The sequence below is a fragment of the Jiangella anatolica genome, assembly GCF_003236295.1.
GTDB lineage: Bacteria > Actinomycetota > Actinomycetes > Jiangellales > Jiangellaceae > Jiangella > Jiangella anatolica.
Genome location: NZ_POTW01000017.1, coordinates 1 through 57,671, shown reverse-complemented (window position 1 = coordinate 57,671; position 57,671 = coordinate 1). Strand labels below are relative to the sequence as shown.

Here is a 57,671-nt window from a genome sequence, read left to right as displayed (position 1 = left end):
CGTCGACGCCGGCCTCAGAGGTGGCCGTGCTGGCCAGCGACCTCACCTGGGCCGCGTACAACTCCTTCGGCGGGCGCAGCAACTACCTCAACCCGGCCGGGCTGCCGGCCGTCCCCGCGGTCTCGCGCCGTCAGGACCTGGCCTTCTACGCCGACCCGGCGGCCGGTGAGTGGGAGGCGGAGCACTACCCGCCGCTGTCGTCGCGCCGCCCGGACCCCGACCTCAGCATCCCGCTCGCCGAGCAGGTCGACCAGCCGACCACCACCCGGCCGGGCGCCCATCTGGCCGCCGCGGACTGGCGGCTGCTGGCCTGGCTCGAGCGGCAGGGCTACGGCTACGACCTGTACGCGGAGTCCCGGCTGGACCGCGGCGAGGTGCCGCTGGACGCGTACCGGGTGCTCGTGCTCGGCTGCCACCCGGAGTACTGGACGTACGGCATGTTCCGGCAGGTGCGCGACTGGGTGCACGCCGGCGGGCGGCTGTTGCACCTGGGCGGCAACGGACTGAACTGCGAGGTCGAGCTGCTCGACGACGACCGGATGCTCGTGCACAACGGCGACACGCGCATGCTCGGTCCGGGGTCGGGGCCGGACTGGAGCCGGTTCACCGCCCGGCGCGAGCCGGAGGCGGCGTTGCTCGGCGTCGGCTACGACCAGCGCGGGCTGCTGACAGCGGCGCCGTACGAGGTGGTGGAGCCGGCGCACTGGGCGTTCGCCGGCACCGGGCTCGCCGCCGGCGACGTGTTCGGGCGGGAGTCGCTGAACGGCCGGATCCTCGGCGGCGCGTCCGGCCACGAGACCGACAAGCTCTCGCCGCACTCGCCGCCCGGCACGACGCTGCTGGCCCGCGGCCTGAACGCCGACGGCGGCGGCGCCCACCTGGTGCACGTGCCGGCGCTCGGCCGCGGCGAGGTGGTGTCCACCGGCTCGATCGCGTTCGTCACGTCGCTGCTGGTCGACGACGTCGTGTCGGCGCTGACCCGCAACGTGCTGGACCGCTTCCTGGCCGCCCGATGACGTTCCGCGACCAGGTGCTGGCCGGGATGCTGGTCGACGCCCGGCTGTGGGCGTCCCGGCCGGTGGCCGAGGACTGGATCGCGCCGGTCGCCGACGACCCGGTGTACGAGAACCTCTACGACCGGTTCTGGGCGATCATGTCCGACGCCGCCGTGCTCGAGCATCTCGCGCTGACGGCGCGGCTGGACGGCTCGCCGTGGGTCACCGACGCCGCGTCGGCGCGGCTGGCCGGCACGGCGCGGCGGTGGCGGCGGGAGGCGTCGCTGCCGCCGGACTACGGCACCGCCTACGCGACGACCAGGATCGTCAAGGCGCTCGCCGTCGGGCTCGACTGCGTGGGCGAGGCGCTGGCGCCGGGTGCCGCCGACGAGGTGACCGGTGTGCTGGCGGACTGCCTGCGCCGGCTGGCGGCGGACTGGTTCTCCCGGCCGGTGGTCCGCGGCCCGGTCGGCGCCGGCGCGGACCGGCACTCCCCGCACCACTCCAGCGTCGAGTGGTCCGGGTTCGGGATCGGCGCGCTGGCGCTGCTGGACCGGGTCCCCGAGGCCGAGGCGTGGGTGGCCGACACGGAGCGGCAGTTCCGCGACCACCTGCTGCCCGGCGCGCTGGCCACTGACTGCGGTGCGCCGGAGGGGATGGAGTTCTGGGCGTCGACGGTGCTCAGCCAGGTGCAGTTCCTCGACCCGCTGCGCCGGGTCACCGGCCACGACCTGCTGACGGCGCATGCGCGGGCGCTGGACCCGGCGCCCGGCCTGGCGATCTACCTGCCGCGGCGGACGGCGACGGCGGACGGGCGGCCGCACTACGGGTCGAGCACCGGCATGTGCGCGGTGCTGTCGGCGCTGGCCCGGGAGCGCGCGGACCCGGCGCTGGCCGCGGTCGCCGCGCAGGAGGCCGCTCCCGGCCGGCTGGAGGTGTGGCCGGCCCGCACCCCGCGCCGCGGCGAGCAGTTGCTGATGGCATGGAGCGGGTACGCCGCGCTCTGGCACCCCGGTGACACCGCCGCGGAGCCGGTGGCACGGTCCTGGCAGTCGGCCGCGCTCGGCGAGGCGCACGTGCGCACCGGCTGGGAGCCCGGCTCGGCCGCGGTCGCCGTCCGCCGTGGCATCGTCACCGTCTGGCTGGACGGCGAGTGCGCGTTCGCCGACCTCACCCCGGCGACCGTCGTCGACGTCGAGGCGTCGCGCCGCACCGGTTCCGGCGTCTACCGCACCGACCCGCCCGGCCTGGAGCCGGCCGCGCTGCGGGTGGCCGAGATCGGCGACGCGGCCGTCGTCATCGGCGTCGACGCGGCCGGCGCGACGCTGCTGCGGCTCACCCTGGACCGGCGCCGTCGCACCGTCACGATCGTCCGGCTCGACGGGGTGCCGCGGCGCTGGTGGTGGGCCACCCCGGCAGCGCCCGCCGTCACGACCGGGCTGGTCACCGGCATCGTCCCGGACGGATACCGGCCGGACCTGCGGGCGGGCTACGGCCTACTCGACGTCGTCGAGACCGACCCGCGCACGTACCCCGTCGCCACCGTCGCGCCGGATGCGGACCGGATCGAGGTGGTGCTGGCACTGGGCAAGAACCGGCCTGGCGCATTCGCCGCCGCGCGGCAGGATCGGACCGACGAGACCCGGCGACAGGAGGACCCGGCATGAAGATCACCTCGGTGACGGCCGTCCCGATCCGCGGCCGGCGGATCACCCCGATGGTGGCGACGCAGGGCGCCATCGCCGCGTCGGAGTTCGGGCTCGTGCGCGTCGACACCGACGAGGGACTGACCGGCTGGGGCGAGATCGCGATGTCGTGGGGCCGGGTCGGACGCGGCCTGTGCCAGGACGTGGAGCTGATCCTCGGTCCGGCGGTCGTCGGCCTGGACCCGTGCGACCTGCCGCGCTGCGCCGCCGCGATGTGGCGGCGGCTGCCGCTGCCGATGGACGGCGGGCACGCCGCGCGGGCCGGTGTCGAGATGGCGCTGCTCGACCTCGCCGGCAAGGCATTCGGGCTGCCCGCCTACCAGTTGCTCGGCGGCCGGGCCCGCGACGCCGTGCCGGTGGCGTGGCCGATCCCGTGGGGCTCGGTCGAGGCGACGGTCGCCGCCGCCGAGGAGGCGGTCGCGGCCGGCTTCCCGACGGTGAAGCTGAAGATCGGCCGGCCCGGCCGGGTCGACGACACCGTCGTCGCCGCCGTGCGGGCCGCCGTCGGCGACGACGTCGCGATCAAGGTCGACGCGAACATGGCCTACAGCAGCGCCACCCAGGCGCTGGCCGCGCTGCGCCCGTTGGAGCGGCACGGGCTGCAGCTGATCGAGCAGCCGCTGCCGCCGCGCGACCTGGACGAGCTGGCCCGGCTGCGGGACCGGCTGGAGACGCCGCTGCTGCTGGACGAGTCCTGCTGGGAGCTGCGCGACGTCGGCGAGATCGTCCGCCGCGGCGCCGCCGACGTGCTCAACGTCTACGTGACGGAGATGGGCGGGCCGCTGCAGGCGGTCAAGGCGTTCGCCGCCGCCGAGGCCGCCGGGCTGACCGGCCTGCTCGGCAGCCAGTGCGAGATGGGGCTGGCCACGGCCGCGTGCGCCCACGTCGGCGTCGTCGTCGCGAACCTCGCCTACGAGTCCGACGTGGTCGGGCCGCTGCGCTACGTCCGCGACATCGTCGTCGAGCCGCCGGTCATCGCCGACGGCCTGCTGCTGCCGCCGGACCGCCCGGGCCTCGGGGTCGAGATCGACCCCGAGGCCGTCGAGGCGATGCGCTGTTGACGCGATCAGTCCTTGTAACGGACGAACAGCAGCGGGTGGAACGCCGCGTCGCCGCTGGTCTGGCCGGCCATCAGCATGCCGACGGTCGGCCGCCGGCCGCCGAAGCCGGGCGGGACCCGGCTGCCCTGGCGGGCGCCGAGCAGGTTCGGCCACAGCGCGGCGGCGACGCCGGGGACGGTGTGCCGCTCGATCGTCCAGTCGACGCCGTCGGCGCTGGTGGCGACGGCAAGCGCGGCGCCCTCGCTGGAAAACACGCTGATCCTCCCGTCCGGCGCGACGAGGATCTGCGAGTGGTTGTCCAGCGGCCCGACCGGTACCTGGTCGCCGTCGAGCCCGCGCTGGTAGTACAGCGTGCCGACGCCGCCGTCGCGCCGGTAGAAGACGGTGTGGACGTCGCCGTCCGGGCCGACGGTCAGGTCGGACGCGTCCACCCAGTTGCCGTCGCCGTCCGGCGCCGGGTTGGACGTCAGCACCTCCTGGTGGCCGAAGGTCCGGCCGCCGTCGTCGGAGGAGAACAGCAGCGCCGCGTCCAGGTAGGCCGAGTTCGGGCCGCCGAGGACGTACTGGCTGAACGTCAGCGACACCTCGCTCGGCGCCGTCCCCGGCTGCACCCGCGGGTAGAGCCAGGCGCGGCCGGCCGGCGGGCTGGCCACCTTGCTCGTGTGCACGTCCGCGCCCGTCACGGTGTCGAAGACGTTGATCCACAGGTCCCAGCCGTCGACGGCGTAGGCGGAGTACAGGTACCGGCCGGACGGGTCGACGGCCAGGCCCTGGTAGTACCGCTCGCTGCCCGCGGCGCGGATCGTGTGGTCGGTGAAGTCGGCGAAGTCGACCGAGCCGTCGGCGTTGCGCTCGGTGAACTCCAGCCGCACCGGGTAGACGGCGGCCAGCTCGCCGCCGGGCGCCGGCGCGACGCCCGGGTAGCACTCGGCGCCGGTGTAGCAGGCCACCTGCAGGTGCAGGTCGCCCTCGCCGTCGACGAGCAGGCCGGCCGGCTGGTACACGTGCCCCGGCAGCCGCAGCACCGGCGTCCAGCCGGCGCCGTCGCGCGACCGCCACACCTGCGCGGACCACGGGTACTGCGCGCCGTCGCCGTCCAGCGTCGTGGCGTAGTAGAAGTGGCCGTCGTAGACGACCTTCGGGATCTGCGCGCCCCACGTGGGCACGACGTTCGTCACGGCCAACTCGTCGGAGACGACCGACGCGCGGACGACGGCCGGCGGATCCGGATCGGCGGCGGCGCCGGTCGGCCCGGCGATGGCCGCAGCCACCGTGGCCACGGCCAGCAAGAGGGAACGGTGCAGGTGCATGGCGGCTCCCAGGGTCGTTGGATACCCCCACCCCACGTTGATCATGGAGAAATCGGGTTTCCCAGTGACCCGGAACCCCGATTTCTCCATGATCAACTCTGGTGGTGCGGGTGGTTACCAGGTGCGGAGGATGTCGGCGACGATCTCGACTGTCTGGTCGACGTCGGACTCGGTGTGCGCGGCGGACAGGAACCACAGTCCGCGGGGGACGATGTTGACGCCGCGACGCAGCAGGGCGGCGTGCAGCCGGGCCATGTCGGCCCGGTCGGTCGCGGCGAAGTCGCGGTAGTTGAGCACCGCGTCGGCGCTGGTCAGGTAGGTCTGGAAGACGGGGCCGGGGCCGTCGACGAGCATCGGGACGCCGGCGTCGGCCGCTGCTTCGCGCAGCCCGTCCATCAGCCGGCCGCCGAGGGCACGCAGCCGCGGGAAGAGCTCGTCGCCGTCGCGCCGCAGCCGGGTCAGCGTCGCCACCGTCGCGGCCATGCCGACGGGGTTGCTGTTGAACGTGCCGGCGTGGCCCACGGTGCCGGCGGTGATCTGGTCCATCACCTCGGCGCGCCCGGCGATGGCCGCCACCGGCAGCCCGCCGGCGATCGCCTTGCCGTACACGGCGAGGTCCGGCACGACGCCGAACCACTCCTGCGCGCCGCCTGGGGCCAGCCGGAACCCGGTGATGACCTCGTCGAAGATCAGCAGCGCGCCGGCCTCGGCGGTCAGGTCGCGGACCGCCTCGAGGAAGCCGGGCACCGGGGCGATGCAGCCGGTGTTGCACAGCAGCGGCTCCATCACCACGGCGGCGATGTCCTCCCCATGCCGGGTCAGCAGGGCGGTGAACGCCGCCAGGTCGTTCCACGGCGCGATCACCAGGTCGGCGCCCGCGCTGGCCTGCTGCCCGCCACTCGCGGCGACGGCGACCGGCGCGAGCGCCGGGCCGGCCGCGTCGACCGGCGGATGCAGGCTCCACAGCGCCGCGTCCAGCCAGCCGTGGTAGTGGCCCTCGAACTTGAGGATCTTCTGCCGGCCGGTGAACCCGCGGGCCAGCCGCCACGCGCCGATCACCGCCTCAGAGCCGACCGTGTTGAACCGCACCAGGTCCGCGCCCGGCACCATCGCCTGCACCAGCTCGGCGGCCTCGACCTCCAGCGGGTGCTGGCCTGCGTACGCCTGGCCGCGGGCCACCTGCCGGGTCACCGCCTCGACCACCTCGGGCGCGCTGTGGCCCAGGATCATCGGGCCCTGGCCGAGGACGTAGTCGACGTAGTCGTTGCCGTCGACGTCGGTGAGCCGCGCACCGCGAGCGTGGTCGACGTACACCGGCTCGGGCAGGCCGCGCCGGGCGTCGCTGGACACGCCGGCGGGCAGGACGCGGCTCGCGCGCTCGGCCAGCTCGGCGCCGCGCCGCAGCGGCGTGCGGGTGCCTGCGGCGACGGTCGGGTTCGTCATCGATCCTCCTCGTTCTGCGGTCGTCCGACCGTAGAGGCCCTCGTCACAGGCCTGTCAACCACAGAACACGGGCTCGCCGGAACAGGACAACTACGGGCCTGGCACGACACGAACCGCGCTTGCTGGCCCCCTTGGCGGCCCCCTAGCGTGACGGCTTCGCCGCACTTCCGACGGCGTACGGGAGGACACGTGGACCAGCTCGGCATGGGCATCGTCGGGACGGGCATCATGGCCCGCCAGCACGCCGCCGTGCTCGCCGCCTACCACCGCAGCCGGGTCGCCGGTTGGAGCAGCCGCGACCCCGCGGCCGTCACCGGCCTGGACGAGTTCGGCCCGGCGCCGGTGCACGGCGACCTGTCCGCGCTGCTCGCCGACGACGCCGTCGGCGCCGTCCTGATCGCCACGCCCGACCACGCGCACGCGGCGGCCGCGCTGGCCGCCGTCGAGGCCGGCCGCCCGGTGCTGATCGAGAAGCCGCTGGCGACGACGGCCGCGGACGCCCGCCGCATCCGCGACGCGGCGCGATCGGCCGGGGTCACCGCGATGACGCTCTACAACCACCGCTGGGTGCCGGCCTACTGGCAAGCACACGAGCGGGCGGCCGGCGGCGCCCTGGGCGCGCCGGTGCTGGCCTACGCCCGGAAGAACGACACGATCCACGTGCCGACCCAGATGCTGGACTGGGCCGACCGGACGTCGCCGTCGCTCTTCCTCTCCGGGCACGACCTCGACCTGATCCTGTGGTGCTTCGACGACCACGTGGTCGAGGTCTACGCGACCGCGGTGCACGGTGTGCTCCGCGGCCGCGGCATCGACACCCCCGACGCCGTCCAGGCCCAGCTGCGGCTGGCCGGCGGCGCCGTCGTCACCGTCGAGGCCTGCTGGATCTACCCCGACACGTTCCCCACCATGACCGACTCGTTCATGGAGCTGATCTTCAGCGACGCGGTGATCCATCTGGACCGCAAGCACGAGCAGCTCGAGATCGCCACCCACGAGTCGTTCAGCTACCCGCGCAACCAGCTCGCGGGCCGGGTCGGCGGCAAGCCGTCCGGTTCCATCGCCGGCGCCGTCGAGCACTTCGTCGACGCCGTCCTGGACGGCACGCCGCCCCTCGTGTCGATCGACAGCTCGGTGCACGTCACCGAGGTCCTCGCCGCCATCGACCGGTCCTGGCGTTCGGGCCGGCCGGTCGACCTGACCGTGGAGACAGACTGATGAACCGACGTTCGCTCCTTCGCGCCACCGCCGTGGCGACCGCCGTCATGCTGAGCCTGACGGCGTGCATCACCAGCTCCGACGACGGCGACGAGCCGGAGACGGAGAGCTCGGGCGGCGGCGACGCCAGCGGCGCGCCGGCCGAGATCACCGGCGACCTCGAGGTCGTCAGCTTCTACCCCGAGGGCTCCCCCGACTTCGAGCGGCTGTCCGGCCTGGCCGAGGCGTTCGAGGCGCAGCACGACGGCGTCGACGTCACCCTCACCTTCGGCGGCGGCCAGGACGTGCCGCAGATCGAGGCGCGCTGGCGGGCCGACGACCCGCCGGACGTCAACTACGGCTTCCTCGACGTGACCCTGCCCGACGGCGGCCCGTGGGTCGCGGCCGGCGACACGATGAACCTGCAGCCCGCCATGGAGCAGCCGCTGGAGGGCTACGACGGCACCTGGGAGGAGGCGATCCTGCCCGGCGTCCGGCCGCTGATCAGCGTCGGCGACGACATCTACGGCGCGCCGGAGTCGGTGACGACCCTGCAGTTCTTCTACAACGAGGCGATCTTCGACGAGCTCGGCATCGAGGTGCCGGAGACGTTCGACGACCTCATCGCCGCCGCCGACACGATCAAGGCCGCCGGCATCGCGCCGTTCACCGTCACCGGCACGTTCCTGCCCTACATGCAGGTCTACTGGGACTATCTGGCGCTGCGGCACTTCGGGCTGGACGGCCTGCAGCAGGCCATCGCCGGCGAGGCCGAGCTGGCGTCGCTGCCCGGCGCGCAGGAGGCCGCGGCGGACCTGGAGGCGCTGGTCGCCGACGGCAACTTCCTCGACGGCTTCCGCGGCGTCGACTTCACCTCCGCCCAGATGTCGTTCTTCCAGGGCGACGCGGCGATGATCCTCATGGGCTCGTGGCTGATCGGCGAGATGGCCGCCGCGATCCCCGCGGACTTCCAGACCGGCACATTCGCGTTCCCGACCGTCGACGGCGGCAGCGGCGACCAGGACGGCCTGTTCGGCGGCACCAACGCGCAGGTCGTCGCGGCCAAGGGCCAGAACCCCGACGCCGCCGAGGCCTGGCTGCAGTTCATCGCCGACCCGGCGAACCAGACCGCCTACGTCGAGAGCACCGGCGGCATCTCCGCCTACACCGGCATCCCGGCGCCGGAGGGCTTCGAGGACGTCACCGCCATGCTGGAGGAGGGCGCGGCGTTCGCGCCGTCGTACATGGGGGTGCTGGCGCTGAGCCAGGAGGTGCAGACCGCCTACCAGCAGCCGATCGCGCAGCTGTTCTTCGGCGAGATCGACGGCGCGACGATGCTGACCCAGATGTCCGAGGGCCTGCAGGCCGCCGCGGGCTGAGCCCGTTCACGTCGAAGGGAGAGACGGTGCCACGAACACGGCCCAACCTGCTCGAACGTCAGCGCCGCCGGCTCGTGGTGCCGTTCCTCCTGCCCGCACTGCTGCTCTACGCGCTGTTCATGCTGTACCCGGCGTTCACCACGTTCTACGTCGCGCTGACGGAATGGAACGGGGTGAGCGCGCCGGAGTGGGTCGGCGTGGACAACTTCACCCGGCTCACCGACGACTCGTTGTTCTCCAGCACGATCACCAACACGATCGTCTTCACGGTGCTGGGCGCGCTGGTGCTGTTCCCCGGCGCGATGTTCTTCGGCTACGTGACGCAGCGGCTGCCGCTGGGCCGGCTGTACCGGTTCCTCATCCTGGCGCCGGTGGCCCTGTCGGTGACGACGGCGGCGCTGCTGTGGAAGTTCCTCGCCGACCCGAACTTCGGCGCCGTGCAGAAGGTGCTGCGCGCCGTCGGGCTGGACTCGCTGGCGTCGGTCGAGCTGCTCGGCCGGCCGAACACGGCGATGCTGATGGTCGTGCTGGCCACCGTCTGGCACGGCATCGGGCTGTGGATGATGTTCTTCGCCGCGGCCGCCGAGCGGGTCCCGGCCGAGCTCAAGGAGGCCGCGACGCTGGACGGCGCGAGCTCGTTCCAGGTGTTCCGCCACGTCGTCTGGCCGCTGATGTGGGAGGTCACCCGGACGCTTCTGATCCTCTGGATGATCCAGGGGCTGCAGACGTTCGCGTTCATCATCGCGATGACGAACGGCGGCCCGCTGCGCGCCACCGAGGTGATCGGGACCTACCTCTACAAGGTCGCGTTCGCGTCGTCGGAGTTCGGCTACGCCGCCGCCATCGCCGTCGTGCTGTTCGCGGCGATCCTCGTCCTCACGCTGCTCTCCCAGCGGCTCACCCGGCGTGAAAGCGAGCAGTACTGATGACGACACCGACCGCCACCCCGCCGGCCGTTGTTTCGGCGGTGCCGCCCGCGCCGGCCCCGCCGCGGCGCCGTCCGCCGTTCCGCGGCGGCCGGCTGCTCACCCACCTCGCGCTCGCGTCGTACTGCCTGACCTCGGTCAGCGCGTTCGTCTGGTGCGCGATGGTGTCGCTGAAGACGAACCCGGAGTTCTTCTCCAGCAGCCCGTGGTCGCTGCCGGAGGACCCGCAGTGGGGCAACTACGCCGACGCGTGGAACGGCGCGCAGATCAGCCGGTTCTTCCTCAACAGCCTCTACGTGACGGTGGCCAGCGTCGGCGTCAGCCTGCTGTTCGCGGTGATGGCGGCCTACGTGCTGGCCCGGGTCGACTTCCCGGGGCGGTCGCTCGTGCGGCTGATCTTCCTCAGCGGCCTGATGATGCCGGCCTTCCTGGTGATCGTGCCGCTGTACTTCCTGCTGAACAACCTCGGCCTGCTCGGCTCGCTGCACGGGCTGGTGCTGGTGTACATCGCCACCCAGATCCCGTTCAGCATCTACCTGCTCAGCAGCTTCTTCCAGTCCTTGCCGAAGGAACTGGAGGAGGCCGCCTGCATGGACGGCGCCTCGCCGACGCGCACGTTCTTCTCCGTCGTGCTGCCGCAGGTCAGCCCGGCGATCGCCAGCGTCGCGCTGCTGAACACGCTGTCGATCTGGAACGAGTTCTTCTTCGCGCTGGTCTTCCTCAGCGACCCCGAGCAGCAGACCATCCCGGTCGGCATCCTCGGGCTCTCGGTGAACGCCCAGTACAGCGCGAACTGGGTGCAGCTGTTCGCGGGCCTGGTGATCACGATGATCCCGATGCTCGTGCTCTTCGCGTTCGCGCAGGAACGGATCGCGCGGGGCGTCAGTGTCGGAGCGTTGAAGGGCTGAGATGACCGACGTACGACTGAGCGTCACCGAGGAGATCGGCGTCCCTCGCTCCGGCGAGGTGGTGGTGTGCGGCGTGCCGGTGTCCTCTGACGGCGGGCTTTCTGTGCTGGTGGATGGTTCTGTGGCGCCGCATCAGGAGCTGTGGCGGCGCGGTGGGTGGGCCGGGCTGGCGTTTCCGGTGTCCGTCGGGGCGCTGGGGTCGGTGTCGGTGATCGTGCGGCCGGCGGGCGCGGCTGGTCCCCCGCCGGCCGTGACGTCGTCGGCCTCTGTGTCCGGGCTGTCGCTGTCGACCGGGGTCGTCGACGTGGAGCTCGGGCTGGCGCCCTTCTCGGTCGCCGTTCCTGCTCTCGGGCTGCCGGCGGTGTCGGTGGTGCTGGTCGACGGCGACGGTGTCCGGCACGCCGCGGCGGTGCCGGACGACGGTGTCACCGTCACGCAGACCGGGCCGCTGCTGGCCGAGGTCGCGCTGTCCGGGCGCTACGGCTCGTCGTGGGCGTTCACCGCCCGGCTGACGGCGCGGGCCGGGGCATCGGCGGTGGACCTGTCCGTCGGGCTGGTCAACGACGACGACGCGGCGGAGAGCGAGGTTTCCGAGTGGGCGGTCGCGCTGGACACCGGCGCCGTCGCGACCGCCGTCACCGGGGCCTTCGACGCCGCGCACCGCGGCGTGCCGCCGTTCGCCGTCCGGCACCGTGGCGAGGGCCACCCGCGTGGCATCTTCGCGACGTCGCAGGTCGTGGAGGGGTCGGACTGGGAGGACGCGAGCGAGCCGGACTACTGGACCCGCTGGGAGTGGGCCGAGCTGCACGGCCGGCAGGCGGTGAACTGGCTGGTCGCTTCGCGGCCCGGCGGCGCGGACGACGTCACCGTCGCCGTGCACCGGTTCGCCGAGAACCACCCGAGCGACCTGGCCGTGTCGCCGTCGGGTGTGACGGTGCGGTTCTGGCCGGCCGACGCCGGACCGCTGCGGCTGACCCAGGGCGCGGCGAAGACCCGGCTGCTGCGCGTCGCCGCCGGCGACGACCGCCGGGCCGGGCCGACGCTGGACTCGCCGCTGGTGCCCGCGGTCGATTCGGTGCTGCCCGGATACCTGCCGTACCTGCCGGAGCGGTACCCGAACCTGGAGTCGCACATCCGCGAGGAGCTGACCGGCTGGTACCAGTCCGGGCAGTCGCTGGGCTTCCACGACTTCGGCGACAGCGTGCAGGGCATCACGTCCGGGCCACGCACGGGCTACAGCGCGAACAACGAGCACGACGCGCTGCTGGCGCTGGCGCTGCACTACCTGCGCTCCGGCGAGCGGGCCTACTACGACTCCGCGCAGGCCTACGCCGACCACCTCTGCGACATCGACCTGATCCACCACAGCGTCCAGCCGCACGAGGTCGGCGGGCTGCGCGCGCACGGCCGGGCGCACGTCCACTACGTGACGGCACGCACGGCTTCTGGTTCGGTGCGGACCTCCATCGACACCGGTCACCTGTGGACCGAGGGGCTGGTGCTGTTCGGGTCGCTGTCCGGTTCGTCGGTCTACCTCGACGCTGCCCGGCGGGTAGCCGACTGCATCGTCGGGCTGGTCGACCTCGGCTGGACCCGGCCGGAGCCCGGGCCGCGGAACAGCGGCTGGCCGCTGATGGCGCTGTGCGCGGTGGCGTCGGCGACCGGTTCGTCGGTCTATCTGGACGCGGCCGAGCGGACCGCCAAGGCGGCGCTGGCGGCGCAGCGGCCGGACGGACGCTGGATGTCGCGGCTCGGCCTCGCCGACGACTACTGCGCCTGGCAGAACGCCGTCCTGCTGACCGGGCTGGCCCGGCTGCAGGCGCTGTCGCCGTCCGCTGAGGTGGCCGCGGCGTTCTCTGCCGGGGCGCGGGCCCTGCTCACTCTGGGCCGCAACCGGGACGGCAGCTTCGTCTACCTGTCCCGGTTCGACTACCGGTGGGCGAACCGGTCCGCGCTGATCCGCGAGGCGCTGGCGGTGGCCTACGACGCGACCGGCGACGACGCGTTCCTGCGGGCCGGCCTGGCCGGCGGGTCGCGCTGGTACCGGCCGCGCGGCTCGGCGCCGGCGCTGAGCAACGACGTCGCCGAGTGGCGTGGTCACCTGCCGTTCCTGCTCCGCGCGCACGAGGCCGGGCTGCTCACCGACCTGCCGGACGCCGGATGAGCGGCGTGCGCATCGACGCCAACGTCGTCGTCGGGCCCTGGCCGTCCGACGCGTCCGCGTCGTGGTCGGTGTCCGACGTCGAGGCGCACCTCGACCGGTTCGGTCTCGGGTTCGCCGTCGTGCGGTCCGCGGTGTCGGTCACCTACGACGCCGCTCTGGGGAATGCCGCGCTGCTCGAGGCGGTGGCGGGGCATCCGCGGCTGATGCCCGCGTTCGTGCTCGGGCCGCTGGACGCGGGCGAGCACGGCCCGCTGCCCGCGTCGGTGCGGGCGGTGTGGCTGCTGCCGGCGCGGCACGGGTGGAGCCTCACGGGACCGGAGGCCGGCTCGCTGCATGACGTGCTGCGGCGGGCCGGCCTCCCCGTGTTCGTGGACCTGGAGGAGACCGACTGGACGGCTCTCGACGCGCTCTGCGCCGCGCTGCCGACGGTCGACGTGGTGGTCGCGGGGATCGGGTACCGGACGCTGCGGCAGGCGCTCCCCGTCATGGACCGGCGGCCGCGGCTGCACCTGGACCTGTCCTACCTGGCCGCGCTCGACGGCCTCGAGCTGTTCGTCGAGCGGTACGGCGCGTCGCGGTTGCTGCTCGGGACCGGCGCGCCGGTGCGCGACGACGCGGCGCCGCTGTTCCTGCTGTCGCGTTCCGGGCTGTCGGCGACCGACCGGGCGACGGTGGCCGGCGGGACCGCGGCCCGGCTGCTCGGCCTGTCGGACGACGCTGCCGGCTCCCCCGACGGCCCGCCCGTGGATGCGGCCGGCTCCCCCGCCGCCACGTCGCCGGCCGCGGTTCACGCCACGTTCACGCGGCCCACCCCTAGGGTGGGAGCCCTCCCGGCCGGGCGGGAACCGACTACCACCAACGGCCCGGCGCCGGCCACAGCCGACAAGATCCCGGCCGACGCCACGTCGCCGGCCACAGCCGACGAGATCCCGGCCGACGCCACTTCGCCGACGACAGCCGACAAGATCCCGGCCGACGCCACTGTTCGGGCGTCCGGAGCCGAACCACCGGACACCTGGGCCGAGCTGCCGGACATCGTCGACGCGCACGCGCATCTGGGCCGCTGGCCGTCGTCGTGGCTGCCGCACCCGGACGTCGGCGCCCTGCTGGCCGCGTTCGACCGGACCGGCACCGGGCACGCCGTCATCTCCCACCTGGCCGCGATCTTCAGCGGCGACGCGCCGGGCGGGAACGCCGCCGCGCTGGCCGCCGCCGAGGCGCATCCGGACCGGCTCTCCGTCTGGCTGGTCGCGAACCCGAACCGCCCGCAGGACGCCGGGCTGCTGGCCGAGCAACTGACGTCCCCGCTGGTCCGCGGGTTCAAGCTGCACCCCGACACGCACGACTGTCCGATCGACGACCCCGGCTACGACTGGATCTGGCGGCTCGCCGCCGACGCGGGGGCGCCCGTACTGGCACACGGGTTCGCCGGGACGGCGCACAGCGACCCGCTGCTGTTCGGCGCGGTCGCGGAGCGCTACCCGGTGCTGCCGCTGATCGTCGGCCACTCCGGCGCCACCGTCGAGGGCTTCCGCCGCACCATCGACGTCGGGACGCGGCACCCGTCGATCCTGGCCGAGACGTGCGGATCCTGGATGACCGGCCGCTGGCTGCGCCGGCTGGTCGACGCCCTGGGCGCGGATCGCGTCCTGCACGGCACCGACGCGTGCCTCATCGACCCCCGGTACGGCGTCGGGCGTGTGCTCGGCGCCGGGCTGGACCCGGCCGACCTGGCCCTGGTGCTCGGCGGCAACGCCCGCCGGGTGCTGGGGCTGCCGGCCCGCTCTCCGTCACCGCTCGCAGGAGGTCATTGATGTTCCTCTGCCGTATCCGCACCGACGCCGGGGTCGTCCCCGCCGCGCGCCTCGACGACGACACGCTGCTCGACCTGTCCCCGGTCGCCGGTGACGCGGGCGACGATCTGGTGGCGCTGCTGGCGTCGTCCGGGGTGGACGGGCTGTCCGCCGCCGCGGCCGCGCTGGCCTCGTCGCCGTCGGCGGTCACGCTGCCGGTGGCGTCGGCGCGGTTCGAGGTGCCGGTCGCCCGCCCGCAGAAGATCGTCTGCGTCGCCCTCAACTACGTCGCGCACGCCGAGGAGGGCGCCCAGGCCGTCCCGGCCGAGCCGGTGATCTTCTTCAAGCCGCCGTCGTCGCTACTCCCGCACGGCGAGACCGTCCGCTGCCCGGCGCGGTCGTCGCGGCTGGACTTCGAGGTCGAACTGGCCGTCGTCATCGGGACGCGGGCGCGCGACGTCGCCGTCGACGACTGGCGCGACGTCGTGCTCGGCTACACCGTCCTCAACGACATGACGGCGCGCGACCTGCAGTTGGTCGCGATCGAGAAGAACCAGCCGTGGGATCACAGCAAGGGCTTCGACACGTTCGCGCCGTGCGGGCCGTACCTCGTCACCGCCGACGAGATCGCCGACCCCGGCCGGCTCGACCTGTCGCTGACCACCGACGGCGTCGTGCGGCAGTCGTCGAACACGCGGCACATGGTGTTCGGCGTGCCGGAGCTGATCTCCGTCATCTCGGCCGGGATCACGCTCGAGCCGGGCGACATCATCGCCACCGGCACCCCGTCGGGCATCGGCAAGGTCGACGACGGCGGCACCATGGTCGCCACCGTCCAGGGCGTGGGCTCGCTGGTGAACCCGGTCGCGTACGAGCGCGCCGTCGTCCCCGCGGCGGTCTGATGCCGGTCACCGTCGCGTGCGCCCAGGTCGCTCCGGTCCTGGGCGCCGTGGCGTCCAACCTCGCCGCGATGACCACCGCGGCGCACTCGGCCGCCGCGTCCGGCGCCGAGCTGATCGTGTTCCCCGAGTGCGCGGTGACGGGGTACCCGTTCTCCCGCGCCGACGCCGCCGAGGTCGCCGCCCCCGCCGACGGCCCGGTCGCCGCGTCGCTCGCCGCGCTGGCCGCGGCGCTCGGTGTGCACCTCGCGGCCGGCGTCATCGAGTCCGCCGGCGACGACCTGTACGACGCGCTGTCGCTGTTCGGCCCGGACGGCGCGCGGCTGGCGACGTACCGGAAGGCCCACCTGTTCAGCACCGAGCGGACGGTCTACGCCCCCGGCTCGGCGCCGGTCGTCGTGGACACGGCGGTCGGCCGGCTCGGGCTGACGGTCTGCTACGACCTGATCTTCCCCGAGTACGTGCGGGCGCTGGTCGACGCCGGCGCGACGATGATCGTCAACGCCACCAACTGGATCACCGACCCGTGGCAGACGGGCATGGGCTGGGACGGGTCGATGGTGCGGTCGCTGGCCCGGACCCGCGCCCTTGAGAACGGCGTGCCGGTCGTCATGTCGTGCCTGGCCGGCTCCGGCGGCGGCTTCACCAGCATCGGTCACTCCACCGTCGCCGCTCCGACCGGCCGCGTCCTCGCCGCCCTCGACGCGTCCGAAGGGGTCGCCGTCGCCGAGGTCACCACCGACGACGCCGACACCCGCCGCTGGAGCGAGATCGCCACCTACCGCGCCGACCGCCGCCCCGAGCTCTACGGCTGAGGATCCGGCCCGCGGACGGCAAGAATCCGTCCTGTGCGCGGCCGGTCCGCTGCCTATCGTGGCGGCAATGATCCGGATCATCACCGACGTGAAGGCGGCCGACGCCGCGCGGGGCGAGGGCCGCGACGTGTGGTCGGGGCCGGCCGCGGCCGAGGCGCTGGCCATCCTCGGCGTCCCCGCCACGGTCCACGACCTGGCCGACGGGCCGCCGCCGGCCGACGAGGCGACCGTGCTGGTGGTCGACGAGCCGGACGAGGGGACGGCGGCGGCGCTGCTCGGGCACGCCGAACGCGGCGGCGGCCTCGTCGTCTGCGGACACGACCCGGGCTGGACGGGCCTCGCGGCGTCGCCCGCGCCCGCCGAGGCGCTGGTCGACGTCGGCGGGCAGCGGCTGCGCGCGTTCGGCGGCTGGGCGCTGCCGGCGACGGGCACCGGCGCCGTCCACGCCCGCTGGGCGGACGAACGGCCGGCCATCGTCACCACAACACGCGGCCGCGGCACGATCGCCGTCGTCGGGCCGGACCTGTGGCACACGCTGGTGCGGATCACCCAGGGCCACCCCGTCGAGCGCGACGGCACTCCCCCGGCCGACGGCTCCGCGCCGGTCGACGACGGCCTGCTGAAGACCGACGACGGCATCGCGCTGTCCTGGACCGAGGACCGCACCACGCTCGGCGACGCACCGCCGTACCCGCACGAGTACCCGCCCACCCGCAGCCTCCCGTTCTTCGGCACCGCCCACGCCGACCGCTGGCGCGAGGTCCTGCTCGGTCTGCTGCTCGACGCGCGTGCGACACCGATCCCGGTCGTCGCGCCGTGGCCGGACGGCGCGCCCGCCGCGGCCCACGTCAGCCACGACTCCGACATGAACGACGACCCGTCCGCCCGCGCCGCGCTGGACGCGTTCGCCGCCGCCGGCGTGCCCGTGACCTGGTGCTTCCTCTACCCGGGCGGCTACTCGCAGGCCGTCTACGACGAGGTCGTCGCCGCCGGGCACGAGCCGGCGCTGCACTACAACGCGATGCTGGACACGCCGGACTGCACCTGGGGGTTCGACCGGCTGCGCGACCAGCTGGCCTGGGCGACCCGCCAGGTGCGCGGCGCGCGGATCGTCACGAACAAGAACCACTTCACCCGCTGGGAGGGGTGGGACGAGTTCTACCTCTGGTGCGAGCGGCTCGGCCTGCGCGTCGACCAGAGCCACGGGCCGAGCGTCCAGGGCGCCATCGGCTTCCCGTTCGGCACCTGCCACCCGCACCACCCGCTGACGGCCGCTGCGCACGGCAACCGGCCGGTCGACGTGCTCGACCTGCCGCTGCAGACCCAGGACCTCTGGCTGACCTGCACGGACGAGGTGCGCGACGCGTTCATCGACGAGGCGCTGCGCCGGCACGGAGTCGTGCACCTGCTCTTCCACGGCCAGCACCTGCAGCACCACGCCGAGGTCCGGGCGTCGTTCGCCGCGGCGGTCCAGCGGCTCCGCTCGGCCGGCGCCGCCTTCCACACCAGCGCCGCCCTCGCCGACTGGTCGCAGCGGCGGCGCGCCCTCCGTATCACCACGACGACGGCCGGTGACGGCGGCGTCACCATCACCGTCGACGGCGACCGAGACGGCGTCGCGCTGCTGCTCCCGCCGCACCTCGTCCCGGCCGGCGCCGAGCCGTACGAACACGTCGAGCGCTACGGCCGCCGCTTCACCCAGGTCGTCCTCGCCGGCTGGACGCTGCGGCTGGTCGCGGCATGAGCCGGCTCGCCGTCGACGGCGGCACCCCCGTCCGCACCACCCCGCTGCCCACCGTGCTCGACCCGGCGGGGCGGACGTTCGGCGCCGAGGAACGCGCCGCCGTGCTCGACGTGCTGGACGGCGCCGTCCTCAACTCGTCGGCCGGCGGGCCGTGGCTGGGCGACCTCGAGGCGACGATGGCGCGGCTGCACGGCGTCCCGCACGCCGTCGCCAGCTCGTCCGGCACCGCGGCGCTCCACCTGGCCGTCGCCGCGATCGACCCGGAGCCGGGCGACGAGATCATCACCACGCCGCTGACCGACTTCGGCACGATCGCCGCCATCCTCGCGCAGAACGCCGTGCCGGTCTTCGCCGACGTCGACCCGCTCACCGGCAACCTCGACCCGGCCTCGGTCGAGGCCCAGCTGTCCGAGCGCACGAGAGCGATCCTCGTCGTCCACCTCTTCGGCGCCGCCGCACCGGTGACGGAGCTGCGGGCGCTGGCCGATCGCGCCGGCGTCGCGCTGATCGAGGACTGCGCGCAGGCCTACCTCGCCCGCCCCGCCCCCGACGCGCCGCCGGTCGGCACCTACGGCGCCGTCGGCTGTTTCAGCCTGCAGCAGTACAAGCACGTCACCGCCGGCGACGGCGGCCTGTGTGTCACGAGCGACGCCGCGACGGCCGAGCGGATGCGGCTGTTCTCCGACAAGGCCTGGCCGCGCGCCGAGGGCCGGTTCCACCGGTTCCTCGCGCTGAACTACCGGATGACCAACCTCACCGCCGCCGTCGCCGCCGTCCAGCTGCGCCGGCTGCCGGACGTGGTCGAGCGGCGCCGCCGGCAGGCCGCCCGGCTGCTGACCGCCGTCGGCGACCTCCCCGGCGCGCACCTGCCGGACCGGCCCGATCTGCACGCCTGGTGGGTCCTCCCCCTCGTGGTCGACGAGGGCCACCGGCGGTGGGCCAAGGCGCTGACGGCGGAGGGCGTGCCGGCCCACGCGGGCTGGCTGCAGTCGCCGGTGTACCGCTATCCGGTGTTCACCGAGCGACGCACCTACGGGACATCCGGGTTCCCGCTGACCAGCCCGCCGGCCCGCCGCGACTGGACCTACCCGGTGGGCCTCTGCCCGCGGGCCGAGCGGCTGATCGACGACACGCTGGTCGTGCTGCAGTGGAACGAGAACTACGCCGACGCCGACGTCGACGACATCGCCGCCGCGCTGACGAAGGTCGCGGCCGGCCTCACCCGAACCGCAGCGTGAGCGTCCCCGTCGTGCCGTCCGCATAGGTGACGGTGACCGGGACGCCGTCGCCGGACGCGTTCTCCAGCTCGTCGCCGGGCAGCCAGAACGCGAAGTGACCGGCCGCGACGGTCGCGGTGACGACGCCGTGCTCGGCGCTGTCGTAGGTCATGCCGGTGACGTCGGACCCGACCGCGCCGGCCGCCACCGACAGCTCGCCGCCGCCGACCGTGCCGGTGCCGAGCGTCCAGACGAACGCCGAGCGCGGTTCCGGCGCCGTGTAGCCACCCGGCCCCCCGATCATGCCGATCCAGTCGCGGAACAGCGGCGTGGACTCGTCGGTGATGCACAGCGCGGAGAAGCCGTCGTCGCCGGCCAGCAGCGCGAGCGACCAGTCGCCGCGCCGCTCGGCGACGGCCGCCGTCGCGGCGGCGAGGTCGGCTTCGAACCCGCCGGCGCCGTCGCGCTGCGCGTCGCGGCAAGCGTCGGCGATCTCCTCACTCGCGCCGGCGGACACGGCCGACGGAGTCGCGGTCCAGGTCGCGAACGCCCGGTCCCCGCCGGTCAGCGACGGCACGAGGACGCTCGCCCCGACGGCCGCCGCGGCGACGGCCGCCGCCGTGAGCACCAGCCGGCGCACCCGCCGACGCCGCGGCGGTGCCGGCGCCGCGGCCGGCGACGCCGGCGCCGCCGGCGCCGCCAGGATCCGGGCGAGGTCCGCGCGGGCCCGTGGCCCGTGCGGATCGACGTCGGCGGCCGCCGGGTCGAGCGAGCGCAGGATGGTGTCGGTGCTGGTCATGGCGTGGTCCTCTCGGGAACGGACGGGTGATCGAGGGCGCGGCGCAGCGCCCGCCGCGCGCGGCTGAGCCGGAGCCGGAACGCGACCGGCGTGATGCCGAGGACGGCGGCCGCCCGGGGCGCGTCGAGACCGTCGAGGACGGCGAGCGCGAGCGCCTCCTGGTGGGTGTCCGGCAGCCGCCGCCAGGCCCGCGACAGGTCGATCTGCTGGGCGAGCAGGTCGTCGTCGGCTCCGGCGACGGCGGCGGGCGGGTCGGCCAGCCGGACGGCGAGCGCCTGCTGCCGTCGCGCCGAGCGGTGCGCGTTGAGGATGACGTGGCGGGCGATGCCGAACAACCACGCCCGCGCGTCGTCGGCCCTCGGCGGGAGGGCGTCCAGCCGCCGCCAGGCGACGAGGAACGCCTCCGCGACGACGTCCTCCGCGTAGGCCGGGTCGACCCGGCGCTGGGCGAACCGGAGCAGGTCGGCGTAGGCCGTGTCGTAGAGCGCGGTGAACGCCGCCGCGGGCGCCGAGGTCGAGAACGTCGTCACACCAGACACCTGTCCGCCATGCCGCCCACTGTGTCAGGGCGGCATGGCGGATCAGGGCTACGGCGTGTAAGTGACGTAGTCCAGCCGGGAGAAGACCGACGAGCCGGTCGGCCGGGTCGACAGCAGCATCCGGACGGCGGTCCCGGCGTCGGGCACCCACGAGCCGGTCTCCCGGCGTTCCAGGTTCGGCGAGTACACCTGCGCCGCTCCGCTGACGGGGAACGTCTCCGTCGTCCAGCTGGTGCCGGTGGTCGAGCGCAGCACGTGCAGCGACGACGACCCGGCCGCCGGCGTGCCGAGCACGAACCGCGTGCCGCCCGCGGCGACGGCCAGCTGGGCGTGGTTCTCGTAGGTGCCGAGGTCGACCGGCGATCCGGGCAGCGTCACCGAGCCCGCGTTGCCCTTCCAGTAGTAGAGGTGCGACACACCGGAGATCATCTTGTAGAACAGGACGTGCGGCTGGTTCGACGAGTCGACGACGAGGTCGGCGGCGTCGGTCCAGTTCGACACCCCGTCGGGCGACGGGCTGGACGAGACCATGTAGCGCTGACCGGACGGGAACGACGCGCCGCCGTCAGTCGACCGCCACAGCTGCACGCCGTGGATCGTCGCGCTGCTGCCGGTGTTGAGGACCGTCTGGTTGAACAGCAGCCACACCTCGCCGCTGGTCGTGCCCGGCCGCACCCGTGGATACAGGTACGCCTCGTTGACGCCGGGGTTGGCGACCAGCGACGTCGTCTCGGTGTTGGTCCAGGTGTCGAACTTGGCGACGTTGAGGCTCCAGTCGGCCTTGCTGTAGGCGTGGTAGATGTAGCGGCGGTCGGCGTCGATCGCCATGCCGCCGTAGTAGCGCTCCGCGCCGGCCGACCGGACCGACTGGTCACTGAACGAGCCGAGGTCGAACGAGCCGTCGCCCAGGCGCGTCGAGAACTGCAGCCGCACCAGGTAGACGCGCTCCATCGACGCGCCGCTGGCCGCCGCGACGCCCGGGTAGCACTGGCCGCCCGTGTAGCACGGGACGGTCAGCCACAGCCGGTTGCCGGAGTCCAGCAGCAGCGACGGCGGCTGGTAGACCCACTGGCCGAGCGTGACGGCGACGGTCCAGTTGACGCCGTCGGGCGACTTCCAGATCCGCGCGATCCACGGGTAGGACGTGCCGGAGCCGTCCAGCGTCACGGCGTAGCGCCAGCCGTTGGAGTCCTGGACGATCTTCGGCAGCTGCGGGCTGTGCATCGGGGTGACGTTGGTGGTGCCGATCGTCGACGAGATCGTCGACACCGTGGTGGACGACGCCATGGCCGGCGTGACCGGCCCGGCGATCGTGGTGGTGACCAGGGTCGCGACGGCGAGCGCCGCGGCCAGTGGACGGGGCAGTCTCATGACGGGCTCCTCTCCTGGGGGTTACCGGCCCGGGCCGACGATGGCCCGGATCGGTGCGGAGGTGCTCGGTGCATGTGCCAGATCGCCGCCGTAAGTGGCGATCAGTGTGTACCGGCCCGGCCCGCCGACATCGGCGGCGGCGACGCTGACGACGGCGGCGCCGTCGGTCAGTTCCCCCGTGGCGACGGCGGCGCCGGGCGCGCCGTCGGCCGCGATCCGGTGCAGGGTGACGGTGCCCTGCGGCTGACCCGGCGGGCTGTCCACCGTGACGGTGACGGCGGCGGCTCCGCCGGGCGAGGCCGGCCGCAGACCTGGAGACGCCGTCGTGGTCGTGGACGCCGGCACGATGTCCGGCAGCGTCCGCAGCAGCGACGCGCCGGCGCCCCAGTACACCCGGTCCGTGTCGTCGAACGCGACCGTCCGGTAGTAGCCGCTGCCCGGCGTCGCGACCGTCTCGACGGTGTCGGTGCCGGCCGGGATCCGGACGACCGCGCCGCCGGTGTGGCCGTAGAGGTCGCCGCCGGGACCGTCGATCAGCCCGAGCAGCGTGCCGCCCGGGAACGCGCCCAGCACGGTGACGACGCCGGTGGCCGGATCCATCCGGAACCAGGTCCCGTCCGCCGACCCGTACAGCGTGCCGTCGGCGGCGGTCTCCAGGGTGAGGATCCGGGTCGCGCCCGGCACCGGGACGACCGACGCGAGCACGGCGCCGTCGTCGGGGTCGACGGTGAGCAGCCGGGCGTCGCCGCCGGCGTCGGTGTCGTCCCCGTAACGGGTGGTGCCGGCGTAGAGGACGTCAGCGCCGGCCGCGACGGCGAAGAAGTGCTGGTCGCCGGCCAGGCCGCGGAACGACTCGACCTCGTACGTCACCGGGTCGATCGCGGTCAGCGCGCCGCGCAGCGCGCCGTACGCGGCCGACGACGCCACCCACACCCGGCCGTCCGGTCCGATCTCCATGTCCCACGGCCGGTACTGGTTGTCACCGACCGGGCCGAGGTCGCGCGGGTTCGATGTCGGCGACGTGCCCGGGTTCCACGGCTGCGCGGGGTCGAAGACGGTGACGACGTTGTTGATGTAGGAGCCGATGAAGATCTTGCTGCCGGCGGTCACCATCGACAGGATCTCGCCGGTGCGCCCGGGCGCCACGTTGCCGTAGACGGTCGTGTTCCCGGTGTCCGGGTCGTAGCCGAACAGCGCGTTGGTCTCGTAGGTGCCGCCGTAGACGTCGCCGTCCGGGCCCTGGACCAGCGCGGTGATGTTCGTCGGGTTGCCGGGCAGCGCCAGCTGGTGCGTCCACACCTCGCCGGTCGCCGGGTTCCACCGGCCGAGCAGGCCGCTGCTGCTGACGCTGGTGAACCATTGCTGGCCGCCGATGGTGACCGGCCACATCCGGGCGGCCGACACGAACGTCGGCGCGACGCCCGTGGGGGTGGTGGCGAGCGTGTCGCCGTCGACGGCGATGATGCCGGCGCCGCCGATCGCGTAGAAGTCGTCCGGGTCCGCGCCGCCCTGCGGCGCGAAGCCCATCCCGGTGATGCCGGGCACCTCGCCGGCGAACGTCATCGTCGCCGCGTCGAACCGGACGATCTTCGCGTCCGGCGTCACGAGCTGCACGTACACCCAGTCGCCGATCCGCACCGAGTTGTACGCGAACGAGTAGTGCTGGTACGCCGAGGGCAGCACCTCGGTCGTCGCGCCGGTGGCGATGTCGACGACCAGCACGCTGGCGTCGGTGCCCTGCGCGACGACCAGCCGGTTCGCGTCCAGCACCGTCAGGCCCTTGGGGTAGGTGCGCGCGGAGACGACGAGGCGGACGGCGCCGGTGGCCGGGTCGTACTCGTAGACACCGGCGCCCGAGTGCAGGCCGCAGTAGACCTTGCCGGTGTACGGCGACACCGTGATGCCGAAGCACATGATGCCGGTCGGCATGGTCGCGACCAGCTCGACGGTGTCGGCGACCGGGTCGTACTCCCACAGTTGCGACGCGCTGGCGGAGTTGAGCGGGCCGAGGTAGACGTGCCCGTTCGGCGCGGCGGCGACGTGGTAGCCGCCCCAAGCGCCGGGCATCGGCAGCTCGGTGCGGACGGCGCCGGTCTCGGGGTCGACGCCGAAGAACGTCACGCCGTCGCTGGGCGCGTTGTACGTGCTGCCGTACAGCGTCGGGTCGCCGTCGGCGTCGTCGGCGAGGACGGTGTCGAGGACGAGGTAGGTGGAGATCGGGATGCCGAGGTTCTCCACCACGCCCGGTGCGACCGGGTCGGCCGGGGCGGCCGCGGCCGGCGCCAGCAGCGCCGTCGCGGCGACCGCGGCCAGCACAGTGAGACGTCGTGGGAGTCGTGCACGCAGGGAGGGCATGGTGCTCCTGACGGCCGGGGGACGATTCGGGTGAAGCCAGGACGCTTGCCCGCGAACCTAGGCCCGCGACGCGCGGCGGCAACAGCCGGATAGTTGTCCCGCCGGGCCGGGACTTGCCCACCCGGAAATGATCACGTCAAGCAGGCCTGCTCCCGCTTCCCCAGGCATGCATGCCTCGTGGAGCGCGAGCAGCCCAACTTAACGTGATCATTCAAGGTCAGGTGGTGCGGAAGAAGCGGCGCCAGTTCTCGTGCACGATCTGGTCCTGCACGTCCACCGGCAGAGTCGGCAGCGGCGTGCCGGCGACGACGTCGTTCACCCGGCGCAGCCCCTCCAGCGTCTGCTCGACCGTCGCGCTCGGGAAGTCCGACGCGAACAGCAGCTTGCCGGTCACGCCGTACTCGAACGCCGTCGTCATTGCGTGCCAGAACCGGTACGGGCGGTAGTGCAGCGCGGAGATGTCGGCCCACACGTTGGGCGCCTTGCGCATCAGCGCGACGACGTCCTCCTCCCAGGGGTGGCCGAGGTGGGCGATGATCACCCGCAGCGACGGGAACCGCATGACCAGCCGCTCCAGCAGCAGCGGCTGGGCGTACTCCAGCCGGGCCGTCGTCGGGAACGTCGTGCCCTGGTGGATGACCACCGGCAGGTCGTGCGTCGCGCAGTACTCGAACACACCCCACAGCGACGGGTCGCGCGGGTCCCAGTGCTGGTACGTCGGCCCGACCTTGAGGCCGCGCAGGCCCAGGTCCTCCACGCACCGGACCAGCTCGTCCAGCGCGCCGGGCTCCCCCGGGTTCACCGACGCCCAGCCCTCGAGCCGGTCCGGGTGCTCCCGGACGTAGGAGGCGATGACGTCGTTGGGGACGTCGAACCCGGTGGGCTTGGCCGCCATCCCGAACACGACGACGCGGTCGGCCTGCTGCGCCGCCGCCCAGTGGTCCTCCGGCGTGGAGTCGTAGCAGTGCAGGTCCAGCCGGGCGGAGTTGGTCAGCCCGCCGCTGCGCTCCAGCTTGACCAGCTTCGCCGCCAGCGCCTCGCCGGCGGTCCGGTCGCTGATGTGGTCCGGGTACCACATCACGTGGGTGTGGACGTCGACGATCCCCATCAGCCGACGGCTCGCAGCGCCGGCGCCGCCACCTGCCGGCGGTACTCGCTCGGCGTCACGTGGAACGTCCGCTTGAACAGCTCGCGGAACCGCTTCGGCGCCTGGTAGCCGACCTGCTCGGCGATCAGCTCGACCGGCAGGTCGGTCTCGGCCAGCAGCCGCCGCCCGTGCCGCATCCGCACCGCGGTGAGGTACTTGAGGAACGTCGTCCCGAGCTCGCGCTGGAACAGGTGGCTGATGTAGTACGGGCTGACGAACACCGCCTCGCTGACGGTGACCAGCCGCAGGTCGTCGGCGTAGTGGTCCTGGATGTAGCGCTCGACGACGGCGAGGACGTGCCGGGCCGGCGACGGCGCCGCGTGCGACGCGACGATCCGGGGCAGCAGCTGCTCCAGCCACAGCACCAGGTAGGAGCGGTCGTGGATGTCGTACATCTCGACCACCTCGTTGAGCGGCAGCCGCGACACCGCGGCGATCCAGTCCGTCGACCCGTCGGACAGGCGCCGCTGCCCGGCGATCTCCAGCGCGTACAGCACCTCGGCCGCGAGCCACTCGCGCAGCACGTCGGGCGTGACGCCGTCGACGGCGCTGACCCGCTCGATCCAGGACCGCAGCGTCGCGACCGCGCCGGTCGCGTCGCCGCGGCGGATGCAGCGGGCCAGCCGCTCCTCCACCCGGTCCGGCACCGGCACCGGCGCGGCCACCGTCCCGTCCGGCGTCGCGGGCCGGACGTCGGCCAGGTCGTACACGGCGTCGCCGCCGCTGACCAGCTTGTGGTCCAGCGCCACCACCGCCTCCGCGGTCGCCGCCTCGAGCCGCGCGGCGCCCGTGCGCGTCCCGCTGATGCCCACCGTCACGGCCATCCCGCAGGCGGCCCGGACGCGGTCGCGCACCAGTGCTGCGAACCGGCGCCCGGTGGCGCGCAGCTCGACCGGGTCGGCGCCGTGGAAGGTCACCATCCATGCGTCCGGCGGGACGGGGACGACGGGGCCGTGCTGGTCCGGCGCGTAGCCGGCGGCGCTGCGTTCGACGGCGGCAGCGGCGGCGTCGAGCATCCCCGTGGCCCAGTCGTCGCCGTGGGCCAGCCGGCTCACCTCGAAGTCGTCGACGTCGGCCAGGACCACGAGCACGTGGCCCTCGTCGCCGGCCTGGTCGGGCACGGCGATCGGCTGGCCGAGGACGGTCGAGTGGTGTCGCATGGGTCCTCCAGTGATCGGCTCGTCCGCGTCCCGGCGCCCCATCGACCCGACGCGGATCGGGCTGTTCAGTAGCGGCTGATGTCTGATATACCAGAGCCGTCCCCCTCGTGGAAAGGCCAACCGTGGAACTGCAGACCTTGCGCGCCTCGCTGCACGGCGTCCTCGCCTTCGCCCCGACGTCGATGCACGACGACGGTTCCCTCGACCTCGACAGCCAGCGCGCACACGTCGCCTTCCTCGCCGGCAGCGGCGCCGGGGCGGTCGTGGTGGCCGGCGGCGTCGGCGAGTTCTACGCGCTCGAGGAGGCCGAGTACGCCGCACTGGTCCGTGAGACCGTCGACGCCGTCGCCGGCCGGGTGCCGGTGCTGGCCGGCGTCGGCCACTCCACCGCCATCGCGACGCGGCTGGCCAGGGCGGCGGCCGACGCGGGCGCCGACGGGCTCATGGTCAACCCGCTGTACTTCGTCAACCCCGACGGCGACGGCATGGTCCGCCACTACGGCGAGATCGGCGCCGCGTCCGGCCTGGGCATGATCGTGTTCAGCACCGACGGCGCCGTCTACGACGAGAAGGACCTGGAGCGGCTGGCCGAGGTCGAGGGCGCCGTCGCGGTGAAGGACGAGGCCGGCGACCAGGACCTGTTCGCCCGCTGCGTCGACCGGCTCGGCGACCGCTACGTGTGGATCAACGGCATGGCCGAGCTGCCGGCCGTGGACTACGCCCGGATGGGCGCGGTCGCGATGACGTCGGGCCTGGTGAACCTGGACCCGGCCGTCGCGCTGGACGTGTGGGCGGCCGCGCTGGCCGGCGACGCGGACCGGCACGCGGCGATCGTCGCGGAGCGGATCGCGCCGATAGCGGCGCTGCGCGCGTCCCGGCCGGGCTACCACATCACCGTCATCAAGGAGGCCATGCACCTGCTCGGCCGCGGCGGGCCGGCGGTGCGGTTGCCGCTGGTGCCGCTGCGCGCCGAGGACCGCGCGGCGCTGGCCGGGCACCTGGACCGCGGCGGCTACCGGCGGGCGGAGCCGGCCCTGTGACGACGGACGCGCACGTCGCGGCCGGCGAGCATCCCAGCCTGCCGACGCTGGACGTCGACGACCTGCTGCGCGTCCTCGACGACGGCGGCGTCGGCCGCGCGGTCGTCGGGCCGGTAGGCCGCTGGCTCGCCGTCGACAACGAGGACGGCAACCGGACGCTGGCCGGCTGGTGCGCCGCGCACCCGGACCGGCTGGCGCACTGGGCCACGGTCAACCCCTGGTACGGTTCGCGCGCCTGCGACGAGCTGCGGCGGGCGCTCGCGGCCGGGGCGCGCGGGCTGAAGCTGGCGCCGTCCGTTCAAGGGTTCGGGCTGCTGTCGCCGCTGCTGGAGCCGGTGCTCGACGTCGCCGAGGAGCACGGCCGGCCGGTCTACGTCGTCACCGGCGTGCCGGTCGCGAGCGAGCCGCTGCAACTCACCGAGCTGGCGCTGCGCCGGCCCGGTCTGACGTTCGTCATGGGCCGGTCCGGGCGCACCGACTTCTCCCTCGACCTGCTGCCGGCGCTGACCGGCGCGCCGAACCTGGTCGCGGAGACCGCGTACAACGGGGCGTCGCTGATCGCCGCGCTGGTGACGGCGCTCGGCGCGGGCCGGGTGCTGTTCAGCAGCGACGCGCCGTTCAACGACGTCGCGCTGGAACTGGAGCGGGTGGACCGGGCGGGCCTGTCCGGCGACGACCGCGCCGCGGTGCTCGGCGGCGCCGCCGCCACGTTGCTGGGGGTGGCCGCGTGAGCCTCGTCGACCTGCACACGCATCTGCCGTCGGCGGCGGCGCCGGCGTGGGCGTCCTGGCGCCAGTCCGACGCGCTGGCGGAGCTGGACCGGTTCGGCATCGCCCGGGCCGCCGTCATGACGCTGGACGGGCTCGCCTACGACGCCGTGACCGGCAACGACGTGGTCGCACAGGTGTGCGCCGGGTCCGACGGCCGGCTGCTCCCGTTCGGCAGCGTCGACCCGCGCCGGCCCGACGCCGCCGACGAGTTGCGCCGCTGCGCCGACCGCGGCTTCCACGCGATCAAGCTGCACCCGTGGATGCAGGGGTTCTCGCCGCTCGAGGCGTACATGGACCCGGTGGCGGAGGCGGCGATCGAGCGCGGGCTGCCGTTCGTCATGCACGACGGCACCCCGCCGTACGCGTCGCCGCTGCAGATCGCCCGGCTGGCGGCCCGGTTCCCGGAGCTGACGGTGGTGCTGGCGCACGGCGGGCTGTTCGACCTGTGGGAGGACTCCGTCGCGGCCGCGGTGCGGTACCCGAACGTGCACATCACGATGTGCGGGACGGCGCCGCGGGCGGTGTTCCGCGAGATCGTGCGCCGGGTCCCGGTGGCGAAGCTGACGCTGGGCACCGACGGCGGTTTCGGCGACCCGGACCTGCGCCGGCACCGGTTGTCCGTCCATCGTGCGATCCTGGCGGAGCTGCCGGACGGCGACGCCGCCGCGCTGGCGTACCGCAACGCCGAACGACTTCTGGGGCTGACGTGACCGATACCCTGCCCGTGGTGCAGGTGGGCTGCGGCGACATCGCGACGACGGGACACCTGCCGGCGCTTGACCGCTCCCCCGACGTCACCCTGGTCGGCGTCGTCGACGTCGTCGCGGCGCACCGCGAGGCGGCCGCGGCGAAGTACGGCGTCGCGGCGTGGACGTCGCTGGAGCCGGCGCTGGCCGCGGGTGCGCGGGCCGCCGTCATCGCCGTCCCGCCGCACATCGCGCCGGACCTCACGCTCGCGGCCATCGGCGCCGGGCTGGACGTGCTGTGCGAGAAGCCGATGGCCGTCGACGTCGCATCGGCGCAGCGGGTGCACGACGCCGCGTCGGCGTCCGGGTGGATCGTCCAGATCGGGCTGAAGAACCGGTTCTCACCGCTGGTCCGGGCCGCCCGGCAGTGGCTGGACGACGGCCTCATCGGGTCGCCGGTCGTCTACACGCTCGGCGGCTACGACGAGCGCTACGACGCCGCCGACACCGTCCACGTCGGCCGGATCCAGGACTTCCTCGCGCACGGGCCGTCATACCTGCACGAGGGCGCGCACTTCGCCGACTACGTCGCCTACCTGAACGACGCGGCGCCGGTCGCCGTCCGGGCCGCCGGGCTGCGCTCGCAGCAGCAGTTCAACGGCGAGAACTTCGCCGCCGCGCTGGTCGAGTACGACAACGGCGACCTCGCCCGAATGGAGATCGGCTGGTTCTTCCCGGTCTCACCGAAGGGTGAGTTCCGCATCCTCGGGCCGCGCGGCGTCGCGCTGATCGACCGGCCGGAGCAGGTCGCGACGCTGACCACGCGCGACGACGACGGCACGCTGCGCACCGAGCAGGTCCGGTTCGAGCGGCCGTGGAACGACGAGTGCTTCGACCGGCAGCTGGCCCACTTCGTGTCCTGCGTGCGGACGCGGACCGAGCCGGAGACGTCGACGGCGGCCGGGCTGGCGTCGCTGCGGCTCGGCGCCGCGGTGACCGAGTCGCTGCGGGAGGGGACGGTGGTCCGGTGGTGACGGAGCGGCCGATGATCCAGGAGGCGCCGCTGATCCGCGACCAGGTGTACCAGCTGCTGCTGACCAAGCTGATCAGCGGCGAGCTGACGCCCGGCGACAAGATCACCGAGCGGGTCACGGCGCACGACCTGGGCGTCAGCACGACGCCGGTCAAGGAGGCGCTGCGCCGGCTGGAGAACGAGGGCTTCGTGCGCACGATCCCGCGCCGCGGCATCGTCGTCGGCGAGAACGCGCTCACCTCGTTCGAGCAGGTCATCACGGTGCGGGGGTGGCTGGAAGGGCTCGCCGCGCGGCTGTGCGCGACGCGGGTGGCCGGCGGCGAGCTCACCGACGTCGCCACGCTGACCGAGCCGCTGGCGCTGATGAAGGACCCGATCCTGCGCCCGGTCCCGGAGATCATCGAGATCAACGCCGCCTTCCACGAGGCGATCCGGGACCTGTCCGGCAACCGCGTCATCGTCCAGTTCCTCGGCACCCTGCTCGGCGTCGACGCGGCGGTGCGCAAGCGCGCGCTGCAGGACCCGGACGAGCTGCAGCGCGGCAACGCCGAGCACATCGACGTCGGCGACGCGATCCTCGACGGCGACCCGGACCGGGCCGAGGCGCTGATGCGCAGCCACGTGCTGCGCTCCGGCGACCACACGCTGCACGCCCGGATCACGTCGTGACGGCGCTGCTGGCCGAGCTGACCCGCGCCGCCGTCGCCTCGCGTGCGCCGCAGGCCGTCGCCGTCGTGCCGGTCGGGGCCTGCGAGCAGCACGGACCGCACCTGCCGCTGGGCACCGACCTCATGGTGGCCGAGCACCTGGCCCTGGCCGCGGCCTCCCGGCTGGCCGGTTCGCTCGACGTCATCGTGGCGCCGGGCGTGGCGGTCGGGTACTCGCCGCACCACGTGCCGATCGGAGCGACGCTCACCGCGGGCGCTGCGACGCTGCTGGCGCAGCTGCGGGACGTGTGCGCCGGGCTGGCCGCGGCCGGGTTCGGGCGGGTGTTCCTGCTCAACGGGCACGGCGGCAACGCCGAGCTGGTCGTCGTCGCCGCGCGGGAGGCCGGGCAGGCGCTGCGGGTCACCGTCGGCGCCGGGTCGTACTGGGTGATGGCGTGGGACGAGCTCGTCGCGGCCGGCGCGCAGGACCGCGGCCGGCTGCCCGGGCACGCGGGCGCGTTCGAGACGTCGCTGGCCCTGGCGCTGCGCCCGGACCTCGTCGACGCGCCGCCGCACCGGCCGGGCTCGTCGTTCGTCCGCAACCCGGCCGGCTACTGGGGCCGCTACCACGTCGAGCGGCCGGACGCGATGGCCCAGGGCGACGGCTTCTCCGACGACCCGTCCGCCGGCTCCGCCGCCGACGGCCGCCGCTATCTCGAGGCCGCCACAGGCGCCGTCGCCGGCGCGCTGCGCGAGTTCGCAGGACAAGTCTGAGCCTGTCGCCGTCGCGGCCGGGTTCCGTAGCCTCGATCCGACCGGTCATCGCCCGATGGAGGACGCCGTGCTGGAGCACCCGGACTATCGCACGCTGGAGGAACGGCTCGCCGAGTGGCGGACGGAGATCCTCACCCGGATGGACCGGGCCGACGAGCTGGCCGTGCTGCCGTCGTACCCGCGGGTGAACCTGGCCCGGGAGGCCGGCGTGACGGTGCGAGTCGAGAGCTGCCTCGGCACCGTCAACCCACTGTCCGCGGACGCCGTCTACTACGACGTCACCGCGCCGGCGCCGGACGGGGCCGTCCCGTTCGCGTCGGAGGATCCGGACCACCCGACCCTGGCGGAGCTGCGCCGCCGGTTCCCGCTGGCCTCCGTCGCGGGCGAGGGGACGTCGGTCGAGCGGGCGGCGCGGTTGCGCGACTGGATCAAGTCGCTGTTCCCGCACCACATCCCGTACCGGATGCCGGAGTGGAACGCGCTGCTGATCCTGGACCGCGGCTCCCGCGGCGTCGAGCACTTCATCTGCATCCACTACTCGGTGTCGCTGGTGCAGTGCTGCCTGGCGCTGGGCATCCCGGCGCGGCTGATCAACCTGCACCGCGGCATCTCCGACAGCTACCGCGTCGGCGACGAGGCCGTCGCCGACCCGCCGGTCGACGAGCACGTCGTCGCCGAGATCTGGTCGTCCGAGCAGGGCGGCTGGGCCATGATGGACACCGACTTCGACGTCCACTACGAGCGCGACGGCCTGGCGCTATCGGCCTGGGAGATCCACCGCGCGTTCGCCGACGACGAGCTGGCCAAGATCGAGCCCCGCCGCGGCCCGCACTCGATGTCGTTCAACGCCTACGGCGAGCGGCTGCCCGACGAGGACGAGTTCTTCGCGACCGAGCTGCCGGCGTACTACCGCCACATCACCGTCCTGATGCGCAACGACTTCCTCAGCGACACCGACGGCCCGGTCACCATGGCCCACCCCGTCGACGAGACGGCGACGCCGATCCTGTGGCACCGCGGCTCGGACAACCGGCTGCAGCCGCACCTCATGGGCCCGGTCGTCGTCGCCCAGCCCTGGACCGACGTCACGCCCGTCCTCACCGACGGCAACCGCCGCACCAGCTGGGCGTCGGCCGACCTCGACGACCCGCACACGGTCGAGGTCGCGCTGGCCGGCCCGCGGCTGCTGGCGCGCGCGGTCCTGTACTGGCCGGAGTACCGGCTGCGCTACCACTCCAGCACCGCCTACCGGCTGGAGACCCGCGACGGCGACTCCGGCGCGTGGGAGCCGTGGATCTCGGTGACCGACGGCCCGGAGACCGCCTACTCCGTCCACGACGCCGAGACCCGCCGCGCCACCCACGTCCGCCTCGTCCAAGCCGCCGGCGGCGGGTCGGCGGACTTCCCGGCCCGGCTCTGGCTCGCCCAACTGGAGCTCTACTCCCCCAGCTGAGGGCCGGGCGCGACCATTGGCGGTGCCGCGTACGTCACTAGGCGTTCCCCTGCTCTACCACCCATGCATGCCTGGTAGAGCGGGAGTACGCCTGGTGGGCCGCCGCCCCTGAAGTGCCGCCCACCAGCAAAGCCGTCAGTCGTCGCCTGCGAGGATGGACCACGCCCGGACGGCGACGTGGAGGTTGAGGCGGGTCTCGGGGTCGCCGAGGTCGTGGCCGGTCAGCTCCCGGATGCGCTGCAGCCGGTAGCGCAGCGTGCTGCGGTGGATGATCAGCGCGGCGGCCGTCTCGTCGTAGTTGCCGCCGCGGTCGAGGTACGTGGCCAGCGTGCGGGTCAGCTCGCTGTGGTTCTCCGCGTCGTACCCGAGCAGCGTCCCCAGCCACTCGTCGACGTAGCGCTGGAGGTCGCCGTGGCCGGCTCCGGCGCCGAGGATGCGGTAGATGCCCAACTCGTCGTCGACGGTGACGCCGTCGCGGTGGCGGCCACCGGCCCGGACGGCGTGCGCCCGCTGCGCGTCCTGCCACGACTGCGCGATCCTGGCCGGGCCGTCGGCGGGGCGGCCGACGCCGATGGCGACCTCGGCGGCGCCGAGTCGTGCGGAGATGCCGGCGTGCAGCCGGGCCCACGTCTCGCCGCCGGCGTCGGGGGTCAGCAGCACGACGTGGGCGTCGCGGCGGCCGAGCAGGTGCGGCAGCGCCAGCTCGGCGGCGGACCGCGCGGCCGCCGCCTCCAGCGCGTCGTCGGCCGAGGCCAGCGGGTAGCCGATCGCCAGCACCCGGTGCGGCGGGCTCAGGTCGTGGCCGAGTGCCTCCGCCCGCGCCGCCGCGGCGGCCTCGTCGGCCCCGGTCAGCAGGTCGTCGACCAGCTCACGCCGCTGCCGTCCCTCGACCTCGGCGACGGCGCGGACGTGCGCGAGCTCGCCGGACAGCACCAGCGCGGCGTGCGTCAGCGCGAACTCGTCCCGTTCGCCGGCCATGCGGCCGGGGTCGACCAGCGCGATCGTGCCGAGCACCTCGTGCCGTGGCTGCGCGGCGGTGATCAGCCGGTCACCTTCGCGGACCACCAGCGGGCCGCGCAGCGCGGGGCTGGCGGCGGAGTCCGGCGACGGCGCGGCGGCCGGCGCCTCGGCCAGCCCGGACCAGGCGCGGGCGTGCCCGAACGAGTCCTCGATGACGACCGGCAGCCCGGTGATCGCGTAGAGCGCCTCGGCGATGGCCCGGATGCGGTCCTCCGTCGGGTCGGCCGCGGCCCGGGCCAGCGTCTCCTGGATCGCGGTGTGCTGACGCAGCTCGGCCCGGGCCCGCTCCAGGTCGTCGGTGACGGCGCGCAGCTCGGCGCCCAGCTCGTCCAGCCGGCGACGCAGCGTCGCCTGCCCGAGCGCGACGCCGGCGTGGCGGGCCAGGCCGGTCAGCAGCGCCCGCTCCTCCGCCGACGGCGGGCCGTCGCCGCCGACGATCAGCTGGCCCTGCGGTCCGTTGAACGCGCGCATCGGGTAGGCCCACGCCCACGCGTACCCCTTGGCGGTGACGCGGCCGCCCTTGGCCCGCAGCCCCGTGACGCCGGCGACCGGCTCGTCCTCCGGACCGCACGGCGTGGCCACCACCTCGTACCGCGTCCACGACCGCACCGCGCCGCTGACCAGCGCGAGGATGTCTGGACCCGGCCGCCCGTCGGTCATCAGCAGCGACAGCGCCTGCAGCTCGCGCAGCCGTGATCGTCCACGTCGCGCCACCATCCCCACCGGCGGTTCCGCGACAGGCGGCTTCGACGCCCCGCCCCGGGCATCGCCGCTGTGCGACATCGTCCCATTCTGCCCGGTCCCGGCTCGGCTGTCAGTCCGATCGGCCTCGACCTGCCAGGACGGGAGGTCCGGGCTGGTCTCGTCCCGTCAGGTCGAAGCCGTTTGCGCTGGTCGATGGCATCGTCGGTGAGGAGACAGCCCATGACTGCAGGTACAGAGGCGACGGGGGCGGAGCCGATGACCACAGACGAAGCGATCACCACGCAACCGACGACGGACACGGCGCTGCTGTCGAGCAGCAGTAGTCTGCACGACTTCCTCACGGGGCTGGCGAGTGGTGTCGCCGACGCCCTCGGCGGGGTCTCCTGCGCGGTGGCGACCAGACGGGGGCCGCGGGTGGCGGCCACGTTCGGCGGCAGCGACCGCGTCGCCGCCGCGCTGGAGGATATCCAGTACATCACCCAGGACGGGCCGACGCTGCGGGCCGTGCAGACCGGCGAGCCGGTGTGCGTCGAGTACCTGCCGGTCGACCTGCGCTGGCCGGAGCTGACGCTGCGCGGCACGGCGGACGGGGTGGCCGCCGTGCTCGCGACGCCGATCCCCGGCGAGCTGGCCAGCATCGGCGCCGTCACCGTCTACGCGCAGCGGCCGGATCGGCTGGACGACGCCACCCGCGCCCGGGTCGCCGAGCTGGCCGCCCGGCACGCCGGCGCGCTGCAGGTGGCGGTGCGGATGTTCGAGTACGCCGCGCACGCCGAGCACCTGCGCGTCGCGCTGACCTCCCGCTACGTCATCGACCAGGCGCTCGGGGTGCTGATGAGCCGGCACAGCTGCAACGCCCGCACCGCGTTCGAGATCCTGCGCCGCCGCTCGCAGCGCGACAATGTCAGGCTGCGCAAGATCGCCGCCGAGATCATCGTCACGACGACCGGCGAGCCGCCACTTCCTCCCGCTGCGGGAGCCTGAACCGGCGTCGATCAGATCGTCAGCGGCCAGGGCAGGTGGCACGCTGCTCTCATGGTGACGGTGCCCACGACTGCCAGCCTCCTGGTCGGCGACGGTGATGCTCGGTTCCTCCCGGTGGTGGAGATCGAGGTCGGCCCTGACACGACCGGCCTCGAGTTGGCTTCGGCGGTGCTGGCCGCGCATCGGCTTGCTCTGCCCGATCTGGAGCTCGCCTACGCCGGCGTCATGGTCGGGCTGCCCGAGAGCGAAGACGGCTGGTCGGCACGTGCCATCCCGGCAGTCCTGGGCCCTTCAGGTGTCCTCGACTGGGATGCGTACCGATCCACCGTGACATTCGGCGAGCTGCAAGCGACCGCAGCAGTCGGCCTGTCCCGGCGCCCGGAGGACGGCATGACGCTGGTCCTGACGGGCGGCAGCGGTGGACTCGGCGCCACCGACTGGCGCGATCTGTTCGATCTCCTGGAGACAGCGGTCGATCGGCTGATCCACTTCGGCGGCGTCTACGCCGGTTACCTCGCCATCCGTGACCTGGCCCGGGGTGCCGGCGACAGGATCGCGCGAGCACTCGCTCCGATCCGCCGGCTTGCGGCGCGCGACCACTCTGCCTATCCGGATCGTCTCGAGAGACTGCTCGACGATGCCCCCGAGCTTCGGTCCAGGACGCTCGCCGCCGGTCTCGAGCTGCCTGACCCTGAACTGGCGGATCTCATGCGTCTGCTCGGGTACGAACAGACAGCTGGGGATGCGACGTTCGAGCACGCGGATCTCGACGACGACATCGTCAAGCTCGTCGCCCTGATCTATCGCCATGCCAAGTGGTCGGGGATCGCTGACGAAGAGGATCTCGCGGCGATCAGGCAGGAGTTCCAGGACGCCATCGATCGGATCATGAGGCGCATCGCCGAGGATGGACGGGTCCCAGACGAGCCGGACGACATCTGGGCGCCACCCGAATAGCCCACGGCCCACGTCAGCCGTCGAGGGAGAGCTGGGTCGGCGCCGCCTCGGCGACCAGCCCGGCGTGGTTGTTGCGGACGTTGCCGACCTCCGTTCCGACGGGACGCGCGACGAGGGCGGCGCCGACCCGGGCGGCGGCTGAGCGGGCCAGCTCCAGCAACCCCGTCGTGTCCTCGTTGCCCCGGTCCAGCCAGTCCGGGATGTCGGCCGCGGCCAGGAACACCGGCATCCGGTCGTGGATGTGCGCCAGCCCAGGCGCCGGCGTCGTCGTCAGCACGCTGGCCGACAGCAGCCAGCGGTCCGGGTGCTCGGCCGGCAGCGCCGGATCGCGCCACCACTCGAACACGCCCGCCATCGCGAGCAGTCCGCCGTCACCGTGGATGAAGTACGGCTGCCGCGTCCGGCCGGGACCGCGCTGCCACTCGTAGTAGCCGCGGGCCGGCAGCACGCAGCGCCGCCGGGCGATGGGGCCGCGGAACGCGGGCTTCTCCGCGACGGTCTCGATGCGGGCGTTGATCATCGGCGCGCCGCCGCCGGGCTCCTTCGCCCACGACGGGACCAGCCCCCAGCGCGCGGCGTGCACCTGCCGGGTCCGTTCGAGCGGCTCGTCGGTGCGTTCCAGCACGACGGGCACCCGGTCGGTGGGCGCGACGTTGTACGACGCCATCAGCTCAAGCACCGCGCCGGACGCGATCGCGTCGAACTCGGCGGCGAGGTCGTCCATCGACGCGTCAGCCACGTACCGTCCGCACACGCCCCCGATTCTCCCGCACCGGGGTCGGCTCGACCGTCACAGCCTAGTGTTCGTGGCGTGGTCTATAGCACGGGTTGCTATGATGGCGCCATGTCCGACAGGGTCGAGGTGCTCCGCGAGGTGATGCGCGACACGCGCACCACCCAGTCCGAGCTGTCGCGGCTCAGCGGCGTGCGTCAGCCGAGCATCAGCCAGTTCCTGTCCGGCAAGATCGAGTTCAGCGACGAGCAACTGGACCGGCTGCTGTCGTGCATGGGCTACCGGCTCGAGGTCGTTCGCCGGCCCGTCCGCCCCGACCTCACGCGCTCCGAGCGGAGGTCCTGGCAGCTCCATCGCCGGTTGTCGATCCAGCTGTCCAGGACGAACCTGCAGGAATGGGGGCCGACGATCGAGCGGAACCTGCGCCGGTTGAGGGAGAGTGTCCGAGGTCAGCCGCACCTGCGCAACCTCGATCGATGGGAGTCACTTGTGCACGGTGGCGCCCTGCCGGGAATCCACCGCGTGCTGACCGGGCTCGATCGCGACTCCATCGAGATGCGCGAGGTGTCGCCGCTGGGAGGCCTGCTCTCGCAGGACGAGCGCGGCCACACCCGTGCCGGGAGCACCTCACCCGCTCAGCGATCCGCATGGAGGCCAGAACCCCAGGCCGATGGGTCCGCCGGCGAGTGAGGTGAACGCGGGGCCGCGTGACCATGTCCCGGCGTCACCGCCGGCCGGCGGGGTCAGCGCGCGGCGGTGCCCTCCTCGGCCGAGACGAGTTCGGCGATCGCCGCGAAGAAGGCCTCGATGCCCGGCAGGTTCGCGCCCTTCGCCCGCGACGCGGCGAAGTCCTCCGCCGACCGCCAGGTCACGATGTCGAGCCACTCGTCGTCCGGCAGCCGCACCAGCACGGCGTCGATGAAGCCGTCGCGATCGGCGCGGAAGTCGGCCAGCATCGCGGGCCGGGCCGCCAGCAGCGCGTCGACGTTCTCGGGCAGCACTCGGAACCGGGTCAGCTCCACGGTCTCAGCAGTCACCCCCTCAGCGTAGTGAGACCGCCGTCCAGGAGACGGGCGGGAGGTCGACCCGCAACGTGCCGCCGTCCAGCACCGCCGACGGGGTGGGGCGCAGCCCGACGCGGTCGGGGTGGTCGAGGGTGTTGCGGGCGTGGACGTCGTCGTCCCAGAGGGTGACCGCCTCGGCGATCGTCGTGGCGCCGAGGGCGCGGACGTCCACCGACACCGTCGCGGGCGAGTCGACCGAGCGGTTCACCAGGAACACGGCGGTCGAGCCCTCCGACGCGTCGTGCGTCGCCACGGCGTCGACGAGCGGCACCTCCCCGTACGCCGACGTCGAGTACACGGGCGACGTCACATCGACGGCCAGCGTCACGCCGCGGGCCAGCCGGGACGTCGTCGCGAACGGGAAGAACGTGGTCTGCCGCCAGCTCGGGCCGCCGGGCTCGGTCATGATCGGCGCGATGACGTTGACCAGCTGCGCCATGCTCGCCGCCGTCACCCGGTCCGCACGCCGCAGCAGCGACATCAGCAGCCCGCCCACCACGACGGCGTCGGCCACCGTGTACGAGTCCTCCAGGATCCGCGGCGCCACCGGCCACACCTGCGGGTCGGTGACCTTGTCCTCGTCGTGATAGCGGTCGACGTACCAGACGTTCCACTCGTCGAAGGAGATGTCGACGCGGTGACGGCCCGGCCGCAGCGCGCGGACGTGGTCGATCGTCGCCACCACCGACTCGATGAAGCGGTCCATGTCGACCGGCGAGGCGAGGAAGCCGGGAAGGTCACCCGGCGTCTCGTGGTAGTACGCGTGGCAGGACAGGTAGTCGATCTCGTCGTACGTGTGCTCCAGCACGGTCCGCTCCCACGCGCCGAACGTCGGCATCTGCCGGTTCGAGCTGCCGCACGCGATCAGCTTCACGCCGGGGTCCAGCTGCCGCATCGCCCGGGCGGTCTGCGCCGCCAGCTTGCCGTAGTCCTCGGCGCTGCGGTGCCCGAGCTGCCACGGCCCGTCCATCTCGTTGCCCAGGCACCACAGCACGACGCCGTGCGGGTCGGGCGTGCCGTTGGCGACGCGTAGATCGGCGAGCGTCGATCCGGACCGGACGTTCGCATACTCGAGCAGGTCCAGCGCCTCCTGCACACCCCGCGTCCCGAGGTTGACGGCCAGCATCAGCTCGGTGCCGGCCTTCGCCGACCAGCGGGCGAACTCGTCCAGCCCGATCTCGTTCGTCTCCAGCGAGTGCCAGGCCAGGTCGAGGCGACGGGGCCGCTGCGAGCGCGGCCCGACGCCGTCCTCCCACCGGTAGCCGGAGACGAAGTTGCCGCCCGGATAGCGGACGGTCGACACCCCCAGCTCGCGGACCAGCTCGATGACGTCCTTGCGGAAGCCGTCCTCGTCGGCCGTCGCGTGGTCCGGCTCGTAGACGCCGTCGTACACCGCCCGGCCCAGGTGCTCGACGAACGAGCCGAACAGGCGCCGGTCGATGGACCCGACGACGAACGACGGATCGACGGTCAGCGATGCGTGCGGCACTCAGCTCTCCTTGGTTGTGTTGCGGGGATCGTGGGCGTGGGTACGGAACCGGTCGACGAGCGGGGTGGGGACGCGGTGCAGGATGCCGTCGCGCTCGGACAGCTCCCACAGGCCCATCGTCAGCCGGTGCGCCTCGCGCCGCTGGGTGGAGTGCCGGTACGTCCACTCGTACATGTCGAACACCGGCCACCACGTGTACGCGACGACGGGGACACCGCCGGCCCGCAGCCCGCGCACGGCGTCGACGGACGCGTCCAGCCAGGCCGCGCGCTCGGCGACGCTCCCCGTCACGCAGGTCTCCGTCAGCGCGACGGGGACGCCGTACCGGTCGAACGCGCCGCGCAGCAGCTCCTCCAGGCCGAGAACGCCGTCGTCGCGGGTCGGACGGGGGTCGGCGAAGCCGCCGCCGTGCGGATCGGCGGCCGACACGATCTCGGTGGAGTGCCGCGGGTAGTAGTTGACGCCCATGACGTCGGGCTGGACGGCGTGCTCGGCGAACCAGGCGAGCTCCGAGTCGTCGAAGCCGTCGGCCGCCCGGCCGGTCACCAGGTCCTCGACCAGATGCACCTGCCCCCGCAGCCGCGCGATCGTCGCCGCGTCGTCCCCGTCGTAGCGCATCCCGGCGTCGACGTGCACGAACACCCCGCGCTCCCCCAGCACCGAACGCATCGCCCGCTGCGCCAGCACGAACCCTCGGGCCAGCTGGAGCACCATCGTCCGCAGGCCGGACGGACCGGACAGGTACGGCGGCCAGTACCCGTACTCGCCGGAGAACAGCGCGTGGATCATCGGCTCGTTCACCGGCGTGTAGTCGGTGACGCGGTCGGCGTACCGCTCCGCGACCCGGAACGAGTACTCCGCCACCACCGACGGGTAGTCGGGATGCGCGAACTGCCCCTCCAGCCACAGCGGTGTGCCGTAGTGCAGCAGGTCCACCACGGGCCGCAGCCCGAGCGATGCGAACCGGTCCATGACGCGGTCCAGCCACGACCAGTCCCACGAGCCGGGCGCCGGGTTCACCCGGTACCACGGCACGCCCCAGCGGAGCAGCTCCGCACCGGCGTCCGAGGCCAGCCCGAGGTCGGACGACCAGAACTCGTAGTGCTGGGTCAGCTCGTACTCGTCGATCGCGCGCTCGCCCGGCCGCGACTGCGGCACGAACGTGTCCTCGACGCCCAGCGCGAAGTGCAGCGCACCGTCACGGTGCCAAGGCGCGCTCATTTCAGCCCCGTCGTCGCGATGCTCTCGATGAACCGCCGCTGCACCAGTAGGAACGCGATCACCAGCGGCGCGATCGCCACCAGCGCGCCGGCCATCATCACGCCGTAGGGGACGATGCCGCCGGGCCCGGTCAGCAGCGTCAGCCCGGACGTGATCGTGCCCATCTCGCGTTCGGTGGTGAAGATCAGCGGCCACAGCAGGTCGTTCCAGTTGTTGACGAACGTGAAGATCGCCAGCGTGAGCAGCGCCGGGATCGCGTTGGGCAGCACGACGCTGCGGAAGATCCGGAACTCCGACGCGCCGTCGATGCGGGCGGCGTTGTCCAGGTCGCGCGGCAGCGCCAGGAAGAACTGCCGCAGGAAGAAGATGCCGAACGCGTCGGCGGCCCGCGGCGCGATCAGCCCGGCGAACGTGTTCACCCAGCCCAGGTCGCTGACCAGTTGGTAGACGGGGACCAGCGTCGCCTGGAACGGGATCATCAGCGTCGCGACGATCGCGATCAGCAGCGTCCGCCGCCCGGTGAAGTCGATCCGGGCCAGCGCGTACGCCGCCAGCGAGTCGAAGACCAGCGCGAACGCCGTCACCCCGCCGGCGAACAGGAAGCTGTTGACCACCAGCCGGGCGAACGGCAGCTCGTCGACGATGCGCCGCAGGTTGTCCAGCGTCCAGTCCTGCGGCAGCAGCGTCGGCGGGTACGCGTTCACCTCCGTGACCGGCTTGAACGCCGTCAGCACGATGATGGCCAGCGGCAGCATGACGGCGGCGGTGACGGCGAGCATCGTCACCGTGCCGAGGACGGTGCTGGGCCGGAGCCGGGCGATCACTGGGCATCCCTTTCCCGGCGGCCGAAGAACACGAACTGCACGACGCTGAGCAGCAGCGTCGCGATCAGCAGCACGTACGACAGCGCCGACGCGAAGCCCAGCTCCAGCTTGCGGAAGCCGGACTCGTAGATCTCCATGACGATGGTCTGGGTGTTGCCGTACGGCCCGCCGCCGGTCATGACGTAGATCTGGTCGAACGCCTGCAGCGCCGCGATCATCGCGAACACCAGCACGAACGCCAGCGTGTTCGACAGCAGCGGCAGCGTCACGTTGGTGAAGCGACGCCACACGCCGGCGCCGTCGACCTTGGCCGCCTCGTACAGCGAGCCGGGGATGTCCTGCAGCCCGGCCAGGAAGATCACCAGGTAAAAGCCGAAGTTCTTCCACACCGCGACCAGCGCGACCGCCGGCATCGCCAGCTGCGGGTCCTCCAGGACGTTCCCCAGTTGCAGCCCGAGCCCGCTCAGCCAGTGGTTGAGCAGCCCGACCTGCGGGTCGATCAGGTACGTCCACGCGTAGGCCGCAACGGCCAGCGACACGACGAACGGCAGGAACAGCGCGGTGCGGAAGAAGCCGCGGAACGGCAGCGCCGGACTGTTCAGCACAAGCGCGAGCGCCAGCGCCGCGACCACCGCCGTCGGCGTGAACAGCACCGTGTACCAGAGCGTGTTGGTGACGGCGTTGAGCAGGTCGGGGTCGGTGAACACCTGGACGTAGTTGTCGAACCCGACCCACTCGGCGTCGCCGAAGCCGCTGGCGTCGGTGAACGACGTCCGCAGCGCCGACACCATGGGCCAGCCGACGAAGACGGTGAGGACCAGCAGGGCCGGGGCCAGGAAGCCCAGCGCGGTGACGCCGCGCCGGCGGCCCCCGGGCGCCACCCGCCGCCCGCCCAGTGGCGCGGGCGGCCGGTAGCGCCGTCGTGGTGCGGTGAGCGACACGAGACCTACCCGACGGCCGTCTCGATCGCGGCCTGCGCCTCGGACAGCAGCCCGCCGATGTCCTCGCCGGCCATCGCCCGCTGCGTCAGCTCGTCGATCGCCGTCAGGACGTCGACGCTGTTCACGACGCCGGGCAGCAGCGGCCGGCCGAACTCGGCCTGCTCGGTCAGCGCCGCGACCACCGGGTTCTCCGCGACGGCGTCAGCGGGGACGTCGGTGCGCAGCGGCGGCCAGCCCGAGCCCAGCGACCACGTCACCGCGTTGTCCTGGTCGAGGAAGAAGCTGAAGAACTGCTCCGCCGCCTCGACCGCGTCGTCATCGGCCTGCTCGGTGATCGCCATCGAGACGCCGATCGCCGACGCCGCCTGCGCCTCCGGCCCGGCCGGCACCGGCGCGATGCCGTAGTCGATGCCGTTCTCCTCCGAGATCGACGCCATCCACGGCCCGCCCAGGTACATCGCGGCCTTGCCGCTGCTGAACAGCCCGTCGCCGGCGATGCCGTCGACGCCGGTCGGCGAGATCTTGTCCACGGCGATCGCCTGGTACCAGTACTCCAACGTCGCCCGGTTCTCCGGCGAGTCGATGACGACGTCCGTGCCGCCCTCGACGATGTCGCCGCCGCCGCCGTAGAAGAGGCTCGGCCAGACGCCGTTGGCGACGGTCGCGTGGTCGGGGATGGCCGCGCCGTACTGCTCCGGCGTGCCGTCGCCGTTCTGGTCGACGGTGAGCGCCTTGGCCGTCTCGACCCAGTCGTCCCAGGTGGCCGGCGGCTCGGTGATGCCGGCCGACTCGAACAGCGCCTTGTTGTAGAACATCGCCAGCGGCACGAAGCCGGTCGGCACGCCGTAGCGGGTCCCGTCGACCGTCACCATCTCGACGGCGCCGGGGTTCAGCTCGGCGGCGTTGCTCTCGGCGTCGTCGTAGAAGTCGTCCAGCTCGACGAACGCGCCGCGGTCGGCGTAGACAGGCAGCCGCTCGGCCGGCATCGCGACGATGTCCGGCCCGTTGCCGGCCGACAGCGCCGGCAGCAGCGTGTCGTCGATGACGTCCCACGGGTTGATCTCGGTGCTGATCACGACCTCGTCCTGCGAGGCGTTGAAGTCGTCCACGAGCTGCTCGAGCACGTCGCCGTCGGCCTCGGTGTACCCGTGCCAGAAGGTGAGCTCGACCGGGCCGTCGGCGGACGCGCCGCCGGAGTCGTCGTCGCTGCCACAGGCCGTCAGCCCGATGGCCAGGGCGAGGACGAGGCCCAAAGGAAGGCGGTTGCGTGTCATGTCTGTTCCTTCTCCACAGTGAGACGTTCATGACCTTACAACGTTGTAAGAGTCAGGATGCGGAACACGCCAACGGATGTCAAGCCGGGCTCAGCCCGGCTGGGTCGACTCCCGCTCGACGATGCGGTAGCCCGAGCGCAGCTCCCGCCGCGGCTCCTCCGGGCCCTTCTCGATGCGGTCGAGCAGCACCTCGACGGCGAGCCGGGCGATCTCGCGCCGGCCGGGATCGACGGTGCTCAGGCTGGGCAGCGAGTACTTGCCCTCGTCGACGTCGTCGAAGCCGATGATCGCGACGTCGGCCGGCACCCGGACGCCCTGCTCCTGCATGACCCGCAGCGCGCCCAGCGCGAGTTCGTCGTTGAGCGCGAACACCGCGTCGAACTCGACGCCGCGCTCGAGCAGCGCGCGCATCGCCTCGGCGCCGTTGAACCGGTGCCACGGGCCGGCGTCGACGATCAGCGCCTTGTCGAAGGGCAGCCCGTGCGCCTCGAGCGCGGCCCGGTAGCCGTGCAGCCGCAGCCCGGCCGAGCCGATCACCTCGCCCTCGTGCGCGCCGATGACGGCGATCCGGCGCCGGCCGAGGCCGATCAGGTGGTCGGTGGCGGCGCGGGCGGCGTCGACGTTCTCCATCGTGACGTGGTCGACCGGGCCGTCGAAGATCCGCTCGCCGAGCAGCACCAGCGGGAAGTCGACGGCGAGCAGGTCACCCTCGTCGTTGCCCAGGCCGAGCGGGCTGAACAGCAGCCCGTCGGTGAGCTGGCGCCGCGACCCCGACAGCACGTCCAGCTCGCGCCGCCGGTCGCCGCCGGTCTGCTCGATGACGACGACGACGTCGCGCTTCTCGGCGGCGTTGATGACCTCGTCGGCGAGCTGGGCGAAGTACGCGAGGCTCAGTTCAGGCACGGCCAGGCCGATGGCGCCGGTGCGGCCGGAGCGCAGGCTGCGCGCCTGCCGGTTCGGCCGGTAGCCGAGCTCGTCGATGGCCGCCTGCACCTTGGCGCGAGTGGTGTCGGAGACGTACGGATGGTCGTTGACCACGTTCGACACAGTCTTGAACGACACGCCCGCGAGCCGGGCGACATCACGCAGCGTCGCTGTCATGACCACACGGTAGCCGTTGACACCGGCGCCGACCCAACCCTAGGGTGCTGATCGACACCGGTGTTACAACGTTGTACGAGCATTCACTCGTACAACGTTGCATGACTGTGCCCGCCCCGTCTCGAGGAGAGTCATGTCCACCGATGCCCGCACCCCACGCCGCCGCGCGCTGGCCGCACTGGCCGCCGTCGCCGCACTCGCCGCGACCGCCCTCACGGCCGCGCCCGACCCCGTCGCCACCGCCGTCACCACCGGCAACGGCGCGCTCGTCTACTCACCCGCCGCCGGCACCTCGTTCGACCCCGAGGGCAATCGCCCGGTCGGCACCACCTACCCGAAGGTGATCACGCTCAAGCACAACGGCGCCGCCAACGGCACCCAGCTGGTGACGTTCGACCAGCTGGTGCTGGTCGGCGGCGTGCAGGTCTATCCCATCCACCGCAGCACCGACGGCGGCACCAGCTGGAGCAAGATCGCCGACGTCGCGCCGAGCACCACCTTCCCGACGCTGACCCGCACCGCGCAGCCGTTCCTGTACGAGCTGCCGCAGCAGGTCGGCTCGCTGCCGGCCGGCACCATCCTGCTGACCGGGATGATCATGCCGGCGGACCGCTCCAGCAGCCGGCTGATCGTCTACAAGAGCCAGGACGCAGGCGTCACCTGGACCTACCTCAGCACCATCGACACCGGCGGGCCGGCGGTCTACGACCCCAGCCCGACGTCCACCACGACGACCGTCTGGGAGCCGGCGCTGGCCGTCGACGGCCAGGGCGGCCTCGTCGCCTACTTCTCCGACGAGCGGCAGAAGCCGAACGGCGTGCTGCAGGCCGTGTCGTACCGGCGCTCGACCGACGGCGGGCTGACGTGGGGGCCGCTGGTCAACGTGTCCGCGCCGGCCGGCACGAACGACCGGCCCGGCATGATCACCGTCACCAAGCTGCCCGACGGCCGCTACCTGGCGACGTTCGAGGTGGTCAACCGGCCGAGCCTGAGCCAGAACACCGCGCCGGTCTACTACAAGATCTCCCCCGACGGGCTGAGCTGGAGCCCGGAGTCCAGCATCGGCACGCCGGTCCGGCTGGCCGACGGCCGCGGCATCGGGTCGTCGCCGTTCGTGAAGTGGGTGCCCGGCGGCGGGCCGAAGGGCATGGTGATCGTGTCGTCGAAGTGGTCGCTGGACGCCGGCGGGAACATCAACACCGGCCAGAACTTCTACGTCAACTACAACCTCGGCGAGGGCCCGTGGGAGCGGCTGCCGTACGCCGTCACCTACGACTCCACCGACACGCAGGGCGGCGCGTTCAGCGGCTTCGCGCAGGGCTTCGACACCAGCGTCGACGGGCGTACGCTCGTGCACGCGTCCAACGTCGAGAACCCGTCGACCACCTACAACGACGTCCGCGTCGGGACCATCCCGCTGGACGCGCAGCAGTACGAGGCCGAGCGCGCGGCGCGGGCCGACGCGTCGCTCGTCACCCACCACGACGCGTCGAACGGGCAGAAGGTCGGCAACATCAACAACGCCGGCAGCTCGGTGACGTTCACCGTCCGGGCGCCGGCCGCCGGGTCGTACCGGCTGAACGTGCGGTACGCCAACGGGATGGGCGCCACCAGCACGCACTCCGTCAGCGTCAACGGCGGATCGGCGACGACCATCTCCTACCCGCCGACGGTGGACTGGGGCCGCTACCTGTGGGCCCAGCACACGGTGAACCTCAACGCCGGCGTCAACACGATCAGCTTCACCAAGGCGACGTCGTTCGCCGAGCTCGACGTCCTGCACGTCTACCGGACGTCGGCGCCGCTGGACCCGCAGTTCCGCGTCGTCAACCGGACCAGCGGGAAGTTCCTGGAGATCCTCTCGGCGCTGACGACCGACGGCGCCGGCGCCGGCCAGTGGGGCGACACGAACCACGCCACCCAGGTGTGGAACCTGCGCACCGTGACCGGCGGCATCCAGCTGGCGAACAACAACAGCGGCAAGCTGCTGGAGATCCCGGGCGCCGCGCTGGGTGACGGCGTCCAGGCCGTGCAGTGGGGCCCGACCGGCCACGCCACCCAGACCTGGGTGCCGACGTTGCTCAGCGGCGGCTGGTGGCGGCTGGCCAACGCCAACAGCGGGAAGAGCCTGGAGATCGCCGGCAGCTCGACCGCCGACGGCGCCGTCGCGCAGCAGCAGACCAGCGGCTCGTGCCAGTGCCAGCAGTGGCGGCTGACGCGCGAGGGCATCCAGTAGCCCCGGCGGCGCCGCCCGCGGACAACGTCAGCGGGCGGCGCCACCCGGCCGGTAGCCTCGACCCGTGCCCCAGCAGGAAGTCTTCGTACGGCTGCTGGGCCCGGTCGAGGTGCTCCTGGGCACGGAGCCCGTGCCGCTGGCCCGCCGTCCCGCCGCGCTGCTGGCGGCGCTCGCGCTCCGGCTGAACACGCCGGTCTCCTACGGCGCGATCACCGAGCTGCTCTGGTCGGAGGCGGAGCTGCCGGCGAACTCGCGCCGGGCGATCCAGACGTACGCGTCCCGGCTGCGCGACGTGCTCGGCCGCGAGGCGGTGCTCGCCTACGGCGACGGGCTGCGGCTGGACCTCGCGCCGGACCAGGTGGATCTGCACCGCTTCCGCCGCCTCGTGGCCGCCGGCGCCGGGTCGGCCCGGGCGGAGCTGGCGACGCTGACGGAGGCGCTCGGGCTCTGCACCGGCACTCCCCTGTCGGGCCTGGCCGCGCCGCGGCTCGTCGACGCCGAGGCGTCGGCGCTGCTCGACGAGGTGCTCAGCGTGGTCGAGCGGCGCAACGAGGTGCGGCTGCTGGCCGGCGAGCTCGACGACGCGTTCATCGCGTCGCTGCGGCGGCTGACGACGGAGCATCCGTGGCGGGAGCGCACCTGGTGCCACCTGATGCTCGCGCTGTATCGCACCGGTCAGCAGGGCGAGGCGCTCGCGACGTTCGCCCGTCTGGTCGCCGTGCTGCGCGACGACCTCGGCATCGACCCCGGCGCCGAGGCGACGCAGCTGCACCAGCGGATGCTCGCCGCCGACCCGGAGCTGCTCGCGCCCACGCCGTCCGCCCGGCCGGCCGTGCCGGGCCCTCAGGCCACATCGCCGGCGGCCGGGCCGCCGGCCCAGCTGCCGGCCGGCTCGCCGGCGTTCGTCGGACGGCGGCGCGAGCTGGCGGCGCTGGCCGCGCTGCTGGACCGCCCGGCCGACCGGGTCCGCCTCGCCGTCGTGTCGGGCCAGGCCGGCGTCGGAAAGACGACGACGGTGATCGAGGCCGCGCACCGGGCGCGGGCCCGCTTCCCCGACGGGCAGCTGTTCGCCGAGGGGACGAGGGGTGGCGCGGCGGTCCCGCCACACGACGTGCTCGGCGCGTTCCTGCGCGACCTCGGCACGGCGACCGCCGACATCCCGGCGTCGCCGGCCGACCGGGCGACGCTGTTCCGGTCCGTCTGCGCGCGGCGGCGGCTGCTCATCGTCATCGACGACGCACAGTCGGCCGAGCAGGTCACCGCGCTGCTCCCCGGCGCCGGCGAGTGCGCCGTCCTGGCGACCACCCGCCGGCGCCTGACCGTGCCGGCGAACCTGTCGCTCGACCTCGACCTCATCTCGGCCACGGAGTCGCACGAGCTCCTGGCGACGCTGGCCGGTGCGGACCGGCTCGCCGCCGAGCCCGAAGCGGCGGCCGCGATCGTCGAGGCGTGCGCCGGCTCGCCGCTGGCGCTGCTGATCGTCGGCGGGCGGCTGGCCACCCGGCCGGCCTGGCCGCTCGCCCATCTGCGCGACCGGCTCGCCGGGCCCGGCCGGCTGGCGGAGCTGCGGCTGGGCGGTCACTCGGTACGGGCGGCGCTCGACGCGACCACCGGCCTGCTCGATCCGTCCGACGAGGCCCGGTTCCGCGCCCTGGGCACGCTGCCGGCCGACCTCGTCGACGTCGAGTCCGCGGCCGTGCTCTGGCAGTCCGGCCGCGCCGAGGCCCGCGACCTGCTGGAACGGCTGTGCGACGTGCGGCTGCTGGAGCCAGCGACACCGGACTGCTACGGCTGGCACGGCCTCATCGGCAGCTACCTGCGCGACGATCCGGCGCGCACCGATCCGGCCGGCGCCCGCCGGGTCCTGCGCCAGGCGCTCGCGTCGCTGGCCAACGCGCGCGATCGGCTGCGGCCCGGCGACCGCCCCCACCATCCGCTCGTCGCCGCCGTCGTCGACTCCGAGGAGACCGACGGCGCCACGTTCGGCGACCGCGCCGACGTGCACGCCTGGGTGCATCCGCGCGGCGCCCTGTTCGTCGGCCTCGCCCGCGACGGCCTGAGCTCGGGCGACGACGACCGCGCCGTCGAGGCCGCGGCGCTGGCCGTCCACTTCGACACCGTCGTCACCGACTGCTGCACCGCGCACGAAGTGTCCGCCGGCCTGCTGCGGGTGGTCACCACGACCCCGCTGCCGCCGGGCGCGGAGCACTTCCTGGCCGCGGCGCGGCACAACCTCGCCTCCGCCCTGGCCGACCAGGGCCGGCTGGCCGAGGCGCACGAGGCCGCCGAGCAGGCGATCGCCGCCTGGCGGCGGCTCGGCGACCGCTACGGCGAGGCCGCCCTGCTGAACAACCTCGCGCTCCTGCACGGCCGCTCGGGCGACTACCCGGCCGCCGTCGCGGTGATGCGCCGCTGCATCGACACCGGGGACGCGCTGCCGCTCGTGCTGCGTGCCCACACCCTGCGCAACCTGGCCTATCTCCTCGCGCGCGACGGTGACGCCGACGGCGCGTCGAGCACGTTGGCGGCCGCCAGGGAGCGGCACGCCCACGAGCCGGGCTCGTACGAGGGGTACGAGGCCGCCAAGATCGAGGCCCACGCCCGGCTCGCGGCCGGTGAGCCGGGCGCGGCGATCGCGCCGGCCCGGGCGGCACTCGCGACAGCCCGCGAGCTGCGCTCGGTCCGGCTGACGGCCCAGTCGGCCGTCCTGCTGGCCAGGGCGCGCCGGCTGGCGGGCGAGGACGGCCGGCAGAGCGCCGCCGAAGCGCTGCGGCGGCTGGCCGAGACGGGCGTGCAGGACGTCCAGACGACCTGCGAGGCGCTGGCCGAGCTGGCCCACGCGCACCGCGCCACGGGTGACGCCGCGAGCGAGGACGCCTGCGTCGAGGAGGCGTCCCGGCTGATCGACCTGGCCGGGAACGCCCGCACCCGGTGGGCCGATGAGCTGCTCGGCCAGTTCGCGACCGCGCGGCGCCCGTGACGCCGCCGGCGCACGCTCAGCGGTGCCAAGCCGTGCAGTAGTAGCGGCCGCTGTCGACGACGCAGGTGCGCCAGTAGTAGCCGCCCGGGTTCGCGACGTCGTCGGTGTAGTAGCTGTCGCGGTACAGCCCGAGCCTGGGCGTCCACGACGTCGGGTTCGAGCTGCGCGCGCGGTCCAGCCAGATCGAGTCCTCGACGAAGCCGGAGTACCCCGTCACCCGGCCGGCGCAGAAGTGGACGCTGAGCCAGCGACCGCCGGTGTAGTTGCGCTTCGTGTAGCAGCCCGCCGCCGTCGCCTGTGCGGTCGCCTCCTGTGCCGTCGCGTTCTGCCCCGCCGGCGCAGAAGTGGCGGCCTGGGCGGCCGGAGCGGCGGCGAGCGCCGCCGCGGCGAAGGTGGCCGCGGCGAGGGCGGACAGGGTGCGTGTGCGGATGGCCATGACGACTCCCCGTGATCGGTGTGGCGCCTCGGTGCCGAGGCACGTCACGATCCTGGCCACCCCCTCTTTCACGGCGGCTTCAGGCGATCTTCACGCAGTTCGCGGCCGGCGACGAGCGCGCTGCCGTCCGTCCTCAGCACGCTCGCCGCCGGCTACCGCTGGCGCTAATCGTCCGTCGGCTCGAACGGCGCGTAGTACGGCCACAGCGGCGCGCCCGGACCCCATGTCCCCGGCCGGCCGCGGGTGTCCGCGGTGGTGAAGACGGCCGGCGCGGACGCCGTGACGCCGCCGCCGGCGCTCTGAGCGGTGACGATCCACGCGTACGTCGTCGCCGGCAGCAGGCCGGCCCACTCCACCGACGCGACCGAACCGGACGGCACGGTCACCGAACCGAGCGGTTCGGCCGGTGTGTACATCGCGATCGCGTCGGTCTGGAACGTCGTCGTGCGGGTCTGCAGGTCGACCGGGAGCACCATGTTGTCCTCGGTGCCGTTGTACCGGCCGTTGGTGTCGAACTCGGTCGCGCCGAAGTCGGCCAGCAGCGGCGAGTACGTGTCGACGATCAGCTCCGAGCGGTCCACGTCGAACTGCAGCAGCCGGAAGAAGCTGGCGCCGAACTGCAGCTGGTCGTCGGGCTCGTAGCCGCCGATCTCGGTCAGCCCGAGCCGCTCCGCGGACACCGTGTAGAACTGGTAGTCCGCCAGCAGCTCCACCACGCCGCGGCTGATCTCCGCGCCGACCTGCGGCTTGATGTTGGTCGCGACGCCGTGCTCGTGGCCGGCCAGCACCAGGAACACGTTCGGGTTCGGCTCGACGACGCGGCGGAAGAGCATGGCGCCGTCGGGTGCGGAGAACCCGGCGCCGCGGCCGTCCGGGCTGGTCGAGGGCACCAGATAGTCGTGCGAGAGCACGATGCCGTTGCGGTCCGGGAACCGCTCGAAGATCGAGTTCGCCCAGTCCGCCTCCTCCTTCGTGACGCCGTAGGAGAGGCCGACGACGACGAAGTCCAGGCCGCCGGCCGAGAACAGGTCGTAGTGGTTCTGGTTGTCGCCCTCGCGCCACGGGCCGCCGTACTCGGCGTGCTCCCACTGGTCGTCGGCGGCGGCGTAGCGGTCCGGGCCGTAGTACTGGTTGTACAGCGCGCCGGGGCCCGTCTCGCGTCCGGACTGGTTGTCGTGGTTGCCGGCGATGACGCCGTTCGGGATGCCGGCGCCGTCCAGCACGCCCTGCTGCTCGGACGAGAACTCGAACTCGCCGATGACCTGCTGGCGCATCGGCTCGTCCAGCGCCGGGCGGGTGTTGTTCTCGATGATGTCGCCGGTGTGCGCGGCGTATGCGATCTTCCGCTCCTCGGCGTTGTCGACCACCCAGTCGACGATGCCCTGGTAGGCCGACGCCCAGACGGCGCGCTCCTCCGGCGTCTCCTGCTCCACGGCGCCCTCGGAGATGTACTGCGTGTCGGTGAAGTGGACGATGGAGAAGTCGTAGGTGTCCGGGTCGGCGAACCCGTTCGGGTCACCGGGCTCGATGTCGTCCGCGAACGGGTCCTGGGCGGTGACCAGCACGTTCACCCGGTTCCGGTCGACGTAGCGGGGGTCGACGGTGGCGGAGAGCTCGGTGTTGCCCTCGACGGCGCCGCGGGCGGTCGCGACGACGTCCCAGGCCGTGGTGTCCGGGTTCCACGCGTGCAGCGTCACCAGCCGCTCCGGGTCGACGACGCCCTCCCAGCGCACGAACGGCGCGGCGACGTTCTTGCGCACCCGCAGGTCGAACCGCTGGTAGGCGATGTCGCGGCTGGTCGGCGCGGTGAGCGTGCGCCCGTCCAGCGGCGTCAGGTCCTTCGTCTGCGCCGGCCGCTCCCCCGGCACCCGCAGCGTCGTCGGCATGGTCGTCGTCGTGCCCTGCCAAGCCGACGTCGCCGTCGACACCTCGGCCTGCGCGAACGACGCCGTCACGTCGCCGCCGCCGGGGGTGGCCACCCGGGCGGACAGCGTCGCCGCCGCGCCCACGTCGGTGCTGCCCGACGCCGGCGCGAGCTCGGCCGGGACGTCCGGGATGCCGGCGCTGGTGAAGACGATCTCGCGGACCGCCGTGTTGCCCATGACGTCGGTGCCGGTGACCGACAGCGTGTGCTCGCCCGGCGTCAGGCCCGGGCCGATCGGGGCGCCGAGCGCGACCTCGGCGCCGTCGAGCACCACGTCCGGGCCGCTCAGGACGCCGGACGCGTCGTCGAGCCGGACGTCCAGCGCCACCGCCGACGTGATGGTCTGGCCCGCGGCCGGTGTGCTGACCGTGACCTCGGGCGCGGTGTTGTCGGTGACGAGCAGGCGCGTGGCGACCTCGCCGGTGGTCGACGCGGCGGCGACGGTGTGGTCGCCGTCGGGCAGCGCGGCCGTGTCGACGTCGGCGCGGATGCCACGGGCCGGCGCGTTGACGAGAAAGTGCAGGTCGATCTCGCGCAGCGGGTTCACGGTGGAGCCGCAGTCGCCGTCGCCCATGCCGTAGCTGGGCTGGCGGCGCTGCTGCGTCGCCGTCCCCTCGGCCGGCGTGAGCGTGACGTTGGAGACGGTGAAGTCGTCGCGGTTGTCGCCGCAGCCGGTCGGGAACGTGCCGGTGACCAGGTCGATCGTGTTCCAGCCGGGCACCAGCCACTCGTTCGGGACGGTGATCTCCACCCGCTGGCTGACGTGGTCGCCGCCGAGGTCCAGCTTCATGCCGTTGACCAGCACGAAGTTGTGGTAGCGCGCCTCCATCGAGTTCGTGCCGATGTCGAAGGCGAACACGGCCAGGCCGGAGCCCAGCGTCGGGCGCACGTGCGCGGCCGGCGCGTCGATCGTGTAGTGCAGCTCCACCTCGCGCAGCGCCGTCGTGCTGCTGCCGCAGCTGCCGTCGCCCATCGTGTACGACGGAGCGATGTTCTGCCCGGTCGCGGTGCCGCCGGCGACGACGAGCGCCAGGTTCGCGATGGCGAAGTCGTCGCGGTTGACGCCGCAGGTCTCCTGCCGGCCGCCGGTGACGACGGTGATGACGTTGTCGCCCGGGCGCAGGTACTCGTTCGGGATCGCGAAGTCGGTCCGCTGGCTGACGTAGTCGCCGCCGAGGTCCAGCCGCCGGCCGTTGACCAGCAGATGGTTGTGGTAGCGGACGTCGAGCGAGTTCGAGCCGACGTCGAAGCTGAACGTCGCGACGCCCTCGCCGAGCGTCGGCTTCGTGACCGGCTCGGCGCCGTCGACGGCGAGCGACGGCACCGCGCCCGGCGTGCCGGCCGGGAACGAGGCGATCACCGGCTGGATGCCCGCGGCCAGCGTGCCGTCGGCGGGCTGGACGTGCGGCGCGCCGGCCGCGGGGTTGTTCACGGTGACGGTGTGCGTGGTGGCCGCGCCCGAGATGGTCCGGGCGACGATCTCGTGCGGCCCGTTCGCCAGCGTCGTCGTGTCCAGCTCGGCGGCGAGGCCGGTGGTGCCCTGTGGGTCGCCGTCGATGACGAACGTCAGCGTCGCCCGCAGCAGCAGCGACGTGTTCGAGCCGCAGCTGCCGTCGCCGAAGGAGTAGTTGTACTCGTTCGCCTCGCCGTCGGCGGCCCCGCCGAGCAGCTCCAGCGTGAAGTCGGAGAGCGCGAAGTCGTCGTGGTTGACGCCGCAGCTGGTGGTGACCGTGCCGGCGACCACCTCGACGGTGTTCTCGCCTGGCACCAGGTGCTCGTTCGGGACCTCGAGGCTGACCCGCTCGTTCACGGCGTCGGCGAGGTCGATCCGGTGCGTGCCGTTGATCAGCACGTGGTTGTGGTAGCGGGCCTCGGTCGAGTTGCTGCCGACGTCGAAGCTCAGCGTGGAGACGCCGACGGTCGGGGTCGCGCCCGGCACCGGCTGGCCGTCGACGGTGAGGCTGGTGACGTCGTCGTCTGCCGTGACAGCCTCGGACGCGACCGTGACGGTGCCCTCGAGGTACGCGCCGTCCGCCGGGGTCAGCGTCGGCGGCTCGCTCGCCGCCTCCGGGCCCTCCGGCTGAGCATCCGCCTCCGCCACGTCCGCCGCGTAGGACGCGGGCCAGGTCGCTCCGACGAGCACGACGGCCAGCACGGCCGCGGCCAGTCCGGCCACTCGCTTGCGGTGTCCGGGACGTGCGGACTGCGTCATCGGCGGGGCCTCGTCTCTCGGGGGTGTGGGCAGAGCGCCCTGAATCGTCCCGATCGCGTGGAACCGCCGCCGATCCGGCCGACGAAACGCCGGTGACCGTTTCGTGAACCCTTGCCCCGCGCGCGATCATGGGAAGATGGGCGGCATGGACGGGGACGCCGACACCAAACCTCGTCGCGGCCTGGGCGGCCCCGCGCTGTTCACCGGCGTGCTTGCCCTGGTCTTCGCGTTCGTCCCGTTCGTCGGCGAGTTCGTCGCCGCCCCGGCCGCCGTCGTGGCGATCGCGCTCGGGTTCATCGGGTGGGACCGCGCCGAGAAGGGGCTGGCCGACGACGGCGCCCGCGCGCTCACCGGCGGCGTCCTCGGCCTCGTCGCCGGGCTGGTCGTGTTCTTCGTCTTCCTCGCCACCATGGGCTGACGCACTCGTCGAGTTAGGTTAGCCTCTCCTCATGAGTTGCCCCTCGGCTGCCGAGCGAGCCCGGACGCTGCTGCGCGGCCGGCTGCCCGGCCTGCTCTTCCTCGACGACGTCACCGTGCCGCTGCCGGTGCGGCACGGGACCGGCCGCGACGGCGACGCGCTGCTGCTGGTCCCGGCGACCGGCGGCCTGCGCGAGGCGCTGCGGTCCCGTGGTCCGGTCGCGCCGGGCGGCGTGCTCCGGGTGGACGACGTCCCGCCGGCGGCCGGCGCGCCGAGTCTGGGCCAGGCCCGCGCCAGCGGCCGGCTGCACCCCGTCGAGGATGCGGCGGCGAGGGCCGCGGCGCTGGAGTTCGCCGAGGCCAACCCGCTGCCCAGCCTGCTCGGCGTCGGTTCCGACGCCGTGCTGTACCGGCTGCGGGTGACCGGCGTGCACCTCGTCACCGAGCAGGGCGGCGGCCCGGTGGATCGGGCCGCGTACGCCGCCGCCGAGCCGGACCCGCTGCACGAGGACGAGCGCGACCTGCTGCTCGATCTCGCCGACCACCACGGCGAGCAGGTCGAGCCGTGGTTCCGCGCGGCGCTGGCGTCGGCCGGGATCGAGACGACGCGGCCGCGGGCGGTCCGGCTGGACCGGTACGGGTTCACCATCGACACCGGCCGGCCGCGCCGACGCTGGGCCCGCCTCGACTTCGGCCGGCCGCTGACCGGCGTCGGCGAGCTGGCCGAGCTGCTGCACCCGGTGCTGTTCCACCCGCACGTCAGCTGACGGTGACCACCCCGTCGTCGACGTGGACGACAGTCGCGTGCCGGGCGATGGTCTCCGGGCGATGGGCGACCAGGATCAGCGTCCGTCCGGCCCGGACCCGGTCGACGGCGGTCTCGATCTGCGCGGCGACGACCGGGTCGAGGTCGGCCGTCGCCTCGTCGAGGATCAGCACCGCCGGGTCGACCAGCGCCGCCCGGACGATCCCGACCAGCTGCTGCTCCCCCGCCGACAACGCCGATCCGTACGGCCCGACGACGGTGTCCAGGCCGTCCGGCAGCCCGGCCAGCCACGCCGTCAGTCCGAGCCGGTCGACGGCGTCGAGCAGCTCGTCGCGGGTGGGCTCGTGCGGCACCAGCATGAGGTTGTCCGCGAGCGTGCCGCTGACCAGGTGCACCTGCTGCGGCACCAGGACGATCCGCCGGCGCACCTCCGCCTCGGCGACGCCGGCGAGGTCGACGCCGCCGAACGTCACCGTCCCGGCGTCCGGCTGGTAGAGGCCCGACGCCAGCTTGACCAGCGTGCTCTTGCCCGACCCCGTCGGCCCGGCGATGGCGACGTGCGCGCCGTGCGGGAAGCTGACGTCGACCCCGTCCAGCACGTCGGTGCCTTGGCGGTAGGCGTAGCGGACGCTCTTCACGGTGAGGTCGCCGGTCTCCGGCAGCGCCCGGTTGTCGGGGGCCGGGCGATCCGCCGTCCGCTCCAGCAGGTCCAGCAGCCGGGCCAGGCTGACGGCCGTCGACTGCAGCTCGCCGAGGACCTGCGACAGCCGCAGGACGCCCTCGAACAGGTTCGCGACCGCGAGCACGAACACCGCGACGGTGCCGATCGTCACCCGCCCGGACCCGGCCAGCCAGGCGCCGGCCACCAGCAGCACCGCGACCGAGAGGCCCTCGAGAAAGCCGATCAGGCGCAGCCGCAGCTCGACGTCGACGGTGCGGTCCTCGGCGGCGCGCAGCGCGGCGTTCTGGGCGGCGAACCGTCGCTGCCGGTCGGCCATGCCGCCGGTGAGCTGCAGCGTCTCGCGGGCGGCCAGCGTCTCGGTGAACGTCGCCGCC

Annotated in this window: 47 protein-coding genes (1 of these 47 running past the window's edge); 27 read left to right on the top strand and 20 right to left on the bottom strand. The window is 73.4% G+C overall.

Going from position 1 to position 57,671, the window contains the following annotated elements:
- The 3 genes in view from C1I92_RS09415 to C1I92_RS09405 are tightly spaced (each overlapping or abutting the next) and all read left to right on the top strand, a layout consistent with a single transcriptional unit that may run on beyond the window.
- A protein-coding gene (locus C1I92_RS09415) for a carboxypeptidase-like regulatory domain-containing protein (protein ID WP_111254410.1) crosses the window boundary here: on the top strand, window positions 1-1,016 show its 3' portion. Its footprint begins 559 nt before the window's first position; only the last 1,016 of its 1,575 coding nucleotides appear in the window; the start codon falls outside the window, past its left edge; it ends in the stop codon at window positions 1,014-1,016.
- Window positions 1,013-2,662, top strand: coding sequence for a hypothetical protein (locus tag C1I92_RS09410; protein ID WP_111254409.1), 1,650 nt, complete (start codon window positions 1,013-1,015; stop codon window positions 2,660-2,662). Before C1I92_RS09415 ends, C1I92_RS09410 begins: the two co-directional genes overlap by 4 nt.
- Window positions 2,659-3,762, top strand: a complete 1,104-nt coding sequence (locus tag C1I92_RS09405) for a mandelate racemase/muconate lactonizing enzyme family protein (protein WP_111254408.1) — start codon at window positions 2,659-2,661, stop codon at window positions 3,760-3,762. The genes C1I92_RS09410 and C1I92_RS09405 overlap by 4 nt, the downstream gene beginning before the upstream one ends.
- 5 nt (window positions 3,763-3,767) lie before the next feature.
- On the opposite strand, the gene C1I92_RS09400 is transcribed toward C1I92_RS09405, so the two are convergent.
- Window positions 3,768-5,072, bottom strand: coding sequence for a hypothetical protein (locus tag C1I92_RS09400; RefSeq protein ID WP_111254407.1), 1,305 nt, complete (start codon window positions 5,070-5,072; stop codon window positions 3,768-3,770).
- A gap of 114 nt (window positions 5,073-5,186) precedes the next feature.
- Window positions 5,187-6,515 carry an aspartate aminotransferase family protein gene (locus C1I92_RS09395; protein ID WP_111254406.1) on the bottom strand — a complete coding sequence of 443 codons (1,329 nt, stop codon included), beginning with the start codon at window positions 6,513-6,515 and terminating at the stop codon, window positions 5,187-5,189.
- A 189-nt stretch (window positions 6,516-6,704) separates the two neighbouring features.
- On the opposite strand from C1I92_RS09395, the gene C1I92_RS09390 reads away from it, so the two are divergent.
- The 10 genes from C1I92_RS09390 to C1I92_RS09345 all read left to right on the top strand — a co-directional run bounded on the left by C1I92_RS09390 (window position 6,705) and on the right by C1I92_RS09345 (window position 19,578).
- Window positions 6,705-7,733, top strand: a complete 1,029-nt coding sequence (locus C1I92_RS09390) for a Gfo/Idh/MocA family protein (protein ID WP_111254405.1) — start codon at window positions 6,705-6,707, stop codon at window positions 7,731-7,733.
- The gene (locus C1I92_RS09385; RefSeq protein WP_111254404.1) at window positions 7,733-9,091 is read left to right on the top strand and encodes an ABC transporter substrate-binding protein; all 1,359 of its coding nucleotides are present in this window, start codon (window positions 7,733-7,735) and stop codon (window positions 9,089-9,091) included. The genes C1I92_RS09390 and C1I92_RS09385 overlap by 1 nt, the downstream gene beginning before the upstream one ends.
- A gap of 26 nt (window positions 9,092-9,117) precedes the next feature.
- Complete coding sequence (locus C1I92_RS09380) at window positions 9,118-10,017, top strand: carbohydrate ABC transporter permease (RefSeq protein ID WP_146605075.1); 900 nt, start codon at window positions 9,118-9,120, stop codon at window positions 10,015-10,017.
- On the top strand, window positions 10,017-10,925 hold the full coding sequence (locus C1I92_RS09375; RefSeq protein WP_111254402.1) for a carbohydrate ABC transporter permease: 909 nt from the start codon (window positions 10,017-10,019) through the stop codon (window positions 10,923-10,925). Before C1I92_RS09380 ends, C1I92_RS09375 begins: the two co-directional genes overlap by 1 nt.
- A gap of 1 nt (window position 10,926) precedes the next feature.
- Window positions 10,927-13,089, top strand: a complete 2,163-nt coding sequence (locus tag C1I92_RS09370) for a hypothetical protein (protein WP_111254401.1) — start codon at window positions 10,927-10,929, stop codon at window positions 13,087-13,089.
- Window positions 13,086-14,903, top strand: coding sequence for an amidohydrolase family protein (locus tag C1I92_RS09365; protein ID WP_111254400.1), 1,818 nt, complete (start codon window positions 13,086-13,088; stop codon window positions 14,901-14,903). Before C1I92_RS09370 ends, C1I92_RS09365 begins: the two co-directional genes overlap by 4 nt.
- Window positions 14,903-15,784, top strand: coding sequence for a fumarylacetoacetate hydrolase family protein (locus tag C1I92_RS09360; protein WP_111254399.1), 882 nt, complete (start codon window positions 14,903-14,905; stop codon window positions 15,782-15,784). Before C1I92_RS09365 ends, C1I92_RS09360 begins: the two co-directional genes overlap by 1 nt.
- Complete coding sequence (locus C1I92_RS09355; protein ID WP_111254398.1) at window positions 15,784-16,596, top strand: carbon-nitrogen hydrolase family protein; 813 nt, start codon at window positions 15,784-15,786, stop codon at window positions 16,594-16,596. The genes C1I92_RS09360 and C1I92_RS09355 overlap by 1 nt, the downstream gene beginning before the upstream one ends.
- A 67-nt stretch (window positions 16,597-16,663) precedes the next feature.
- Window positions 16,664-18,340, top strand: coding sequence for a polysaccharide deacetylase family protein (locus tag C1I92_RS09350; RefSeq protein ID WP_111254397.1), 1,677 nt, complete (start codon window positions 16,664-16,666; stop codon window positions 18,338-18,340).
- Window positions 18,337-19,578: a DegT/DnrJ/EryC1/StrS family aminotransferase gene (locus C1I92_RS09345; RefSeq protein ID WP_111254396.1), complete on the top strand. Its 1,242-nt coding sequence runs from the start codon at window positions 18,337-18,339 to the stop codon at window positions 19,576-19,578. Before C1I92_RS09350 ends, C1I92_RS09345 begins: the two co-directional genes overlap by 4 nt.
- Here C1I92_RS09345 and C1I92_RS09340 read toward each other — a convergent pair.
- From C1I92_RS09340 to C1I92_RS09315, 6 genes are all read right to left on the bottom strand, one after another.
- Entirely contained in the window at window positions 19,559-20,356 is a 798-nt protein-coding gene (locus tag C1I92_RS09340; protein ID WP_111254395.1) for a hypothetical protein, read from the bottom strand. The genes C1I92_RS09345 and C1I92_RS09340 overlap by 20 nt on opposite strands.
- Window positions 20,353-20,886 carry an RNA polymerase sigma factor gene (locus C1I92_RS09335; protein ID WP_111254394.1) on the bottom strand — a complete coding sequence of 178 codons (534 nt, stop codon included), beginning with the start codon at window positions 20,884-20,886 and terminating at the stop codon, window positions 20,353-20,355. Before C1I92_RS09335 ends, C1I92_RS09340 begins: the two co-directional genes overlap by 4 nt.
- 57 nt (window positions 20,887-20,943) lie before the next feature.
- Window positions 20,944-22,266, bottom strand: coding sequence for a hypothetical protein (locus C1I92_RS09330; RefSeq protein ID WP_111254393.1), 1,323 nt, complete (start codon window positions 22,264-22,266; stop codon window positions 20,944-20,946).
- A gap of 21 nt (window positions 22,267-22,287) precedes the next feature.
- Entirely contained in the window at window positions 22,288-24,621 is a 2,334-nt protein-coding gene (locus C1I92_RS09325; protein WP_146605074.1) for an NHL repeat-containing protein, read from the bottom strand.
- Between the two features lie 217 nt (window positions 24,622-24,838).
- The gene (locus C1I92_RS09320) at window positions 24,839-25,729 is read right to left on the bottom strand and encodes an amidohydrolase family protein (RefSeq protein WP_111254391.1); all 891 of its coding nucleotides are present in this window, start codon (window positions 25,727-25,729) and stop codon (window positions 24,839-24,841) included.
- A complete protein-coding gene (locus C1I92_RS09315; RefSeq protein ID WP_146605073.1) occupies window positions 25,729-26,928 on the bottom strand; it encodes a helix-turn-helix transcriptional regulator in 1,200 nt (399 codons plus the stop codon). The genes C1I92_RS09320 and C1I92_RS09315 overlap by 1 nt, the downstream gene beginning before the upstream one ends.
- Before the next feature lie 122 nt (window positions 26,929-27,050).
- Here C1I92_RS09315 and C1I92_RS09310 point away from each other — a divergent pair, with 122 nt between their 5' ends.
- From C1I92_RS09310 to C1I92_RS09280, 7 genes are read left to right on the top strand one after another with little or no spacing between them, the layout of a single operon-like run.
- Window positions 27,051-27,968, top strand: a complete 918-nt coding sequence (locus C1I92_RS09310; protein ID WP_111254389.1) for a dihydrodipicolinate synthase family protein — start codon at window positions 27,051-27,053, stop codon at window positions 27,966-27,968.
- On the top strand, window positions 27,965-28,699 hold the full coding sequence (locus C1I92_RS09305) for an amidohydrolase family protein (protein ID WP_111254388.1): 735 nt from the start codon (window positions 27,965-27,967) through the stop codon (window positions 28,697-28,699). The genes C1I92_RS09310 and C1I92_RS09305 overlap by 4 nt, the downstream gene beginning before the upstream one ends.
- Entirely contained in the window at window positions 28,696-29,448 is a 753-nt protein-coding gene (locus C1I92_RS09300; RefSeq protein WP_111254387.1) for an amidohydrolase family protein, read from the top strand. The genes C1I92_RS09305 and C1I92_RS09300 overlap by 4 nt, the downstream gene beginning before the upstream one ends.
- Complete coding sequence (locus tag C1I92_RS09295) at window positions 29,445-30,458, top strand: Gfo/Idh/MocA family protein (protein WP_111254386.1); 1,014 nt, start codon at window positions 29,445-29,447, stop codon at window positions 30,456-30,458. The genes C1I92_RS09300 and C1I92_RS09295 overlap by 4 nt, the downstream gene beginning before the upstream one ends.
- Window positions 30,452-31,126 (top strand): GntR family transcriptional regulator, encoded by a 675-nt coding sequence (locus C1I92_RS09290; protein ID WP_111254385.1) that lies wholly within the window; start codon window positions 30,452-30,454, stop codon window positions 31,124-31,126. The genes C1I92_RS09295 and C1I92_RS09290 overlap by 7 nt, the downstream gene beginning before the upstream one ends.
- Window positions 31,123-31,878, top strand: coding sequence for a creatininase family protein (locus C1I92_RS09285; protein WP_111254384.1), 756 nt, complete (start codon window positions 31,123-31,125; stop codon window positions 31,876-31,878). Before C1I92_RS09290 ends, C1I92_RS09285 begins: the two co-directional genes overlap by 4 nt.
- Before the next feature lie 55 nt (window positions 31,879-31,933).
- Window positions 31,934-33,331 carry a transglutaminase domain-containing protein gene (locus C1I92_RS09280; protein ID WP_111254383.1) on the top strand — a complete coding sequence of 466 codons (1,398 nt, stop codon included), beginning with the start codon at window positions 31,934-31,936 and terminating at the stop codon, window positions 33,329-33,331.
- Between the two features lie 135 nt (window positions 33,332-33,466).
- On the opposite strand, the gene C1I92_RS09275 is transcribed toward C1I92_RS09280, so the two are convergent.
- Window positions 33,467-35,068: a PucR family transcriptional regulator gene (locus C1I92_RS09275; RefSeq protein WP_111254382.1), complete on the bottom strand. Its 1,602-nt coding sequence runs from the start codon at window positions 35,066-35,068 to the stop codon at window positions 33,467-33,469.
- A 243-nt stretch (window positions 35,069-35,311) separates the two neighbouring features.
- Between C1I92_RS09275 and C1I92_RS09270 the strand changes: the two genes are divergently transcribed.
- On the top strand, window positions 35,312-36,040 hold the full coding sequence (locus C1I92_RS09270) for a GAF and ANTAR domain-containing protein (protein WP_111254381.1): 729 nt from the start codon (window positions 35,312-35,314) through the stop codon (window positions 36,038-36,040).
- Window positions 36,041-36,091: 51 nt separating this feature from the next.
- Window positions 36,092-36,997, top strand: coding sequence for a hypothetical protein (locus tag C1I92_RS09265; protein ID WP_111254380.1), 906 nt, complete (start codon window positions 36,092-36,094; stop codon window positions 36,995-36,997).
- Between the two features lie 13 nt (window positions 36,998-37,010).
- Here C1I92_RS09265 and C1I92_RS09260 read toward each other — a convergent pair whose 3' ends face one another.
- Entirely contained in the window at window positions 37,011-37,751 is a 741-nt protein-coding gene (locus tag C1I92_RS09260) for an SOS response-associated peptidase (RefSeq protein ID WP_111254379.1), read from the bottom strand.
- A gap of 90 nt (window positions 37,752-37,841) precedes the next feature.
- Between C1I92_RS09260 and C1I92_RS09255 the strand changes: the two genes are divergently transcribed.
- Complete coding sequence (locus tag C1I92_RS09255; protein WP_199521093.1) at window positions 37,842-38,420, top strand: helix-turn-helix domain-containing protein; 579 nt, start codon at window positions 37,842-37,844, stop codon at window positions 38,418-38,420.
- Between the two features lie 53 nt (window positions 38,421-38,473).
- On the opposite strand, the gene C1I92_RS09250 is transcribed toward C1I92_RS09255, so the two are convergent.
- The 7 genes from C1I92_RS09250 to C1I92_RS09220 form a co-directional block, all read right to left on the bottom strand.
- Window positions 38,474-38,767, bottom strand: a complete 294-nt coding sequence (locus C1I92_RS09250; protein ID WP_199521092.1) for an antibiotic biosynthesis monooxygenase — start codon at window positions 38,765-38,767, stop codon at window positions 38,474-38,476.
- Window positions 38,768-38,771: 4 nt separating this feature from the next.
- Window positions 38,772-40,283 carry an arabinosylfuranosidase ArfA gene (arfA, locus tag C1I92_RS09245; RefSeq protein WP_111254377.1) on the bottom strand — a complete coding sequence of 504 codons (1,512 nt, stop codon included), beginning with the start codon at window positions 40,281-40,283 and terminating at the stop codon, window positions 38,772-38,774.
- Complete coding sequence (locus C1I92_RS09240) at window positions 40,284-41,504, bottom strand: family 1 glycosylhydrolase (protein ID WP_111254376.1); 1,221 nt, start codon at window positions 41,502-41,504, stop codon at window positions 40,284-40,286.
- Complete coding sequence (locus tag C1I92_RS09235) at window positions 41,501-42,328, bottom strand: carbohydrate ABC transporter permease (protein ID WP_199521091.1); 828 nt, start codon at window positions 42,326-42,328, stop codon at window positions 41,501-41,503. The genes C1I92_RS09240 and C1I92_RS09235 overlap by 4 nt, the downstream gene beginning before the upstream one ends.
- A complete protein-coding gene (locus C1I92_RS09230; protein ID WP_111254375.1) occupies window positions 42,325-43,269 on the bottom strand; it encodes a carbohydrate ABC transporter permease in 945 nt (314 codons plus the stop codon). The genes C1I92_RS09235 and C1I92_RS09230 overlap by 4 nt, the downstream gene beginning before the upstream one ends.
- Window positions 43,270-43,274: 5 nt before the next feature.
- Window positions 43,275-44,543 (bottom strand): ABC transporter substrate-binding protein, encoded by a 1,269-nt coding sequence (locus C1I92_RS09225; protein WP_111254374.1) that lies wholly within the window; start codon window positions 44,541-44,543, stop codon window positions 43,275-43,277.
- A 90-nt stretch (window positions 44,544-44,633) separates the two neighbouring features.
- Window positions 44,634-45,644 carry a LacI family DNA-binding transcriptional regulator gene (locus C1I92_RS09220; RefSeq protein ID WP_111254373.1) on the bottom strand — a complete coding sequence of 337 codons (1,011 nt, stop codon included), beginning with the start codon at window positions 45,642-45,644 and terminating at the stop codon, window positions 44,634-44,636.
- A gap of 133 nt (window positions 45,645-45,777) precedes the next feature.
- Between C1I92_RS09220 and C1I92_RS09215 the strand changes: the two genes are divergently transcribed.
- Both C1I92_RS09215 and C1I92_RS09210 read left to right on the top strand, forming a co-directional pair.
- A complete protein-coding gene (locus C1I92_RS09215) occupies window positions 45,778-47,880 on the top strand; it encodes an RICIN domain-containing protein (RefSeq protein WP_111254372.1) in 2,103 nt (700 codons plus the stop codon).
- A 64-nt stretch (window positions 47,881-47,944) separates the two neighbouring features.
- The gene (locus tag C1I92_RS09210; protein ID WP_111254371.1) at window positions 47,945-50,860 is read left to right on the top strand and encodes an AfsR/SARP family transcriptional regulator; all 2,916 of its coding nucleotides are present in this window, start codon (window positions 47,945-47,947) and stop codon (window positions 50,858-50,860) included.
- A gap of 16 nt (window positions 50,861-50,876) precedes the next feature.
- On the opposite strand, the gene C1I92_RS09205 is transcribed toward C1I92_RS09210, so the two are convergent.
- Together C1I92_RS09205 and C1I92_RS09200 are read right to left on the bottom strand one after the other, a co-directional pair.
- Entirely contained in the window at window positions 50,877-51,296 is a 420-nt protein-coding gene (locus C1I92_RS09205; protein WP_111254370.1) for a hypothetical protein, read from the bottom strand.
- A 164-nt stretch (window positions 51,297-51,460) separates the two neighbouring features.
- On the bottom strand, window positions 51,461-55,432 hold the full coding sequence (locus C1I92_RS09200) for a metallophosphoesterase (RefSeq protein WP_146605072.1): 3,972 nt from the start codon (window positions 55,430-55,432) through the stop codon (window positions 51,461-51,463).
- Window positions 55,433-55,577: 145 nt separating this feature from the next.
- Between C1I92_RS09200 and C1I92_RS09195 the strand changes: the two genes are divergently transcribed.
- The gene (locus C1I92_RS09195) at window positions 55,578-55,850 is read left to right on the top strand and encodes a hypothetical protein (protein WP_111254439.1); all 273 of its coding nucleotides are present in this window, start codon (window positions 55,578-55,580) and stop codon (window positions 55,848-55,850) included.
- 31 nt (window positions 55,851-55,881) lie between these two features.
- On the top strand, window positions 55,882-56,616 hold the full coding sequence (locus tag C1I92_RS09190; protein ID WP_111254368.1) for a DUF2470 domain-containing protein: 735 nt from the start codon (window positions 55,882-55,884) through the stop codon (window positions 56,614-56,616).
- Here C1I92_RS09190 and C1I92_RS09185 read toward each other — a convergent pair.
- Window positions 56,609-57,671: ABC transporter ATP-binding protein (locus tag C1I92_RS09185; protein WP_146605071.1), on the bottom strand; the 1,063-nt coding region annotated here is incomplete at its 5' end. The two genes, C1I92_RS09190 and C1I92_RS09185, sit on opposite strands and share 8 nt — an antisense overlap.

Excerpts from the sequence above, each read along its gene's own strand:
- C1I92_RS09410 (WP_111254409.1), top strand. The coding sequence starts at position 1,013 with ATGACGTTCCGCGACCAGGTGCTGGCCGGGATGCTGGTCGACGCCCGG.
- C1I92_RS09405 (WP_111254408.1), top strand. The coding sequence starts at position 2,659 with ATGAAGATCACCTCGGTGACGGCCGTCCCGATCCGCGGCCGGCGGATC.
- C1I92_RS09400 (WP_111254407.1), bottom strand. The coding sequence starts at position 5,072 with ATGCACCTGCACCGTTCCCTCTTGCTGGCCGTGGCCACGGTGGCTGCG.
- C1I92_RS09395 (WP_111254406.1), bottom strand. The coding sequence starts at position 6,515 with ATGACGAACCCGACCGTCGCCGCAGGCACCCGCACGCCGCTGCGGCGC.
- C1I92_RS09385 (WP_111254404.1), top strand. The coding sequence starts at position 7,733 with ATGAACCGACGTTCGCTCCTTCGCGCCACCGCCGTGGCGACCGCCGTC.
- C1I92_RS09375 (WP_111254402.1), top strand. The coding sequence starts at position 10,017 with ATGACGACACCGACCGCCACCCCGCCGGCCGTTGTTTCGGCGGTGCCG.
- C1I92_RS09370 (WP_111254401.1), top strand. The coding sequence starts at position 10,927 with ATGACCGACGTACGACTGAGCGTCACCGAGGAGATCGGCGTCCCTCGC.
- C1I92_RS09365 (WP_111254400.1), top strand. The coding sequence starts at position 13,086 with ATGAGCGGCGTGCGCATCGACGCCAACGTCGTCGTCGGGCCCTGGCCG.
- C1I92_RS09360 (WP_111254399.1), top strand. The coding sequence starts at position 14,903 with ATGTTCCTCTGCCGTATCCGCACCGACGCCGGGGTCGTCCCCGCCGCG.
- C1I92_RS09355 (WP_111254398.1), top strand. The coding sequence starts at position 15,784 with ATGCCGGTCACCGTCGCGTGCGCCCAGGTCGCTCCGGTCCTGGGCGCC.
- C1I92_RS09350 (WP_111254397.1), top strand. The coding sequence starts at position 16,664 with ATGATCCGGATCATCACCGACGTGAAGGCGGCCGACGCCGCGCGGGGC.
- C1I92_RS09345 (WP_111254396.1), top strand. The coding sequence starts at position 18,337 with ATGAGCCGGCTCGCCGTCGACGGCGGCACCCCCGTCCGCACCACCCCG.
- C1I92_RS09340 (WP_111254395.1), bottom strand. The coding sequence starts at position 20,356 with ATGACCAGCACCGACACCATCCTGCGCTCGCTCGACCCGGCGGCCGCC.
- C1I92_RS09330 (WP_111254393.1), bottom strand. The coding sequence starts at position 22,266 with ATGAGACTGCCCCGTCCACTGGCCGCGGCGCTCGCCGTCGCGACCCTG.
- C1I92_RS09325 (WP_146605074.1), bottom strand. The coding sequence starts at position 24,621 with ATGCCCTCCCTGCGTGCACGACTCCCACGACGTCTCACTGTGCTGGCC.
- C1I92_RS09320 (WP_111254391.1), bottom strand. The coding sequence starts at position 25,729 with ATGGGGATCGTCGACGTCCACACCCACGTGATGTGGTACCCGGACCAC.
- C1I92_RS09315 (WP_146605073.1), bottom strand. The coding sequence starts at position 26,928 with ATGCGACACCACTCGACCGTCCTCGGCCAGCCGATCGCCGTGCCCGAC.
- C1I92_RS09280 (WP_111254383.1), top strand. The coding sequence starts at position 31,934 with ATGGAGGACGCCGTGCTGGAGCACCCGGACTATCGCACGCTGGAGGAA.
- C1I92_RS09275 (WP_111254382.1), bottom strand. The coding sequence starts at position 35,068 with ATGGTGGCGCGACGTGGACGATCACGGCTGCGCGAGCTGCAGGCGCTG.
- C1I92_RS09270 (WP_111254381.1), top strand. The coding sequence starts at position 35,312 with ATGACCACAGACGAAGCGATCACCACGCAACCGACGACGGACACGGCG.
- C1I92_RS09265 (WP_111254380.1), top strand. The coding sequence starts at position 36,092 with ATGGTGACGGTGCCCACGACTGCCAGCCTCCTGGTCGGCGACGGTGAT.
- C1I92_RS09255 (WP_199521093.1), top strand. The coding sequence starts at position 37,842 with ATGTCCGACAGGGTCGAGGTGCTCCGCGAGGTGATGCGCGACACGCGC.
- C1I92_RS09240 (WP_111254376.1), bottom strand. The coding sequence starts at position 41,504 with ATGAGCGCGCCTTGGCACCGTGACGGTGCGCTGCACTTCGCGCTGGGC.
- C1I92_RS09225 (WP_111254374.1), bottom strand. The coding sequence starts at position 44,543 with ATGACACGCAACCGCCTTCCTTTGGGCCTCGTCCTCGCCCTGGCCATC.
- C1I92_RS09220 (WP_111254373.1), bottom strand. The coding sequence starts at position 45,644 with ATGACAGCGACGCTGCGTGATGTCGCCCGGCTCGCGGGCGTGTCGTTC.
- C1I92_RS09215 (WP_111254372.1), top strand. The coding sequence starts at position 45,778 with ATGTCCACCGATGCCCGCACCCCACGCCGCCGCGCGCTGGCCGCACTG.
- C1I92_RS09205 (WP_111254370.1), bottom strand. The coding sequence starts at position 51,296 with ATGGCCATCCGCACACGCACCCTGTCCGCCCTCGCCGCGGCCACCTTC.
- C1I92_RS09200 (WP_146605072.1), bottom strand. The coding sequence starts at position 55,432 with ATGACGCAGTCCGCACGTCCCGGACACCGCAAGCGAGTGGCCGGACTG.
- C1I92_RS09195 (WP_111254439.1), top strand. The coding sequence starts at position 55,578 with ATGGACGGGGACGCCGACACCAAACCTCGTCGCGGCCTGGGCGGCCCC.
- C1I92_RS09190 (WP_111254368.1), top strand. The coding sequence starts at position 55,882 with ATGAGTTGCCCCTCGGCTGCCGAGCGAGCCCGGACGCTGCTGCGCGGC.